Origin of the sequence: Streptomyces sp. NPDC020490 (assembly GCF_044335305.1) — a bacterium.
Lineage (GTDB): Bacteria > Actinomycetota > Actinomycetes > Streptomycetales > Streptomycetaceae > Streptomyces.
This window is the reverse complement of sequence record NZ_JBIRUY010000018.1, coordinates 1-57,671: the sequence shown is the minus strand read 5'-3', so window position 1 is coordinate 57,671 and position 57,671 is coordinate 1. Positions and strand designations below refer to the sequence as shown.

At 71.8% G+C, this 57,671-nt stretch carries 44 protein-coding genes, 2 tRNA genes and 3 pseudogenes (1 of these 49 running past the window's edge); 30 read left to right on the top strand and 19 right to left on the bottom strand.

Going from position 1 to position 57,671, the window contains the following annotated elements:
• From ACH4ZX_RS20020 to ACH4ZX_RS20005, 4 genes are all read right to left on the bottom strand, one after another.
• On the bottom strand, positions 1-437 hold the 5' portion of the coding sequence (locus ACH4ZX_RS20020; RefSeq protein WP_398274130.1) for a hypothetical protein. Its footprint begins 2,605 nt before the window's first position; the window shows 437 of its 3,042 coding nt (coding positions 1-437); it begins with the start codon at positions 435-437; the stop codon falls past the left edge of the window.
• Between the two features lie 326 nt (positions 438-763).
• Positions 764-837: transfer RNA gene (locus ACH4ZX_RS20015), tRNA-Pro, on the bottom strand.
• Positions 838-893: 56 nt separating this feature from the next.
• The gene (locus ACH4ZX_RS20010) at positions 894-1,661 is read right to left on the bottom strand and encodes a Pr6Pr family membrane protein (protein WP_398274128.1); all 768 of its coding nucleotides are present in this window, start codon (positions 1,659-1,661) and stop codon (positions 894-896) included.
• 127 nt (positions 1,662-1,788) lie between these two features.
• Positions 1,789-2,715 (bottom strand): metallophosphoesterase, encoded by a 927-nt coding sequence (locus tag ACH4ZX_RS20005; protein ID WP_398274125.1) that lies wholly within the window; start codon positions 2,713-2,715, stop codon positions 1,789-1,791.
• 92 nt (positions 2,716-2,807) lie between these two features.
• Here ACH4ZX_RS20005 and ACH4ZX_RS20000 point away from each other — a divergent pair, with 92 nt between their 5' ends.
• Positions 2,808-3,275: a GatB/YqeY domain-containing protein gene (locus ACH4ZX_RS20000; RefSeq protein ID WP_398274122.1), complete on the top strand. Its 468-nt coding sequence runs from the start codon at positions 2,808-2,810 to the stop codon at positions 3,273-3,275.
• Positions 3,276-3,430: 155 nt separating this feature from the next.
• Here the strand turns inward: ACH4ZX_RS20000 and ACH4ZX_RS19995 are convergent, their stop codons facing one another.
• Positions 3,431-5,725 (bottom strand): transglycosylase domain-containing protein, encoded by a 2,295-nt coding sequence (locus ACH4ZX_RS19995; protein WP_398274119.1) that lies wholly within the window; start codon positions 5,723-5,725, stop codon positions 3,431-3,433.
• Between the two features lie 524 nt (positions 5,726-6,249).
• On the opposite strand from ACH4ZX_RS19995, the gene wblA reads away from it, so the two are divergent.
• Positions 6,250-6,588, top strand: coding sequence for a transcriptional regulator WblA (wblA, locus tag ACH4ZX_RS19990; protein WP_324787120.1), 339 nt, complete (start codon positions 6,250-6,252; stop codon positions 6,586-6,588).
• Between the two features lie 155 nt (positions 6,589-6,743).
• On the opposite strand, the gene ACH4ZX_RS19985 is transcribed toward wblA, so the two are convergent.
• Both ACH4ZX_RS19985 and ACH4ZX_RS19980 read right to left on the bottom strand, forming a co-directional pair.
• Complete coding sequence (locus ACH4ZX_RS19985) at positions 6,744-8,144, bottom strand: ArsA family ATPase (RefSeq protein WP_398274116.1); 1,401 nt, start codon at positions 8,142-8,144, stop codon at positions 6,744-6,746.
• A complete protein-coding gene (locus tag ACH4ZX_RS19980) occupies positions 8,141-9,118 on the bottom strand; it encodes an ArsA family ATPase (protein ID WP_398274113.1) in 978 nt (325 codons plus the stop codon). Before ACH4ZX_RS19980 ends, ACH4ZX_RS19985 begins: the two co-directional genes overlap by 4 nt.
• A 105-nt stretch (positions 9,119-9,223) precedes the next feature.
• On the opposite strand from ACH4ZX_RS19980, the gene ACH4ZX_RS19975 reads away from it, so the two are divergent.
• From ACH4ZX_RS19975 to ACH4ZX_RS19960, 4 genes are all read left to right on the top strand, one after another.
• Positions 9,224-9,382 carry a DUF4177 domain-containing protein gene (locus ACH4ZX_RS19975; RefSeq protein ID WP_003991873.1) on the top strand — a complete coding sequence of 53 codons (159 nt, stop codon included), beginning with the start codon at positions 9,224-9,226 and terminating at the stop codon, positions 9,380-9,382.
• Positions 9,382-9,846 (top strand): RidA family protein, encoded by a 465-nt coding sequence (locus ACH4ZX_RS19970; protein ID WP_398274109.1) that lies wholly within the window; start codon positions 9,382-9,384, stop codon positions 9,844-9,846. The genes ACH4ZX_RS19975 and ACH4ZX_RS19970 overlap by 1 nt, the downstream gene beginning before the upstream one ends.
• 151 nt (positions 9,847-9,997) lie before the next feature.
• On the top strand, positions 9,998-10,891 hold the full coding sequence (locus ACH4ZX_RS19965) for an NUDIX hydrolase (RefSeq protein WP_398274106.1): 894 nt from the start codon (positions 9,998-10,000) through the stop codon (positions 10,889-10,891).
• Positions 10,888-11,727 (top strand): MBL fold metallo-hydrolase, encoded by an 840-nt coding sequence (locus tag ACH4ZX_RS19960; RefSeq protein ID WP_398274103.1) that lies wholly within the window; start codon positions 10,888-10,890, stop codon positions 11,725-11,727. The genes ACH4ZX_RS19965 and ACH4ZX_RS19960 overlap by 4 nt, the downstream gene beginning before the upstream one ends.
• 201 nt (positions 11,728-11,928) lie before the next feature.
• Here the strand turns inward: ACH4ZX_RS19960 and ACH4ZX_RS19955 are convergent, their stop codons facing one another.
• Entirely contained in the window at positions 11,929-12,603 is a 675-nt protein-coding gene (locus ACH4ZX_RS19955; protein ID WP_029382547.1) for a Crp/Fnr family transcriptional regulator, read from the bottom strand.
• A 251-nt stretch (positions 12,604-12,854) separates the two neighbouring features.
• Here ACH4ZX_RS19955 and nth point away from each other — a divergent pair, with 251 nt between their 5' ends.
• The 3 genes from nth (at position 12,855) to ACH4ZX_RS19940 (ending at position 15,937) form a co-directional block, all read left to right on the top strand.
• Complete coding sequence (nth, locus tag ACH4ZX_RS19950) at positions 12,855-13,958, top strand: endonuclease III (RefSeq protein ID WP_398274099.1); 1,104 nt, start codon at positions 12,855-12,857, stop codon at positions 13,956-13,958.
• A 70-nt stretch (positions 13,959-14,028) separates the two neighbouring features.
• The gene (locus ACH4ZX_RS19945) at positions 14,029-14,724 is read left to right on the top strand and encodes a CoA pyrophosphatase (protein ID WP_324787101.1); all 696 of its coding nucleotides are present in this window, start codon (positions 14,029-14,031) and stop codon (positions 14,722-14,724) included.
• Between the two features lie 13 nt (positions 14,725-14,737).
• Positions 14,738-15,937, top strand: coding sequence for a MarP family serine protease (locus ACH4ZX_RS19940; protein ID WP_398274390.1), 1,200 nt, complete (start codon positions 14,738-14,740; stop codon positions 15,935-15,937).
• A 200-nt stretch (positions 15,938-16,137) separates the two neighbouring features.
• Here the strand turns inward: ACH4ZX_RS19940 and ACH4ZX_RS19935 are convergent, their stop codons facing one another.
• From ACH4ZX_RS19935 to ACH4ZX_RS19910, 6 genes are all read right to left on the bottom strand, one after another.
• Positions 16,138-16,320 (bottom strand): hypothetical protein, encoded by a 183-nt coding sequence (locus ACH4ZX_RS19935; protein WP_360745440.1) that lies wholly within the window; start codon positions 16,318-16,320, stop codon positions 16,138-16,140.
• 127 nt (positions 16,321-16,447) lie between these two features.
• Positions 16,448-17,401 (bottom strand): alpha/beta fold hydrolase, encoded by a 954-nt coding sequence (locus tag ACH4ZX_RS19930; RefSeq protein WP_398274095.1) that lies wholly within the window; start codon positions 17,399-17,401, stop codon positions 16,448-16,450.
• A complete protein-coding gene (locus ACH4ZX_RS19925; protein ID WP_398274092.1) occupies positions 17,398-17,892 on the bottom strand; it encodes a phage holin family protein in 495 nt (164 codons plus the stop codon). Before ACH4ZX_RS19925 ends, ACH4ZX_RS19930 begins: the two co-directional genes overlap by 4 nt.
• 109 nt (positions 17,893-18,001) lie before the next feature.
• Positions 18,002-19,438 carry a Na+/H+ antiporter NhaA gene (gene nhaA / locus ACH4ZX_RS19920; protein WP_398274089.1) on the bottom strand — a complete coding sequence of 479 codons (1,437 nt, stop codon included), beginning with the start codon at positions 19,436-19,438 and terminating at the stop codon, positions 18,002-18,004.
• Between the two features lie 251 nt (positions 19,439-19,689).
• Positions 19,690-21,645 (bottom strand): acetate--CoA ligase, encoded by a 1,956-nt coding sequence (gene acs / locus ACH4ZX_RS19915; protein ID WP_398274086.1) that lies wholly within the window; start codon positions 21,643-21,645, stop codon positions 19,690-19,692.
• A gap of 407 nt (positions 21,646-22,052) precedes the next feature.
• Positions 22,053-24,740 carry a SulP family inorganic anion transporter gene (locus ACH4ZX_RS19910; RefSeq protein ID WP_398274083.1) on the bottom strand — a complete coding sequence of 896 codons (2,688 nt, stop codon included), beginning with the start codon at positions 24,738-24,740 and terminating at the stop codon, positions 22,053-22,055.
• Positions 24,741-25,082: 342 nt separating this feature from the next.
• On the opposite strand from ACH4ZX_RS19910, the pseudogene ACH4ZX_RS19905 reads away from it, so the two are divergent.
• A pseudogene (locus ACH4ZX_RS19905) lies at positions 25,083-26,405 on the top strand (hypothetical protein); the annotation flags it as partial.
• 53 nt (positions 26,406-26,458) lie between these two features.
• Here ACH4ZX_RS19905 and ACH4ZX_RS19900 read toward each other — a convergent pair.
• Positions 26,459-27,439: an ATP-binding protein gene (locus tag ACH4ZX_RS19900; protein ID WP_398274080.1), complete on the bottom strand. Its 981-nt coding sequence runs from the start codon at positions 27,437-27,439 to the stop codon at positions 26,459-26,461.
• Between the two features lie 101 nt (positions 27,440-27,540).
• Between ACH4ZX_RS19900 and ACH4ZX_RS19895 the strand changes: the two genes are divergently transcribed.
• Positions 27,541-28,365 (top strand): oxidoreductase, encoded by an 825-nt coding sequence (locus tag ACH4ZX_RS19895; protein WP_398274077.1) that lies wholly within the window; start codon positions 27,541-27,543, stop codon positions 28,363-28,365.
• 468 nt (positions 28,366-28,833) lie between these two features.
• Here ACH4ZX_RS19895 and ACH4ZX_RS19890 read toward each other — a convergent pair whose 3' ends face one another.
• Positions 28,834-29,667: an HAD-IB family hydrolase gene (locus tag ACH4ZX_RS19890; RefSeq protein ID WP_360745414.1), complete on the bottom strand. Its 834-nt coding sequence runs from the start codon at positions 29,665-29,667 to the stop codon at positions 28,834-28,836.
• Between the two features lie 585 nt (positions 29,668-30,252).
• Here ACH4ZX_RS19890 and ssd point away from each other — a divergent pair.
• The 7 genes and pseudogenes from ssd to ACH4ZX_RS19855 all read left to right on the top strand — a co-directional run.
• Positions 30,253-31,356: a septum site-determining protein Ssd gene (gene ssd, locus ACH4ZX_RS19885; RefSeq protein WP_398274073.1), complete on the top strand. Its 1,104-nt coding sequence runs from the start codon at positions 30,253-30,255 to the stop codon at positions 31,354-31,356.
• 74 nt (positions 31,357-31,430) lie between these two features.
• On the top strand, positions 31,431-32,672 hold the full coding sequence (locus tag ACH4ZX_RS19880) for a TadA family conjugal transfer-associated ATPase (protein ID WP_398274387.1): 1,242 nt from the start codon (positions 31,431-31,433) through the stop codon (positions 32,670-32,672).
• Entirely contained in the window at positions 32,648-33,532 is an 885-nt protein-coding gene (locus ACH4ZX_RS19875; protein WP_398274070.1) for a type II secretion system F family protein, read from the top strand. Before ACH4ZX_RS19880 ends, ACH4ZX_RS19875 begins: the two co-directional genes overlap by 25 nt.
• Before the next feature lie 86 nt (positions 33,533-33,618).
• Complete coding sequence (locus ACH4ZX_RS19870) at positions 33,619-34,410, top strand: type II secretion system F family protein (RefSeq protein WP_398274067.1); 792 nt, start codon at positions 33,619-33,621, stop codon at positions 34,408-34,410.
• A gap of 164 nt (positions 34,411-34,574) precedes the next feature.
• Positions 34,575-34,748: a DUF4244 domain-containing protein gene (locus tag ACH4ZX_RS19865; protein WP_398274384.1), complete on the top strand. Its 174-nt coding sequence runs from the start codon at positions 34,575-34,577 to the stop codon at positions 34,746-34,748.
• Positions 34,735-35,082, top strand: a pseudogene (locus ACH4ZX_RS19860) (TadE family type IV pilus minor pilin); the annotation flags it as partial. The gene ACH4ZX_RS19865 and the pseudogene ACH4ZX_RS19860, both read left to right, overlap by 14 nt.
• 164 nt (positions 35,083-35,246) lie before the next feature.
• Positions 35,247-35,639, top strand: a pseudogene (locus ACH4ZX_RS19855) (Rv3654c family TadE-like protein); the annotation flags it as partial.
• Here the strand turns inward: ACH4ZX_RS19855 and ACH4ZX_RS19850 are convergent.
• Positions 35,587-38,154, bottom strand: a complete 2,568-nt coding sequence (locus ACH4ZX_RS19850) for a DEAD/DEAH box helicase (protein ID WP_398274064.1) — start codon at positions 38,152-38,154, stop codon at positions 35,587-35,589. The pseudogene ACH4ZX_RS19855 and the gene ACH4ZX_RS19850 sit on opposite strands and share 53 nt — an antisense overlap.
• Before the next feature lie 80 nt (positions 38,155-38,234).
• On the opposite strand from ACH4ZX_RS19850, the gene bldG reads away from it, so the two are divergent.
• The 11 genes from bldG (at position 38,235) to ACH4ZX_RS19795 (ending at position 54,895) form a co-directional block, all read left to right on the top strand.
• Positions 38,235-38,576, top strand: a complete 342-nt coding sequence (gene bldG, locus ACH4ZX_RS19845; protein WP_003975386.1) for an anti-sigma factor antagonist BldG — start codon at positions 38,235-38,237, stop codon at positions 38,574-38,576.
• A gap of 108 nt (positions 38,577-38,684) precedes the next feature.
• Positions 38,685-39,116, top strand: coding sequence for an ATP-binding protein (locus tag ACH4ZX_RS19840; RefSeq protein WP_398274061.1), 432 nt, complete (start codon positions 38,685-38,687; stop codon positions 39,114-39,116).
• 323 nt (positions 39,117-39,439) lie between these two features.
• On the top strand, positions 39,440-41,845 hold the full coding sequence (locus ACH4ZX_RS19835) for a sodium-translocating pyrophosphatase (RefSeq protein ID WP_398274058.1): 2,406 nt from the start codon (positions 39,440-39,442) through the stop codon (positions 41,843-41,845).
• A 194-nt stretch (positions 41,846-42,039) separates the two neighbouring features.
• Entirely contained in the window at positions 42,040-42,630 is a 591-nt protein-coding gene (locus ACH4ZX_RS19830) for a small secreted protein (RefSeq protein ID WP_398274055.1), read from the top strand.
• Positions 42,631-42,824: 194 nt separating this feature from the next.
• A complete protein-coding gene (locus ACH4ZX_RS19825) occupies positions 42,825-44,342 on the top strand; it encodes a methyltransferase (RefSeq protein ID WP_398274052.1) in 1,518 nt (505 codons plus the stop codon).
• 525 nt (positions 44,343-44,867) lie between these two features.
• Positions 44,868-45,065: a hypothetical protein gene (locus ACH4ZX_RS19820; RefSeq protein WP_398274049.1), complete on the top strand. Its 198-nt coding sequence runs from the start codon at positions 44,868-44,870 to the stop codon at positions 45,063-45,065.
• A gap of 245 nt (positions 45,066-45,310) precedes the next feature.
• A complete protein-coding gene (gene topA / locus ACH4ZX_RS19815; protein ID WP_398274046.1) occupies positions 45,311-48,208 on the top strand; it encodes a type I DNA topoisomerase in 2,898 nt (965 codons plus the stop codon).
• A gap of 126 nt (positions 48,209-48,334) precedes the next feature.
• Positions 48,335-51,586 (top strand): dTMP kinase, encoded by a 3,252-nt coding sequence (tmk, locus tag ACH4ZX_RS19810; RefSeq protein ID WP_398274043.1) that lies wholly within the window; start codon positions 48,335-48,337, stop codon positions 51,584-51,586.
• A gap of 196 nt (positions 51,587-51,782) precedes the next feature.
• Entirely contained in the window at positions 51,783-52,988 is a 1,206-nt protein-coding gene (locus ACH4ZX_RS19805; protein ID WP_398274040.1) for a DNA polymerase III subunit delta', read from the top strand.
• Positions 52,989-53,119: 131 nt separating this feature from the next.
• Positions 53,120-54,718, top strand: a complete 1,599-nt coding sequence (locus tag ACH4ZX_RS19800) for an alpha/beta hydrolase (RefSeq protein WP_398274037.1) — start codon at positions 53,120-53,122, stop codon at positions 54,716-54,718.
• A 100-nt stretch (positions 54,719-54,818) separates the two neighbouring features.
• A tRNA-Thr gene (locus ACH4ZX_RS19795) sits at positions 54,819-54,895 on the top strand.
• Positions 54,896-55,428: 533 nt separating this feature from the next.
• Here ACH4ZX_RS19795 and ACH4ZX_RS19790 read toward each other — a convergent pair.
• Together ACH4ZX_RS19790 and ACH4ZX_RS19785 are read right to left on the bottom strand one after the other, a co-directional pair.
• Positions 55,429-55,719 (bottom strand): transposase family protein, encoded by a 291-nt coding sequence (locus tag ACH4ZX_RS19790; protein WP_398274381.1) that lies wholly within the window; start codon positions 55,717-55,719, stop codon positions 55,429-55,431.
• 610 nt (positions 55,720-56,329) lie between these two features.
• Positions 56,330-56,785, bottom strand: coding sequence for a hypothetical protein (locus tag ACH4ZX_RS19785; protein WP_398274034.1), 456 nt, complete (start codon positions 56,783-56,785; stop codon positions 56,330-56,332).
• Between the two features lie 176 nt (positions 56,786-56,961).
• Between ACH4ZX_RS19785 and ACH4ZX_RS19780 the strand changes: the two genes are divergently transcribed.
• Positions 56,962-57,483 (top strand): DUF6233 domain-containing protein, encoded by a 522-nt coding sequence (locus tag ACH4ZX_RS19780; RefSeq protein WP_398274031.1) that lies wholly within the window; start codon positions 56,962-56,964, stop codon positions 57,481-57,483.
• Positions 57,484-57,671: the final 188 nt, after the last annotated feature.

Genomic DNA, 57,671 nt, shown 5'->3' with positions numbered 1-57,671 from the left:
TCCTCCGGGTGCAGTTCGAACCGAAGATGCTGGCCCGTGGCCCGCAGCCAGAAATCCACGGCGTCCCCTGGGCCGTGTCCGAGACTGCGTAGTTCGGCCCGCGCGGCGTGACCCTGGTCCGCCAGCCATCGGGTGACATGCAGCTTGATGAACAGGTGGTCGGCGCTGTCCACGCCGTTGGCGGTGCGGCCGCATACCGCACGGTTTCCGTGACGATCCGGGTAGTGGGAGAAATGACAGACCTTGGTCTCGTACCGCTTGGTCATCAGCTTTTCCCCGCAGCCGCCGAGGAGCGTGCCGCACCAGAAGCGGTCGGTGCCGAACTGGCGGCGGAACTCATCCAGGTTGTGCGGCTCCTCGGGAAGGATGACGGGCTGATCAGAGTCCCGGCCGCCGATGACTGCGGTCTGAACGAGACGGGTGTCGATCTGCGGCACCTTCAGCCCCCGAAGTGGAAGTACGACAACCTGCCTGAACGGTAGAGGAATTGAGGATGGACTCCCCCACGCGAGCGCACAACATGCAACAAGCACGACTCCGATCGCGGTGACCGTGGAGGTCTACGCTCACGTTCCCTCGGCGTAGACCAGGCGGGTGCTCCGGAAACTCGGCAATGCTCTGGGCGGCAGCAAGTAGAAGGGCGAGTGCAAGCAGGAAGAGCGGACGGACGATGGCCGTCAAGAGTCGTGGGTCGCTGTACTCCACTGCTGTACAAACGCTCAGAGACCCATCCGCGATCAAGCGAATGGGTCTCTGACCTGTGTCGGGGTGGCGGGATTTGAACCCACGACCTCTTCGTCCCGAACGAAGCGCGCTGCCAAGCTGCGCTACACCCCGGTGTCGCTGCAGTCCTGCTTGTCGCGGCGACGTCGTTAACTTTAGCCCACCGGTGGCTATAGACGAAATCCGGTTTTGCCGCGGTGGCGGATCAGGTCCGGGCGGGTGTGGTCGACGGCCACGAGGAGGGCGGCGAGGGCGCAGAAGGCGAGGCCGAGCAGGAGGGCGTCGGCGAGGACGTTGCGGTAGCCGTGGGCGTCGACGTCGAGGAAGGGGTAGAGGTAGCGGGCCGGCGTGCCGGCCGGGAGCAGTTCGCCTCGGGCGAGGGAGAAGGCCAGGTAGGTCAGGGGGTAGAGCATCCACGTGGCGGTCTGGCGCAGGTGCAGGCGGCCGGGGGGTGTGAGGAGCAGCCAGTCCAGCAGTACGGCGGCGGGGATCGCCGTGTGCAGGATCTGGTTCGCGGTCCACTGCCAGCCGGTCAGCGGGGTCGTGCCCGTCATCGAGAACGGGCTAGCCGCGTCCGTCAGCAGCAGGTGGTACACCGAGCCGGCGATCGTGACGTAGAGCAGTGTCGCGCCCGTCCAGGAGGACGGGAGGGGGTGGCGGGCCGTCCACGCCCGGCGGGCCTGGAGCGTGAAGACGGCGGCCAGCAGGATCTCGCTCTGGATCGTGAAGTGGCTCAGGAGCCGTGCCGGGCTGCCGAGCCACAGGTCGACCGTGACCGCCGCTGCCGCCGCCAGGGCGATCAGCAGGCGGTACGCGGCGACCAGGGGGCGGCGTACGGGGGTCACCACCGCTGTCGCGGGGACGAGGGAGGACTGCGGCACGGGCATGCCGGGGATCGCGGGGAGGTCCGGTATGTCCTTGGGGATCGGGGCGGTCATGCCCCCAAGTTAGGCAATGGTGGGGTTTGGGGCTATTGGGGCGGGGTGTCCGGGTTACGGCCGCAAAATCCACTCCGTGCCGTCGTGCCGTCGTGCCGTCGTGCCGCCGTGCCGTCAGCGGAACGGGCTAGTCGCGTCCCACCAGCGTCAGCAGCGTCGCCTCCGGGGGGCAGGCGAAGCGGACCGGGGTGTAGCGGTTGGTGCCGCAGCCCGCCGAGACGTGGAGGTAGGACCGACGGCCCTCCGCGGTGTGCGTGGAGAGGCCCTTCACACGGTCGGTGTCCAGGTCGCAGTTGGTGACGAGGGCGCCGTAGAAGGGGATGCAGAGCTGGCCGCCGTGCGTGTGGCCGGCCAGGATCAGGGGGTAGGCGTCCGCCGTGAACGCGTCCAGCACCCGCAGGTACGGCGCGTGCACCACGCCCATCGAGAAGTCCGCCCCGCCCGACGGGCCGCCGGCCACCTGCGCGTAGCGGTCGCGCTTGATGTGCGGGTCGTCCAGGCCCGTCAGCTCGACCGACATGCCCTCGACCTTGAGCTGCCCGCGCGTGTTGGTCAGGTTCAGCCAGCCCGCCGCGTCGAAGGCGTCCCGCAGGTCCTCCCACGGGTTGTGGACCACGCCCACGACGGGCGGGTTGCCGTTCAGGCCGTGCCGGCCGAGGGCCTTTTCGACGAGGTAGCGGCCGGGGTTGCGGAACTTGGGGCCGTAGTAGTCGTTGGAGCCGAAGACGTACGCGCCCGGGAACTCCATCAGCGGGCCGAGGGCGTCCAGGACCTCCGGGATGCCCTCCGGGTCGGACAGGTTGTCGCCGGTGTTGATCACGAAGTCGGGGCGCAGGCCGGCCAGCGAGCGCAGCCAGCGCTGCTTCTTGCGCTGGCCGCCGACCATGTGGATGTCGGAGACCTGGAGCACGCGCAGCGGGCGCATCCCGGACGGCAGGACGGGGATCGTCACCCGTCGCAGGCGGAAGGAGCGGGCCTCGAAACCCGCCGCGTACACCAGACCGGCGGCGCCAGCCGCCGCGATGGACAGAGGTACTCCGTATCGCGCGCGCATACGTCCATCGTGTCAGATCCGGGGCACCCGTCAGGCCCACCGCCCCTGAAATCAGCGGGCGTCGGGCCGTACGCACCTGCGACAATCGCGGCATGACCACCACGCTCAAGTCGAAGCTGCACGAAGACCTCAACGCCGCGATCAAGGAGCGCGACGAGCTCCGCTCCTCGACGCTCCGGCTGACGCTCGCCGCGATCACCAAGGAGGAGGTCGCGGGCAAGGAGAAGCGCGAGCTCTCCGACGACGAGGTGCTCAAGGTGATCACCAAGGAGGCGAAGAAGCGCCGGGAGGCGGCCGAGGCCTTCGCGCAGGGTGGTCGCGCCGAGTCGGCCGAGCGGGAGAAGGCGGAGGGCGAGGTGCTCGCCGCGTACCTGCCCAAGCAGCTCAGTGACGAGGAACTGGACGCGATCGTCGCCCAGGCCGTCGCGGAGGCGAAGGCGGCCGGTGCCGAGGGACCGCGGGCCATGGGCGCCGTCATGAAGATCGTGAACCCCAAGGTCGCCGGGCAGGCCGAGGGCGGCCGCGTCGCCGCCGCGGTGAAGAAGCTGCTGGCCGGCTGAGCACCCGGGGCGACGACGACCGCCCCGCGGAACGGGGGGACACGTCCGACACACCTCCGTGTCGGGTGACAGCCGACGGCCCCCTCTTCCCGTACGACCGGTGGACGGTCGTGTGCGGGAGGAGGGGGCCGTGCCCGTTCCGCAGGAGGGCCGGGTCAGCCGCGTCCGCCCCCGTTGCCGTTTCCGTTCGTCTGGCCCTGGAAGAAGGTTCCCGGCAGGGTGATCGTGGGCGTGGGGAAGTCGGTGCCGCCGTTCGTGCCGCCGTTGGTCGTCAGGCCCCCGAGGAAGCCGTCGTTGCCGCCGTTGTTCCCGTTCCCGTTCCCGTTTCCGTGGTCACCGTTGTCGCCGTCGTTGCCGTGGCCGCCCTTGTCGGCCTTGTCGGGGTCCGGTATGTCGACGAGGTTGAAGGACGGGGCCTCCTTGCCCGACAGGGCGCCGGTCATCGCGTCGCGCCAGATGGGGCCCGGGACCGAGCCGCCGTAGACCTTGTCGTGGTAGACGCCGCCGATGCTGATGTTCACCATCTTGACCTGCTGGCTGGCGCTGCCGACCCAGACCGCGCCCGACAGGTTCGGCGTGTAGCCGACGAACCAGGCGTTCTTGCGCTCGTCCGTGGTACCGGTCTTACCGGCGTTGGCGCGGTCGGTGAGGCCCGCCTGCTGGCCCGTACCGGAGTCGATCACGCCCTGCAGCAGGGTGTTGACCGTGTCCGCGGTCTTCTCGCTCATCGCCCGCGAGCACGTCGACTTCGGCACGTCCAGCGACTTCTGCCGGTCGCCGACCTTCTGGGTGATCGACTCGATGGCGACGGGCGTGCAGTACATGCCCCGGGAGGCGAAGGCGGCGTACGCGCTCGCCATCGTCAGCGGGGCGATGCCCTTGGAGCCCAGGGCGATCGCGGGCACCTCCGGGAGCTTGTCGCCGCTGCCCTGCACGACGTGCAGGCCCTCGGTCATCTTCATCACCGGGCACAGGCCGATGTCGGCGACCATCTGCACGAAGTAGGTGTTGACCGACTTGGCCATCGCCTCCTTCAGCCGGTACGGGCCGACCTCCGACCTGCTCTCGTTGGGGACGGTCTCGCCGCCCTGGTTCATCCAGGGCTTGCCGCCGCACGTCTGCACGGGCTCCGGGTACGGCATCTCGTACGGCGACGGGTACTGCTGGGTGGCCGGCCGCCCCTGCTCGAGCGCGGCCGCCGCGACGAACGGCTTGAACGTCGAACCGGTCGGGAAGCCGTAGTTGGAGCCGCCCATGCCGTGGCCCACCGAGTAGTTGATCTCGGTCTCGTTCTTGCTGTAGCCGTACGGCTTCGACTGGCCCATGGCCAGGACCTTGCCGGTGCCGGGCTCGACGATGGTGGCGGCGGCGGCCACCGCGTCGCTCTTGTTGACGTGGTTCTTGAGCGAGGCCTGCACCGACTCCTGGGCCTGCGGGTCGAGCGTCGTGCGGATCGTCAGGCCGCCCTGGTTCCAGACCTTCGCCCGGGCCTGCCGGCTCTTGCCGAAGACCGGGTCGTTGAGGAACACCTCGCGCACGTAGTCGCAGAAGAAGCCGGCGCCCTTGACCGCGGTGATGCAGCCGTTCTTCGGCTGGCTGGGGTTCAGGCCCAGCGGCGACTTCTGTGCCTTGGCCGCCTGGGCCTGGGAGATGTCGCCGAGTTCGGCCATGCGCTGCAGCACGGTGTTGCGGCGCTTGGTGGCCTCCGCCTCGTCGTTGACGGGGTCGTAGCGGCTCGGGGACTGGACGATGCCCGCGAGCAGCGCCGCCTCCTGCAGTTTCAGGTCCTTGGCGTGCTTGGAGAAGTAACGCTGGGAGGCGGCCTCGACGCCGTAGGCCTGCTCGCCGAAGAACGTGATGTTCAGGTAGTTCTCGAGGATCTTCTTCTTGCCGAGCTCCTCCTCCACCTGGATCGCGTACTTCAGTTCCTTGATCTTGCGGCCGAGGGTCTGCTGGGTGGCCTGCGCGACCTTCGTCGGGTCGTCGCCCGCCTCCTCCACGAAGACGTTCTTCACGTACTGCTGGGTGAGCGTCGAGGCGCCTTCGGAGACGCCGCCGCTCTGCGCGTTCTTGTTGACGGCGCGCAGGATGCCCTTGAGGTCGACCGCGCCGTGCTGGTAGTAGCGCGAGTCCTCGATCGCGACTATCGCCTTCTGCATGTACGGCGAGATGTCCTTGAGGCTCACCACCGTGCGGTCGCGCGAGTAGACGGTGGCGATCTGGCCGCCGTCGGCGTCGAGGATGGTGGTGCGCTGGCTCAGCGGCGGTGTCTTCAGGTTGGCCGGGAGTTCGTCGAAGCTCTCCACGGATCCCTTGGCCGCCAGTCCCAGCGCGCCGACGGCGGGCAGCGCGATACCGGCGAGCACCGCTCCCGAGAGGACACTGACACCGAGGAACTTGGCGGCCTGCTGCGTTGCCGACAGGCCACCGCCCGAGCGCTTGTTTGGCATGGGGGCAGCCTAATCCGTAGTTCTGGGCGTTCCGACGGAGCGGGCGCCCGCGGGACGTGCGCGCGCCGGATCGCGACATCCCGGCAGTCGTGCGACCGGCGCGTGACGGCAGGGCGAAGCAGGGCGCTACCTTCCCATTCGCCGGACACGCGGGTAGGCCTTGGCCTAAGCTGCTCACAACTGTCACAGCAGTAGGGCCACGTATCAATACGTCCGGCGACCCCGAATCGTTCCGGAAGTTCCCCTGCTTTCTGGTGGGGGCGTGTCCGAATCCGCCTTGTGTGTCACTCGGCGTCCGTTGTGACTCAACAGAACTGTCCCGGTTTGCCGGGATGATCACGCATATCACCAGGTCACTCCCCCGGGTGATCTGCCGCTTGCGCATAGTCCGTTCGGGCCATTCAAGATTGGGCCCGAAGGGGGTGTTGCGCTGTGCCCACCTTCCGTAACGTCCTCAACTGGCGGCGGTGAATATGCCGCTGCCGCCGTGGGGGAGCCTCGATTCGGGAGAGGACGGCGCCGGTATGGGCTGGGTAACCGACTGGAGTGCGCAGGCTGCCTGCCGCACTACCGATCCGGATGAACTGTTCGTTCAGGGAGCAGCGCAGAACAGGGCCAAGGCGGTGTGCACCGGATGCCCGGTACGCACCGAATGTCTGGCTGACGCGCTCGACAACCGCGTCGAGTTCGGTGTGTGGGGAGGCATGACCGAGCGCGAGCGCCGCGCCCTGCTGCGCAGGCGGCCGACCGTCACCTCGTGGCGCCGGCTGCTGGAGACGGCTCGTAGCGAGTACGAGCGCGGTGCGGGCATCGTCCCGCTCGACGACGACCAGGTGTACGAGAACTACGCGGCGGTGGGCTGAGGGTTCCTCGGCCCGACCGGCCGACTGAGGCGACGGACGCCGCAGGGACGGGCGCCGCAGGGGCGGACGCTGCAACGCTGAGGGGACGGACTCCTCGGCGCGGTCGGCTGAGGGTCCGGATCGGCTGAGGGCTCCGGATCGGCTGAGGGCACGGATCAGTCGTCGGCGGGCTCGGGCGGCTCCGGCCGGTCGGCCGCGAGCCGGTCACCGATGTCCCGCAGTCCCGCCAGGTCGTGCACGTCACCGGGGAGCGCGGCCACTTCGGCCACCGCCACCTCGGGGTGGAGCGCGGTGAAGCGGTCACGCGTGCGCTGCTCGCGGGCGATCAGCTGCATGCGTTCGGCGTGCAGCCTGAGCAGGCCCGCGGTGAGCCGGTCGACGCCCTGTCCCTCGCCCTGCTCCGTGGGGGATGCGGATGCGGCGGGCGCGTCAGGCGCGTCGGGCGCCGCAGCGGGGGATTCTGAACTGCCGTACGTGTCGGGAGAGTTACGAAGTACTGCTTTCCCGCCGTCCTGATCCACAATGCGGGACTCCACAAGATTTTCCGCGGCGGCGAGCGCCCGCTCGGCCGACAGCCGTTCGGCGCCGCTGCCGTGGACCCGGTTGAGCACCAGGCCCGCGAGCGGCATCTGCTCGGCCGCGAGCCGCTCCACGAAGTACGCGGCCTCCCGCAGGGCGTCCCGCTCGGGGGCCGCGACCACCAGGAACGCCGTGCCGGGCGCCTGCAGCAACTGGTAGGTGGCGTCCGCGCGCTTGCGGAAACCGCCGAACATGGAGTCCATCGCCGCCACGAACGTCTGGACGTCCTTGAGCAGCTGGCCGCCCAGCAGCTTGCCCAGCACGCCGGTCATCATCGACATCCCGACGTTCAGGAACTTCATGCCCGCGCGGCCGCCGGCCCGGGCGGGCGCGAGCAGGACCCGGATCAGCTTGCCGTCCAGGAACGAGCCCAGCCGCTTGGGCGCGTCCAGGAAGTCGAGCGCCGAGCGGGACGGCGGCGTGTCGACGACGATCAGGTCCCACTCGTCCAACGCGCGGAGCTGGCCCAGCTTCTCCATCGCCATGTACTCCTGCGTGCCCGCGAAGCCCGCCGAGAGCGACTGGTAGAAGGGGTTCGACAGGATCGCGGCGGCCCGCTCGGGGTCCGTGTGCGCCTCGACGATCTCGTCGAACGTGCGCTTCATGTCGAGCATCATGGCGTGCAGCTCGCCGTCGCCGTCGACGCCCTTCACGCGGCGCGGGGTGTTGTCGAGGGAGTCGATGCCCATCGACTGGGCGAGCCGGCGGGCCGGGTCGATGGTCAGGACGACCACCTTGCGGCCGCGCTCGGCGGCCCTGAGACCCAGCGCCGCGGCGGTGGTGGTCTTGCCGACGCCGCCCGAGCCGCAGCACACCACGATGCGCGTCTGCGGGTCGTCGAGCAGCGGGTCGAGGTCGAGCACGCGGGCGGGGGCGAGGTGGTGGCGCGCGCCCTCGGCAGCGCGGGTGCCGTCGGGGTCGGGCGTGCGCTCGGGGTCGGGCGTGCCCTTCGGGGTGTGGGCCGGGTCCGGACTCATGCGATCCCCTGATTCCGCAGTTCGGTTGCCAGTTCGTACAGACCCGCCAGGTCCATGCCCTCGGCGAGCAGCGGCAGTTCGTGCAGCGGCAGGCCCAGCTCACCGAGGACGGCCCGCTGTTCGTGCTCCAGCGCGTACCGCTCGGCGTACTCCCCGGCCAGTTGCAGCAGCGGGTCCACCAGCTTCTCCGCGTTCCCGCCGCGGCGCGCCCCGCCCAGCCCGGCGGCGGACAGCGACCGTGCGACGGAGGGGCGCGACACACCCCGTACGAGTTCCAGATCGGCCGCGTCCAACACCTCCGGCCGCACCATGTTCACCATGATCCGGCCCACCGGCAGCCGCGCCGACCGCAGTTCGGAGATGCCGTCGGCGGTCTCCTGGACCGGCATCTCCTCCAGCAGCGTCACCAGGTGCACGGCCGTCTCCGCCGACTTCAGCACCCGCATCACCGCCTGCGCCTGATTGTGTATCGGGCCGATCTTCGCCAGGCCCGCCACCTCGTCGTTGACGTTCAGGAAGCGGGTGATGCGTCCGGTGGGGGGTGCGTCCATGACGATGTAGTCGTAGACGAACCGGCCGCGCTTGTCGCGGCGGCGCACCGCCTCGCACGCCTTGCCGGTCAGCAGCACGTCTCTCACACCCGGCGCGATGGTGGTGGCGAAGTCGATCGCGCCGAGCTTCTTCAGGGCCCGCCCGGCGCTCCCCAGTTTGTAGAACATCTGGAGGTAGTCCAGGAGGGCCAGTTCGGGATCTATGGCGAGGGCATACACCTCCCCGCCCCCGGGAGCGACGGCGATCTTCCGCTCCTCATAAGGCAGCGCTTCCGTCTCGAAGAGCTGCGCGATGCCCTGCCGGCCCTCGACCTCGACGAGAAGCGTCCGCTTCCCCTCGGTCGCGAGGGCCAGTGCGAGGGCGGCGGCGACCGTCGTCTTTCCGGTCCCGCCCTTACCGCTGACGACCTGGAGCCTGCTCACGTATTCGAGCGTAACCATTCTGTGCGCGGACTACGCGGCGGCCTGTGGACAACGCGGCCCCGGCCGGGCGTCTGCCCCCGCCCGGGTACGGCTAGAGTCGCCCACATGACCAAGTGGGAATACGCAACGGTGCCACTGCTCGTCCACGCCACGAAGCAGATCCTGGACACCTGGGGCGAGGACGGCTGGGAACTCGTCCAGGTCGTGCCCGGGCCGAACAACCCCGAGCAGCTCGTGGCCTACCTGAAGCGGGAGAAGCAGTAGTGGGCGCCGTCGAGGCGAGGCTGGCCGAGCTCGGCCTGACCCTGCCGGAGGTCGTCCCGCCGCTCGCCGCCTACCAGCCGGCCGTCCAGTCCGGCGGGTACGTCTACACGTCCGGCCAGCTGCCGATGGTGGAGGGCAAGCTGCCGGTCACCGGCAAGGTCGGCGCCGAGGTCACCCCGGAGGAGGCCAAGGGCCTGGCCCGCACCTGCGCGCTGAACGCCCTGGCCGCCGTGAAGTCCGTCACCGGTGACCTGGACCGCATCGCGCGCGTGGTGAAGGTCGTCGGCTTCGTCGCCTCGGCCGCCGACTTCACCGGCCAGCCCGGCGTGGTCAACGGCTCGAGCGAGCTGCTCGGCGAGGTCCTCGGCGACAAGGGCGTGCACGCGCGCAGCGCGGTGGGCGTGGCGGTGCTGCCGCTGGACGCCCCGGTGGAGGTCGAGATCCTGGTCGAGCTGGAGCCGTAGCCGGCGGAGCCGGTGCGATGGCCCGCGGAGCCGGTGTGCGGTCGGTGGGTGCGGTGCCGTAGCCGGTGGGCCCGCGCGGGCACAGCGCCGGCCGGCGCTCTGACCTCGGGGACCTCTCGAACAATCGCGCGTCACGGGATAGCCTCCGGCCATGGCGAATGGGCAGTGGTTTCCGCAGGACTGGCCGGAACGCATCCGCGCGCTCGCGGAGGGCACCCTCACGCCCGCCGCCCCCAAGCGTGCGGCCACCGTCATGCTCCTCAAGGACACCGGCGCCGGTCCCGCCGTCCACATGCTGCGCAGACGCGCCTCCATGGCCTTCGCCGGGGGCGCGTACGCGTATCCGGGCGGCGGCGTCGACCCGCGCGACGACGAGCGGCACGTCCGCTGGGCGGGCCCCACGCGCGCGTGGTGGGCCGACCGGCTCGGCGTGGACGAGACCGCGGCGCAGGCGATCGTCTGCGCGGCCGTGCGGGAGACGTACGAGGAGGCCGGCGTCCTGCTCGCCGGTGAGACCGCCGACTCGGTGGCCGGCGACACCACCGGCCCCGACTGGGAGGCCGACCGTGCCGCGCTGGTCGCCCGAGAGCTGTCCTTCGCGGAGTTCCTGGACCGCCGCGGCCTGGTGCTGCGCTCGGACCTGCTCGGGGCCTGGACCCGCTGGATCACCCCCGAGTTCGAGCCCCGCCGCTACGACACCTTCTTCTTCGTCGCCGCCCTGCCGCACGGTCAGCGCACCCGCAACGCCTCCACGGAGGCCGACCGCACGGTGTGGATCCGGCCCGAGGAGGCCGCCTCCTCCTACGACCGGGGCGAGCTGCTGATGATGCCGCCCACCATCGCGACCCTGCGCCAGCTGGCGCCGTACGCCACGGCCGCCGAGGCGCTCGCCGCCGCACCAGGCCGGGACCTGACGCCCGTGCTGGCGCGGGCCCGGCTGCTGGACGGCCGGATCGAGCTGTCCTGGCCGGGCCACGACGAGTTCACCAAGCACATCCCGAGCGGCCTTCCGGCCGACCACACGACCGGTGGAGCCTCCGCATGACGGACGCAAGCACCCTTCCCGGCCAGCCGCGGGGCGGGGTCCTCACGGGCCCCGCCACCGCCCGGGCCGTCAACGTCCTGGCGCCCAACGCCTCGGCGATGACCCTCGACGGCACGAACACCTGGATCCTCGCCGAGCCGGACTCCGACCTGGCGGTGGTCATCGACCCGGGCCCGCTGGACGACGGCCACCTGCGCAACGTCGTCGAGACCGCCGAGCGGGCCGGCCGGCGTATCGCGGTCACCCTGCTGACCCACGGCCACCCGGACCACGCCGAGGGCGCCGCGCGCTTCGCCGAGCTGACCGGCACGAAGGTGCGGGCCCTCGACCCGGCGCTGCGGCTGGGCGAGGAGGGGCTGGCGGCCGGGCAGGTGGTCGTGGTCGGCGGCCTGGAGCTGCGGGTCGTCCCCACGCCCGGGCACACCTCCGACTCCCTGTGCTTCCACCTCCCGGCCGACCGGGCGGTGCTGACCGGTGACACGGTCCTGGGCCGCGGCACCACGGTCGTGGCGCACCCCGACGGCCGTCTGGGCGACTACCTGGACTCCCTGCGCCGCCTGCGGTCCCTCACGGTCGACGACGGCGTGCACACGGTCCTGCCGGGCCACGGCCCGGTCCTGGAGGACGCGCAGGGCGCGGTGGAGTACTACCTCGCGCACCGCGCCCACCGCCTGGCCCAGATCGAGACGGCCGTCGAGAACGGCCACCGCGCCCCCGCCGAGGTGGTCGCCCACGTGTACGCCGACGTGGACCGCTCCCTGTGGCCTGCGGCGGAGCTGTCGGTCCGGGCGCAGCTGGAGTACCTGGAGGAGCACGGGCTGATCCAGCCCGCCTGATCAGGTGGTCAGCGGCAGGCACGCGGAAGGGCCCGTCTCGGGAGAGACGGGCCCTTCCGCACCGTACGGCCGGAAGCCGGAAGCCGGAAGCCGGAAGCCGGAAGCCGGAGGCCGGAAGCCGGGAGTCGACGGTCGGAAGCCGGAAGCCGGAAGCCGGAAGCCGGAAGCCGGAAGCCGGAAGCCGGGAGTCGACAGTCGGCGTCAGCGGGAGCGCTTGGCCAGCCGCTCGACGTCCAGCAGGATCACGGCCCGCGCCTCCAGGCGGAGCCACCCGCGCTGCGCGAAGTCGGCCAGTGCCTTGTTGACCGTCTCGCGCGAGGCGCCCACCAGCTGCGCCAGCTCCTCCTGCGTCAGGTCGTGCACGACGTGGATGCCCTCCTCCGACTGCACGCCGAAGCGGCGGGAGAGGTCGAGCAGGGCGCGCGCGACACGGCCCGGAACGTCCGAGAACACCAGGTCGGACATGGCGTCGTTGGTCTTGCGCAGGCGCCGGGCGACGGCGCGCAGCAGCGCGGCGGCCACCTCGGGGCGGGCGTTCAGCCACGGCTGGAGGTCCCCGTGGCCGAGGCCGAGCAGCTTGACCTCGGTCAGCGCCGTCGCCGTGGCCGTACGGGGGCCCGGGTCGAACAGGGACAGCTCGCCGATCAGTTCGCCGGGGCCGACCACCGCGAGCATGTTCTCGCGGCCGTCGGGGGAGGTGCGGTGCAGCTTGACCTTGCCCTCGGTGACCACGTAGAGCCGGTCACCGGGGTCGCCCTCGTGGAAGAGTGAGTCACCCCGCGCCAGGGTCACCTCACTCATGGAGGCGCGGAGCTCCGCGGCCTGCTCGTCGTCGAGCGCCGCGAAGAGCGGGTTCCGCCGCAGAACGTCGTCCACGAGTTCTCTCCTTGTCGACCTGCTCAGGGGATCTTGTTCCCCCTTGGTACCAGGGGACCGTGGTGCCCATTTTGCCGGACGGTCCAAACAGTGTGATCTGTCACAAGGATGCCGCACGCGGGTCCCGGGGTGGGCGGCAGGGGTCCGATTGGGGGCTGATCTTCCGGGTCCGGGGCGGATGCCGGTGCCGGGCTCTAGGCTGACCGGGTGTCCAAATCGCCGGTAGAGCACAGGCCAAGGGGGCTGGGCGGATGGTCGTATCTCGTGATTCCGCTGTGGGCGAACAGGGCCCCGGCAATGCGAAGAAAGCGACAAAGGTGATGAAAAGGGCGCCGGTGGAAAAGCCCACCGTGAAGGCCGCCAAGAAGGCCACCAAGAAGGCCACCAAGAAGGCAACTGGGAAGGCCCCCGAGAAGGCCAGTGGGAAGGCCATCGAGAAGGCCACCAAGAAGGCCGCCGGAAAAGCCGCGGTGAAGGTCGGCAGGAAACCCGCGCGGAAAGCCGTCGCCGCGCCGAAGAAAGCCACGGCCGCGGTCGAAGGCGTCCCGCCGGCCAAGACCGTCGCCGGGAAGGAACCGAAGGGCGAGTCGCGCACCGCCCTGGTCCGCCGCGCCCGCCGCATCAACCGCGAGCTGGCCGAGGTGTACCCGTACGCCCACCCCGAGCTGGACTTCGACAACCCCTTCCAGCTCCTGGTCGCCACGGTCCTGTCCGCCCAGACCACCGACCTGCGGGTCAACCAGACGACGCCGGCCCTCTTCGCGGCGTACCCCACCCCCGAGGACCTGGCCGCCGCCGATCCGGAGCGGGTCGAGGAGATCCTGCGCCCGTGCGGCTTCTTCCGCGCCAAGACCAAGTCCGTCATAGGGCTGTCCAAGGCGCTGGCGGAGCAGTTCGGCGGCGAGGTCCCGGGCCGGCTGGAGGACCTCGTCAAGCTGCCCGGCGTGGGCCGCAAGACCGCCTTCGTGGTGCTCGGCAACGCCTTCGGGCGGCCCGGCATCACCGTCGACACGCACTTCCAGCGGCTGGTGCGGCGCTGGAAGTGGACCGAGGAGACGGACCCGGACAAGATCGAGGCCGCGGTCGCCGCGCTGTTCCCCAAGAGCGACTGGACGGACCTCTCGCACCATGTGATCTGGCACGGCCGCCGCATCTGCCACGCCCGCAAGCCCGCCTGCGGCGCCTGCCCCATCACCCCGCTCTGCCCGGCGTACGGCGAGGGCGAGACCGACCCGGAGAAGGCGAAGAAGCTGCTGAAGTACGAGAAGGGCGGATTCCCGGGCCAGCGCCTGAAGCCGCCGCAGGCGTACCTGGACGCGGGCGGCAGGCCGGCGCCGTCGCTGGGGGCCGGATGACGGGCCGTTCGCCCCAGGAACGATCAACGGGCGGTCGGGCGTTGGATCTGGCAGGACGACGGGGGTGGCGATGACGCGAGCGAGCGAGACGCGGGGCGGTCCGGTGACGCTGAGCAAGGAGGGCCTGCCGGCCTGGCTGGACCCGGTGGTGCGGGCCATGGAGACGGTCGAGCCGCTGCAGCTGAGCCGCTTTCTGCCCCCGGAGGACGGCCGGGGACGCCAGTCCGCGGTGCTCGTCCTGTTCGGCGAGGGTGAGCGCGGCCCCGAGCTGCTGCTGATGGAGCGGGCCAGCTCGCTCAGGTCCCATGCCGGGCAGCCGTCCTTCCCCGGTGGCGCCCTCGACCCCGAGGACGGCGACCCCACGGCCGACGGGCCGCTGCGGGCCGCGCTGCGCGAGGCCGAGGAGGAGACCGGCCTGGACCCGTCCGGGGTCCAGCTGTTCGGCGCCCTGCCCAAGCTGTACATCCCCGTCAGCGGCTTCGTCGTGACGCCCGTGCTGGGCTGGTGGCGGGAGCCGAGCCCGGTCGGCGTGGTCGACCCGAACGAGACGGCGCGCGTCTTCAAGGTCCCCGTGGCGGATCTCACGGACCCGGCGAACCGGGCCACGGTGGTCCACCCCAGCGGCTTCCGAGGTCCGGCATTCCTGGTCGAGTCCGCCCTGGTCTGGGGTTTCACCGCCGGGATCATCGACCGGCTGTTCCACTTCGCGGGGTGGGAGCGCCCCTGGGACCGGGAGAAGCGGGTCCCGCTCGACTGGCGGTCATGACAGGGTGATCTCCGTGAATGTGCTGGACATCCTGTTGCTGGTCGCGGCCGTGTGGTTCGCGGTCGTGGGCTACCGCCAGGGCTTCGTCGTCGGCATCCTGTCGGTGACCGGCTTCCTGGGCGGCGGTCTCGTGGCCGTCTACACCCTGCCCGTCGTCTGGGACGCGCTGACCGACAACGCGGAGGTCAGCACGACCGCCGCCGTCGTCGCGGTCGTCATCGTCATCGTCTTCGCCTCCGTCGGCCAGGCGCTCACCACCCACCTCGGCAACAAGCTGCGCCGGTACATCACCTGGTCCCCGGCCCGCGCCCTGGACGCCACCGGCGGCGCTCTCGTCAACGTGGTGGCGATGCTGCTGGTGGCCTGGCTGATCGGCTCGGCCCTCGCGGGCACCACGCTGCCCACGCTCGGCAAGGAGGTCCGCAACTCCAAGGTGCTGCTGGGCGTGTCACGGGCGCTGCCCGACGCGGCCGACACCTGGTTCGCGGACTTCTCCTCGGTCCTCGCGCAGAACGGCTTCCCGCAGGTCTTCAGCCCGTTCTCCAACGAGCCGATCACCGACGTCCAGCCGCCCGACCCGGCCCTCGCGAACAGCGCCGTCGCCACCAGCGCCAAGCGGTCCGTCGTCAAGGTGATGGGCACCGCCCAGAGTTGCGGCAAGGTCCTGGAGGGCAGCGGCTTCGTCTTCGGCCACCGCCGCGTCATGACCAACGCGCACGTCGTCGGCGGCGTCGACGAGCCCACCGTCCAAATAGGCGGCGAGGGCAGGAAGTACGACGCGACGGTCGTCCTGTACGACTGGCGGCGCGACATCGCCGTGCTCGACGTCCCCCATCTGAAGGCGCCCGCCCTGAAGTTCGCCACCGCGGACGCGGCGAGCGGCGACAGCGCCATCATCGCGGGCTACCCGGAGAACGGCGCGTACGACGTGCGCGCCGCGCGCGTGCGGGGACGCATCCCGGCCAACGGCCCGGACATCTACCACCGCGGGACCGTCCGCCGCGACGTGTACTCGCTGTACGCGACCGTCCGTCAGGGCAACTCCGGCGGCCCGCTGCTCACGCCGCAGGGCGAGGTCTACGGCGTGGTGTTCGCGAAGTCGCTCGACGACGCCGAAACCGGCTACGCGCTCACCGCGGACGAGATCCAGGAGGACATCTCGAAGGGGCGGAGCGCGAACCAGCAGGTGGACAGCGACAGCTGCGCGCTGTAGGGGCCGGAGCCCCTGGAACCGTCAGCCGCCCCCGGGGGCCCCGGGCCCGGGCCCTGGGGGCCGCTCGGGGGTGCCGGGGGCCGGCAGAGAGTGCCTGGGGTCGCCGGAGGGCGGCTCCTGGGGGGCCGTCAGCACGGGCCGCCTGAGCCCGTCGGCACAGGGCCGCCCGGGGCCGTCGGCACGGGGCCGCCCGGGGGCCGTCAGCCCCTCGGGTGACGCAGGCGCATCGATACCCAGCGGGCCCGGCGGCGCAGGATGCGCGGAATGCCCACCCGAGGGTCCGCACCCGGCATCTGCGGGGAGCCGCCTCGCTGGTGGGAGCTCAGACCGCCGGCCGAGCGGCGGTTGCGTGCTACGTCACTGTAGTCGTGCGTCCAGCCCATACCGGGACGTCTGCCCCTGCCCCATGGTCGATAACCGCCCCATGCGCCCCCAATTGGCCTATGCGCGAGGCAATTGGCCTTTCGGGGAACAGGCGTTCAGGTTCGGACACCGGGCGCGCAGGGACGGTCACCGATCGGGTTCGGGATCCTTCAGCCAGTTGATCAGTTCCGTGGAGAAGGCGGCCGGGTCCTCCTCGTGCGGGAAGTGCCCGAGACCGTCGAACAGCCGCCAGCGGTACGGCGCTTCGACGTACTCCCCGGAACCGGCCGCGCTGCGGATGCGCATCACGGGGTCGAGCGAGCCGTGCAGATGCAGCGTCGGCACGCGCAGCGGCCGCTTCATGCGGCGGTTGAACTGCAGGCCGTCCGGACGGGCCATCGACCGCACCATCCACCGGTACGGCTCGATCGAGCAGTGCGCCGTCGACGGGATGCACATCGCGCTGCGGTACGTCCGCAGGGCCTTGTCGTCCGGCGGGTTCGGCCCGGACCACTCGCGGATCAGCTCGGCGACGAGCGCGCCGTCGTCGGCGGTCAGCTGCCGTTCCGGGATCCAGGGGCGCTGGAACCCCCAGATGTAGGAGCCCGCGCGCGTCTGCCGCACGTCGGTGAGCATCGCCGAGCGCCAGCGCCGAGGGTGCGGCATCGACGTGACCGCGAGCCGCCGGACGAGCTTGGGGCGCATCACGGCCGCCGTCCACGCCAGGTAGCCGCCCAGGTCGTGGCCCACCAGCGCGGCGTCCGGCTCGCCGAGGGAGCGGATGACGCCGGTGATGTCCAGGGCGAGGTTCGCGGGATCGTAGCCACGGGGGGTGCGGTCGCTGCCACCGACGCCGCGCAGGTCCATGGCGACGGCCCGGAATCCGGCGTCGGCGAGCGCGGTCAGCTGGTGCCGCCACGTCCACCAGAACTGGGGAAAGCCGTGCAGCAGCAGCACCAGCGGCCCGTCGCCCACCTCGGCGATGTGGAAGCGCGCGCCGTTGGCGGCGACCTCCCGGTGCGTCCAGGGGCCGTCCGGTCGTACGACCGATGCGGGTTGCGCCGAGTGTGATTGCCCCGCAGGGGTCGAGGAGCCCGTCATGAGGATGAGCGTGCCACAGCCTCGATGGCCTTCGCGGACCGGTCCTCGAGAGCGGGTGCCTCGGGACGCGGGTGCGGCTTGGCCTTCTGCAGGACTCCCGCCGTCTCCTTCACGGAGGCGGCGACCTTCTGCGGGCCCTTGCCCTTCTGGGCCTTCTTCGCGAAGGACACGCCGACCAGCGCCAGGACGCCGGCGATCAGGACGTTCGCCGCGAAGGACAGCAGGAAGCAGACCGCGAGGTTCCAGCCGCTCCAGGTACGGATGCCGTAGGCCAGGGCGAAGTTCAGCATCGGGAGGGAGAACAGCAGCACCCCGCCGGCCACCGAGAAGGCGCCCCCGCTCACCGCGCCGCGCTTGACGTCCTGCCTGAGCTGCGCCTTGGCCAGCGCGATCTCGTCGTGCACCAGCGCCGACATCTCGGCCGTCGCCGAGGCGAACAGCTCACCGATGCTGCGTTCGGCGCCGACCGGGCTGCCGTCGGGTGCGCTCATCGCGGTCTCCCTCATCTGCCTGACTCGTCTGCCTGACTTGTCTGACGTGTCTTGCTTGCCTGACTTGCCTGACTGTTTTCCCACGGTCTTTTTGTACCGTCCCGTCAGATCATGCCGGACGGTCGCCGTCCTCGCCTGCCCCGCCCGGCACTTCGGCAAGCGCGCGTCGCTCGGCGGCCTTCAGTTCGGCGAGGCGGCGGTGCTCGGTGGCCTTGCGCTCGTATATCTCGGCCATCCGCAGGTGGTACTCCGGCTCGTCCTCCTCGTAGACGTCCGGGATGCCGTCGCGGTCCTCGTCGCGCTCCTCCGCCTCGCACAGCCTGCGGTACTTGGCGTTGCGTATCTTCAGCAGCACCGTCGCCAGCGCGGCCGCGACCAGGGAGCCCGTCAGGACGGCGGCCTTGACCTCGTCCGTCATGGTCACGTCGCCCTCGAAGGCGAGCTCGCCGATGAGCAGCGACACGGTGAAGCCGATCCCGGCCAGGGTCGCCACCGCGAACACGTCCGCCCAGGCCAGGTCCTCGCTGAGCGAGGCCCTGGTGAACCGGGCCGTCAGCCATGTGCCGCCGAAGATGCCGAGCGTCTTGCCGACGACCAGGCCGAGCACGACGCCCAGCGTCTCCGGCCGGGTGAACACGTCACCGAGCGCCTGGTGGGAGATGGTGACACCGGCGCTGAACAGCGCGAACAGCGGCACGGCCAGGCCCGCCGACAGGGGCCGTACGAGGTGCTCGATGCGTTCGCCGGGGGCGTGCTGCTCACCCTCGCGGCGGTGACAGCGCAGCATCAGGCCCATCGCGACGCCGGCGATGGTGGCGTGGACGCCGCTGTTGTACATCAGCGCCCAGATGACGACCGCGAGCGGCACGTACACGTACCAGCCGCGCACGCCCTTGCGCAGCAGCAGCCAGAACACGGCGAGACCGGCGGCCGCCCCGCCCAGCGCGGCGAAGTCGATGCTGTCGGTGAAGAAGACCGCGATGATCAGGATGGCGAAGAGGTCGTCGACGACGGCGAGCGTGAGCAGGAAGGCGCGCAGCGCGCTCGGCAGCGAGGTGCCGATGACGGCGAGCACGGCCAGCGCGAAGGCGATGTCGGTGGCCGTGGGCACCGCCCAGCCCGCGAGCGAGCCGCCGCCGGTGAGGCTGGTGAGCGTGTAGACGAGTGCGGGTGCGGCCATGCCGCACAGGGCCGCCACGACGGGCAGCGCGGCGGCCCTGGGGTCCCGCAGGTCGCCCGCGACGAGTTCGCGCTTGAGTTCGATGCCGGCGACGAAGAAGAAGATCGCCAGGAGTCCGTCGGCGGCCCAGTGCTGGACCGACAGATTCAGGCCGAGGGATCCGGGGCCGAGGTGGAAGTGGCCGACGCTCTGGTAGCTGTCGTGCAGTGCGGGGATGTTCGCCCAGAGCAGGGCCGCGATCGCGGCGAGGAGCAGCAGTACACCGCCGACCGTCTCGGTGCGCAGGGCTTCCGCGACGAAGTTCCGCTCGGGCAGGGACAGGCGTCCGAAGGCCTTGCGGGTACGAGAGGTGCGGGGCGGGGTCAAGGGGGAACCTCCGGGGCGGTGGGCAGGACGGGACCGCTTGCCGACCAGACTTCCCGGCGCACCTGCAGGATCACGCGTGTTTTGCTTAGTTTACCTAATCTGCCGGAGGGGGCCCGGCTCATCCCACGGTAGGCGCGAAAAGGGCATCCGGCACGCCGGTGCCGGATGCCCTTCCTTCGCGGACGATGTCCTACGCCCGCTGTCGATTTTCTTGTCCGCGGACGACCGCTCGGTCCTCGCTCAGTCCCCGCTCAGTCCTCGCTGGAGGACGCCGGCAGCTTGGCCTGGATGAGGTCCATCACCGTGGAGTCGGTGAGCGTGGTGACGTCTCCGAGCTGGCGGTTCTCGGCGACGTCGCGCAGCAGGCGGCGCATGATCTTGCCGGAGCGGGTCTTGGGCAGCTCCGCCACGGGCAGGATGCGCTTCGGCTTGGCGATCGGGCCGAGCGTGGCGCCGACGTGGTTGCGCAGTTCGGCGACCAGGTCCTCCGTCTCCGCCGCCGTGCCGCGCAGGATCACGAAGGCGACGATCGCCTGCCCGGTCGTCTCGTCGGTCGCGCCGACGACGGCCGCCTCGGCGACGGACGGGTGCGACACCAGCGCCGACTCGACCTCCGTGGTGGAGATGTTGTGCCCGGACACGAGCATCACGTCGTCCACGCGCCCGAGGAGCCAGATGTCCCCGTCGTCGTCCTTCTTCGCTCCGTCGCCGGCGAAGTACTTGCCCTCGAAGCGGGACCAGTACGTGTCGATGAACCGCTGGTCGTCGCCCCAGATGGTGCGCAGCATCGACGGCCACGGCTCGGTCAGGACCAGGTAGCCGCCACCGCCGTTCGGCACCTCGTTGGCCTCGTCGTCCACGACGGTGGCGGAGATGCCCGGCAGCGGGGTCTGCGCGGAGCCCGGCTTGGCCGGGGTCACGCCCGGCAGCGGCGAGATCATCATCGCGCCGGTCTCGGTCTGCCACCAGGTGTCCACGACCGGGGTGCGGTCGGCGCCGATGTTCTTGCGGTACCAGATCCACGCCTCGGGGTTGATCGGCTCGCCCACGGAGCCGAGCACGCGCAGCGACGACAGGTCGAACTTCGCGGGGATGTCGTCGCCCCACTTCATGAACGTGCGGATCGCCGTCGGCGCGGTGTACAGGATCGTCACGCCGTACTTCTGCACGATCTCCCAGAAGCGGCCCTGGTGCGGGGTGTCCGGCGTGCCCTCGTACATGACCTGCGTCGCGCCGTTGGCCAGCGGCCCGTAGACGATGTAGGAGTGCCCGGTGACCCAGCCGACGTCGGCGGTGCACCAGTACACGTCCGTCTCGGGCTTCAGGTCGAAGACGGCCCAGTGGGTGTACGCGGTCTGGGTGAGGTAGCCGCCGGAGGTGTGCAGGATGCCCTTCGGCTTCCCCGTCGTACCGGACGTGTACAGGATGAACAGCGGGTGCTCCGCCTCGAACGCCTCCGGCGTGTGCTCGGCCGGCTGGCGGTCGACCACCTCGTGCCACCACACGTCCCGGCCCTCGGTCCAGGCGACCTCCTGGCCGGTGCGGCGGACGACCAGCACGTGCTCGACGTTGTCCACGCGCGAGACCGCCTCGTCGACGGCCGGCTTGAGCGCGGACGGCTTGCCGCGGCGGAAGCCGCCGTCGGAGGTGATGACCACGCGGGCGTCGGCGTCCTGGATGCGGGTGGCGAGCGCGTCCGCCGAGAAGCCGCCGAAGACGACCGAGTGCGCGGCGCCGATGCGGGCGCAGGCCAGCATCGCGATCGCGGTCTCCGGGATCATCGGCATGTAGACGGCGACCCGGTCGCCCTTGCGTACGCCCAGCTCCAGCAGGGCGTGCGCGGCCCGGGAGACCTCGTCCTTCAGCTCGGCGTAGGTGATCGCGCGGCTGTCGCCGGGCTCGCCCTCGAAGTGGATGGCGACCCGGTCGCCGTGCCCGGCCTCCACATGGCGGTCGACGCAGTTGTACGCGACGTTCAGCTCGCCGTCCTTGAACCACTTGGCGAACGGCGGGTTAGACCAGTCCAGTGTCTCGGTCGGCTCCTTGACCCAGCTCAGCCGACGGGCCTGCGCGGCCCAGAAGCCGAGCCTGTCAGCCTTGGCCTGTTCGTACGCCTCTGCCGTGACGTTGGCGTTCGCGGCCAGGTCAGCGGGCGGCGCGAAGCGTCGCTCCTCCTTCAAGAGGTTGGCCAGGCTTTCGTTGCTCACGACATCTCCCTTTCCCAGGGTGTCCGTTGTGTCCCAGGCCACAGCTCATCAGAGCCGGGGGCCGATGACAAGGGCCGACCGGAAATTGGTGTAGACCTTTGCTGGGCATTTCCGGCCGTCGAGTCATCCGTACCCACGGACGCCGACCGGGCCGAGTTCAGCCGTGTGCCGCGGCTCTCACATCGTGGTCCGCCGCCGGCGCGCGGGCGCCGACGGCGGCCTTCGCCCGTCGTGCCGCGTCGTGCCGCGTCGTGCCGCGTCATGGTGTGCCGTGAGTGCCACGCCGTGCCGTGCGCCGTGCCGTGCCGTGGCGAGCGGGCGCGGCACGATACCGCGGGTGTGCGGCCTGCCGGGGGTGTGCGGCGCGGGTCGCTCGGACTGCACACCCGCGGGGACTCGGTGTCGGCTCAGACGGACACCTCCGCCGTCCCCACGCGGCCGAACACCGTGCCGCCCTCGTTCGCCGCCGTGAGCAGGTACGCCTGCGCCTCGCCCACGTGGAAGTACATGCCGTGCAGCTCCAGCGCACCTGCCCGCAGGGCGCGGGCCACGGACTCGTGGGCCCGCAGGTGCCGCAGTTGCTGGACGACATTGGTCAGGCAGAGCTGTTCGACCGCGTCGGCCGGCGCCCGGTCGGCGAGCCGGGGCCAGGACCGGCTGTCCTCGGACATGCGCTCCAGGCTCGGCAGCCCGTGCCGCAGCCACCGCTTGAGCGGTGTCGGCGCGCCCCCGGGCTCGGAGCCGAGCAGGGCCTGCATGGCCCCGCACCCGGAGTGCCCGCACACCGTGACGGACCGCACCTTCAGCACGTCCACCGCGTACTCGATGGCGGCCGCCACCGAGTCGTCGCCGCTCTCCTCACCGGGCAGGGGGACGAGGTTGCCCACGTTGCGTACGACGAACAGGTCGCCGGGACCACTGGAGGTGATCATGGACGTGACCAGCCGTGAGTCGGCGCACGTGAGGAAGAGCTGGGACGGCCGCTGCCCTTCCCGGGCCAGCCGGGCCAGCTCGCCTCGGACGAGCGGCGCGGTGTTCGTCTGGAAGGCGCTGATGCCGCGCGCCAGCTGGCTTCTGCTGGGGCCGTGAAGGCGACCCCCCGGCCCGGCGAGATCCTCGGGGCCGCCGGATCCGCCGGATCCGCCGGGCTCGCCGGAGGCCACGGGCCCGCCTGACTCGCCGGGTCTGCCGGGCTCCCGGGAAGTGGCGGGTTCTCCGGAAGCGGCGGGTTCTCCGGAAGCGGCGGGTTCTCCGGAGGCAGCGGGGTGCCCGGCAGGCGTCCCGGTGTCTTCGGCGGGCGGCCCTGCGGCCCCGTCGGGCGTCGCCGGCTCCCCGGTGGGCGGTGGGGTCGGCGGACGGTGGCACTGGTGGTTGCGCCAGGGCGTCCAGGGACGGCAGCGGCAGACGGGGGAGCCGGGCAAGCCGGGCGAGCCGGGGGAATCGGAAGAGGCGGCGAGCTCGATGGGACCGTCGGGGCCGTCGACGAGCCCGGTGAGCTGCGTGGTGCCCGTGTCGCCGGACAACCGGGCGGGATTCCCCGGCTCGGCGATCGTGACCCCGGCCCGGCGGCCGGTCAGCTCTACGGTGCCGCCCTGCGCGGTGTGCGTGTTCCGCCAGTCCTGCAGTGATTCGTACGCCGCGTGGTCCATGAATGAGCCGTCCAGTTCCACAACGGCGCAGGCGCCCGCGGGCACGAGGTGCAGCGCCCGGCTGAGCCGTGGCACGGCGAGGAACGTCAGCGCTCCCCGGACGCGTACGTGGTGGGCTCCCTCCTTCTCCTCGTGCGTGATGCGGGTGCGGGCGAGACGGTGCAGGGCGACGGCGACGGCCACGGCGATCCCCAGCGCCACGCCCTGCAGGACGTTGAGGAAGACCACGCCGAGTGTGGTGACGACATACACCAGCACCTCGCGGTGGCGGGTCACCGCGCGGATGTGGTGCAGGGACACCATCTGGATGCCGACGGCCATCACCAGCGCGGCGAGCGCGGCGAGCGGGATGAACTCGAGGACCGGGACCATCAGCAGCGTGGCGGCCACTACGAGAACGCCGTGCAGCGTCGTGGAGTTCCGGCTGACGGCGCCCGCGTTCACGTTCGCCGTGCTGCGCACGGCCACGCCCGCGACCGGCAGTCCGCCGAGCGCGCCGGAGACCATGTTGGCGGCGCCCTGGCCGAGCAGTTCGCGGTCCAGGTCGGAGCGGCCGACGCGGCCGGCCAGGCCGGGGCGGGAGGCGACGAGTTTGTCGACGGCGACCGCGCCGAGCAGCGACTGCACGCTGCACACCAGCGTGATCGTCAGGACCGCGGCGACCAGGCCGAGCACCGGGCCCTCGGGCATCCCGGCGAGGGCGTGGCTGCCCCAGGACGGCAGGTCGACTCTGGGCAGGGCGAGTCCGCTGAGCGAGGCGGTCGCGGTGGCGCAGGCGACGGCGACGAGCGCGGCCGGGACCGTGCGCAGCAGGCGTCCCGGTCGGCCGGGGATGCGTGGCCAGAGCAGCAGCAGGGTCAGGGTCAGCGCGCTCACCGACATGGCCGCGGGATCCAGCCGGGCCAGCTGGGCGGGCAGGGCGGCGAGGTTGTCGGGGACGGAGCTCTGCGGGGTGCCGCCGAGGACGATGTGCAACTGGGCGACGGCGATGGTGACGCCGATGCCGGCCAGCATGCCGTGCACGATGGCGGGGCTGACGGCGAGGGCGGTGCGCGCCACGCGCAGGCAGCCCAGGCCGAGCTGGGCGAGCCCGGCCAGGACCGTGACGGCGCAGGTCGTCCGCCAGCCGTAGCGGTGGATGAGGTCGGCGGTGACCACGGTGAGTCCGGCGGCGGGTCCGCTGACCTGGAGCGGGGAGCCGCCGAGCCGTCCGACGACGATGCCGCCGACCGCGGCGGCGACGAGGCCGGCCTGGAGCGGGGCCCCGGTGGCCAGGGCGATGCCCAGGGACAGGGGCAGGGCGATCAGGAAGACCGCGATCGAGGCGGACACATCGGCGCCCGCGACGCGGAAGCGGCGGTGCGGGCCCGACGGCGGGCTGTGGGGCTGGTGGTGGCGCTCGGACCGAGTCGAGTCGGTGGCGCGGGTGGGGGCGCAGGCTGACATGTTCCCGTCTCCTCCGGGGCAGCGCGGTCGCGGATGGGGTGGGCCCCCGTCCATGGCGGGGGTTGGGGTCGGGGTCGCGGCCGTGGGTCACGGCGTGCAGTGGCGGGATGATTCAACGTTCGGTAAACGAATCGTAATTCAGAGTAAAGGGCGAGAGTGTACATTTCTGGCAAATGGGCTAGATGGCCACTCGAATGAGTGAAGCGGTTATTCGATCGGCTTGTCATACAAACTCCTTCTCGGCCTCGTGCGACCTTGGCGGCGCTGTCGGCATTTCCGGCATATCGCCAGAAATGGCCCCCGTCAGCGTTGGCCTGAGAGAAGGAAGAAGGTGGGCGGAACATGGCCGCCACCCAGAGGATCGCCGCGGGCGCCCTGATCGCCGCGGCCTGTGCCGCATCGCTCGCCGGTTGCGCGACCGGCTCCCCCGTCCCCAGGGCAGGCGCCCCCGGACCGCAGAACGCCAAGCCCGCCGCACAGAACACCGGACCCGCCGCGCAGAACGCCCAGCCCTCCGCGCGGAACACCGGGCCCGCCCCGGCCCCCGCGCCCAGGAGCGCCGTCCGTCTGATCGGCGACGGCTCCACCGCATACACCGGAGCGCAGCCGCACCTGCCCCGGCCCGAGCGGCTCAAGCCCGGTCAGAAGCCCCCGCAGTTCGTCGTCTTCTCCTGGGACGGGGCGGGCGAGGACAGCCAGAAGCTGTTCTCCCGCTTCCGCGCGGTCGCCAAGGCGAACCACGCGACGATGACGTACTTCCTCAGCGGCGTCTACATGCTGCCCGAGGACAAACGCGACCTGTACCGGCCGCCGCACCACTCACCGGGCCGCTCCGACATCGGCTTCAACGACACCAAGGGCATCGCCGACACCGTCGAGCAGCTGCGCCGGGCGTGGCTGGAGGGCAACGAGATCGGCACCCACTTCAACGGCCACTTCTGCGGCAAGGGCGGCGGGGTCGGCGAGTGGTCGGTGGAGGACTGGAAGAGCGAGATCGCGCAGGCCAAGCAGTTCGTGAAGTCCTGGAAGACCAACGCCGGCCTGAAGAACGCGGCCCCGCTGCCCTTCGACTACGACAAGGAGCTCGTCGGCGCCCGCACCCCCTGCCTCGAAGGTCAGCGGAACTTCATGAAGGCCGCCCGCGAGCTGGGCTTCCGCTACGACACCAGCGGCGTCAACACCCAGCTCTGGCCGGGGAAGAAGGAAGGCCTGTGGGACCTGTCGATGCAGCTGGTGCCCGTCCCCGGACACTCCTACGAGCAGCTCACCATGGACTACAACTTCATGGTCAACCAGTCCGGCACGCGGACCCAGGGCAACCCCGCCAAGTACCGCTTCTGGGGCGATCAGATGCGTGACGGCCTGCTCAAGGGCTTCAACCGGGCCTACCGCGGCAACCGCGCGCCCTTGATCCTCGGCAACCACTTCGAGTCCTGGAACGGCGGCACCTACATGCGCGCCGTCGAGCAGGTCATCGAGACCGTCTGCAACAAGCCCGACGTGCGCTGCGTGTCCTTCCGGCAGCTGGCCGACTGGCTGGACGCCCAGGACCCGCGGACCCTGGAGGCGCTGCGCTCCCTGCAGGTGGGCGAAGCTCCGGCGCAGGGCTGGGCGTCCTTCCCGGCGGGCCGCCGCGCGCCGGCGCCGAAGGGCGTGCCCGGCGCGCGGCGGCCGGACGCTAGCCGGCGCCGCCGTCACGCGGAGGCCCGGCGCCGCCGTCACACGGAGGCGGTGACCCCCTCGCCCAGCACGAACCCGGGGTCGACCTGCGCCGCCAGGTCGGCCCCAGTGCGCGCGTTGCCCCACGAGGACGCGTTCTTCAGGTGGAAGTGCACCATCTGGCGCGTGTAGCGCTCCCAGTCGCGCAGTTCGTACGTCGCGTCGGCGGCGGCCTGAAGCGTGCGCAGGGCCTGCCGGTCGGCGTCCGCAAGGGACTCGAACCGGGGCGGGCGGCCCTTCTCCATGGCGCGCACCCAGTCCGAGTGCCCGACGGTCACCAGCAGGTCGTCCCCGGCCTCGGCGCGCAGGAAGTCGAGGTCGTCGGGGCCCTGCACCTTGTTGCCGACGACCTTCAGCGCGACGCCGAAGTCGCGGGCGTACTCCTTGTACTGGCGGTAGACGGAGACCCCCTTCCGGGTCGGCTCGGCGACGAGGAACGTGATGTCGAAGCGGGTGAACATGCCGGAGGCGAAGGAGTCCGAGCCCGCCGTCATGTCCACCACGACGTACTCGCCCTGCCCGTCCACCAGGTGGTTCAGGCACAGCTCCACCGCCCCCGTCTTGGAGTGGTAGCAGGCGACTCCGAGGTCGGCGTCCGTGAAGGGGCCCGTGACCATCAGGCGGACGGCACCGTCGTCCAGCTCCACCGGCCGCGCGCAGGCGTCGTACACCGGGTTGTCCTCGCACACCCGCAGCAGCCGGGAGCCTTCGCCGGGCGGAGTCGTCTTGATCATCGTCTCGCTGGAGGTGATGCGCGGGTTGGAGCCGCGCAGGTAGTCCTTGATCAGCGGCAGCCGGTCGCCCATCGCGGGCAGCGCCGCGGCCTCAGCCTCGTCCAGGCCGAGTGCGGCGCCCAGGTGCTGGTTGATGTCGGCGTCGACGGCGAGGACGGGCGCGCCGGTCGTCGCGAGATGGCGGATGAAGAGGGAGGACAGGGTCGTCTTGCCGCTGCCGCCCTTTCCGACGAAAGCAATTTTCATGTTCACGAAGCGTAGTGAATCAGTGACTCAATGTGCGGGTCGGACGTGAAGAAGACCACTCCATCGTGGGGTCCGCCACCGGGGTGCGTAGGGTCGTACCCATGAGTACGACAGGCGCGACCGCCGATCCGCTCGCATCCCTGGGCTCGCTGCCCGGAGTGGCTGATTCCGTGGAGTCCGTGCGCAAGGCTGTGGACCGGGTCTACGGGCACCGGATCATGCGGCGACGCAGCAACGAGATCACCTCCGAGGCGGCGCTGCGCGGCGCCCGCGGTTCCGCGGCGCTGTCCGGAGCCGACTGGGCCCTCGAAGAGGTGCGCCGCCGCACCGACTTCAGCACCGACGACGAGGCGCGCGTCATGGGCGCCGCCCTGCGGCTGACCGCGGAGGCCGGCCAACTGCTGTCCATCTGGCGGCAGTCCCCCCTCAGGGTGCTGGCCCGGCTGCACCTGGTGGCCTCCGCCGGCCACGAGGACGAGGTCGGACGGCCGCGTCGGGACGGCGAGCCGGTCCATGAGCCGCTCGTCGAACTGCCGCTGTCGAGCGCCGCCGAGGTGAACGGCCGGCTGGAGGGCCTGTCCGAGCTGATCATCGCCGGGAGCTCCGCCCCGGCCCTGGTGACGGCCGCCGTCGTGCACGGCGAACTCCTCGCGCTGCGCCCCTTCGTCTCCCACAACGGCCTCGTCGCGCGCACGGCCGAGCGCATCGTCCTGGTGGGCAGCGGTCTGGACCCGAAGTCCGTCTGCCCCGCCGAGGTCGGCCACGCCGAACTGGGCGGCGAGGCGTATCTGCGGGCGCTCGAGGGGTATGTCTCCGGCACCCCGGAGGGGGTGGCCGCCTGGATCGCCCACTGCGGCAGGGCGGTGGAACTCGGCGCGCGCGAGTCGACGGCCGTGTGCGAGGCTCTGCAGCGCGGCGCGGCGTAAACGCCGCACAAGAAAGCGCGAGAAGGCACAAGAAGGCGCGACAAAGCACGAGCGGTGCGAGAAAGTACGAGAAAAGTACGAGAAGAACGGCCCTCCGCAGGGAGGGCCGACGCAGAGGTGCGGCGGTACGAGTTCTCGCACCGCCGCTGGCATGCGCACCGAGTTACCAAGCGTCCTCGATATTTCGCCCATCAGGTCGGGGACTTGGCCCGTCACCTGGTGCGGCTGGCCCGTAATCGACGGGTCGACGTCGCGTGGGTGCTCGGTGAGCATGCTCGGTCCGTAAGGCCGTTTGCGTGAAGACGATCCTTTCGGATGACTCTGGTCTCGCGGGCCGTTAAGTCATTTGTACTCCAGCGCCCCGGTAAGCGGAACCCGCTGTTCGCCGTTCTTTCCGATCGATTCGGTCGGCGGTTCCGATAGACCAGGCAGGTCAGGCAGACCAGGCACCTCAGGCGGACGGACACCTCAGGCCGGTGTAGCCCGGCGCCGGCTCGCGTACCAGACGAGGCCCGCCGTGGCCGCCGCGGCGCCTATGGCCGCCGCCGCGACCAGTGCCGGGCGGGGTGGCACGGACAGTCCGGGAAAGCGTTGCTTGAGCCGGACCGGCCGATGGAAGTCGAGAATCGGCCACCCTTGCGCCAGGGCCTCCCGCCGCAGCGCCCGGTCCGGGTTCACGGCGTGCGGGTGGCCGACGGCCCGCAGCATCGGCAGGTCGGTCGCGGAGTCGCTGTAGGCGTAGCAGCGGGCCAGGTCGTACCCCTCGGACTCGGCCAGCTCCTTGATGGCCTCGGCCTTCGTCGGGCCGTACGCGTAGTACTCCACCTCTCCGGTGAAGCAGCCGTCCTCGCCCACGACCATACGGGTCGCCACCACGCGGTCAGCGCCGAGCAGTTCACCGATCGGCTCCACCACCTCCGCGCCCGAGGTGGACACGATCACGACATCGCGGCCGGCGGTGTGGTGCTCCTCGATGAGGGAGGCGGCCTCGTCGTAGATGATCGGGTCGATCAGGTCGTGCAGGGTTTCGGCGACGATCTCCTTGACCTGCTGGACGTTCCAGCCGCGGCACAGCGCGGACAGGTACTCGCGCATGCGCTCCATCTGGTCGTGGTCGGCGCCCCCGGCGAGGAAGACGAACTGGGCGTATGCGGTACGCAAGGCGGCCCTGCGGTTGATCAGCCCGCCTTGATAGAACGACTTGCTGAAGGTGAGCGTGCTCGACTTCGCAATGACCGTCTTGTCCAGGTCAAAGAAGGCCGCTGTGCGGGGCAAGGAGTGGTTTTCCACAACCCTGAGCATAGGCGCAGCCCATTCGGCGTAAGGTGGGGCGCGTGGGTTTGCCTGAGAAGGCTCTCGGGTACACCATGGAAGTCACGGATCGTTCGCGACCGTGCTAACCCGGTCCGACTCCTCCCCCCCCCCCCCCGAGTCGGCCGTGGGGACGACCCCCGCTCTCCCCCCCGGCGGGGGTCGTCGCATGTCCGGACGGGTTTTTCCTCTCTCCCCGCGGTCGGGTGACCGCTCCGAGGCGGCTGCGGCCGCCTCGTTCGCATGCCCATGATTCGTCACTGTACGTAGTCGTCGGAGAGCGCTGTGGAAGTCGCGCAAGGGCTGGTACGGACCACGCCGACGGGTGACGGCGATATTCACAACCACCGGGTTGTCCACAGTTTTCGACCAAGATCCGCAAGGTTTTCGGGATCGCTGCACCGTGATTCCCACACGTCCCGATCGCGCCGAGTTCGTGACCGGATCCGGTTTGTCGGGCGGGTTTGACCGGTCCGCAGGGGCCGTTCACGGCGGAGCCGCCCGACGGTTCTCCGCACGTTCGGGAAACGCGTGGCCGCCGGGGTCGCGCGAGACACAGCCAAGGGGGACCACAGCATGGCAGGAGCCGTCACACGACAACCACCGGCCGCCGCCTCGGGGCGGCAGGCCGGACCCCTGATCGTCACGGAGGACGTCGACCTGCTCGACGACCTGCTGCGCCTGTGCGCCGCGGCCGGGGCGACGCCCGAGGTCCACCACTCCGTACCGGAACGCGCGGGCAGTTGGGAGGCCGCACCCCTCGTCCTGGTCGGCGACGACGCCGCGCGGCGCGTGCGCGGGGCCGCGCGCAGACGCGGCGTGGTGCTGGTCGGCCGGGACCAGGACGACCCCGGGGTCTGGCGCCGGGCCGTCGAGATCGGGGCCGACCACGTCCTGGTGCTGCCCGACGGCGAGCAGTGGCTGGTCGACCGCATCGCCGACGTCGCCGAGGGCGTCGGCAGGCCCGCCCTCACCGTGGGCGTCATCGGCGGCCGCGGCGGGGCCGGTGCGTCCACGCTCGCGTGCGCCCTCGCCGTCACCTCCGCGCGTGAGGGACTGCGCACACTCCTCGTGGACGCCGATCCGCTGGGCGGCGGACTCGACGTACTGCTCGGCGGTGAGAGCGCCGAGGGTCTGCGCTGGCCCGCGTTCGCCGCATCGCGCGGCAGGGTCGGCGGCGGCGCCCTGGAGGAGTCGCTGCCGCGGCTGCACTCGCTGCGGGTGCTCAGCTGGGACCGCGGTGACTGCGTCGCCGTTCCGCCGCAGGCCGTGCGCGCGGTGCTCGCCGCTGCCCGGCGCCGCGGCGGCACGGTCGTCGTCGACCTGCCCCGCCGCGTCGACGACGGGGTCGCCGAGGCTCTCGCCCAGATCGATCTCGGGCTCCTGGTGGTCCCCGGCGAACTGCGCGCCCTCGCCGCGGCCGGACGGGTGGCCTCCGCCGTCGGCATGGTCCTGCGCGACCTGCGTGTCGCGGTCCGCGGGCCGTACGTCCCCGGGATCGACGACCGCGAGGTGGCCCGCCTGCTCGGGCTGCCGCTGGCCGGCGAGGTGCCCGTCGAGCCGGGACTGCTGCGGCCGGGCGAGGGCCAGGCGCCGCCCGCCGCGGGCGGCCGGGGACCGCTGGCGCGCTTCTGCAAGGGGTTCTGGGAGCGGGCCCTGCTGGAGGCGGGACCGGCATGAGCGTCGACCACGGGCTGGAAAGGGGCGCTTCCCCGGCCGCCGGCGGGGCCACCACGCCGGGCGCCCGCCGGTACATGCCGACGGACGCTTCCCCGGCCGCCGGAGGGGACGGGCGGGACGTGCCCGCGGTGCTCCTGGACGGGGTGCGGCAGTGGCTGGCCGAGAGCGGGGCGGAACCCACACCCGCGCGGGTGGCGCAGGCGTTGCGGGAGCAGGGGCGGGTGCTGGGCGACGCCGAAGTCCTCGGCGCCGCGGTGCGGCTGCGGTCCGAGCTGGTGGGCAGCGGGCCGCTGGAACCGCTGCTCGCCGACGGGTCGGTGACCGACGTCCTGGTGTCGGCCCCGGACCGGGTGTGGGTCGACCGCGGTGGCGGACTGGAGCTGACCGGGGTCTCCTTCCCGGACGCGGCCGCCGTACGGCGCCTCGCGCAGCGGCTGGCCGCGGTGGCCGGACGCCGGCTCGACGACGCACGGCCGTGGGCCGACGCCCGGCTGCCCGACGGGACCCGACTGCACGCGGTGCTGCCCCCGGTGGCGGTGGGCTGCACGTGTCTGTCGCTGCGGGTGGTACGACCGCGCGCGTTCACGCTCGACGAACTCGTCGCGGCGGGCACCGTGCCACCGGGCGGGGACCGCGTGCTGCGGGCCCTGATGGCGGCCCGGTTGTCCTTCCTCGTCAGCGGCGGCACGGGCAGCGGCAAGACCACGCTGCTCAGCGCGCTGCTGGGGCTGGTCGGAGCCGGTGAGCGGATCGTGCTGGCCGAGGACTCGGCGGAGCTGAGGCCGGATCACCCGCACGTCGTCCGGCTGGAGACCAGACCCGCCAACCAGGAGGGCGCGGGTCTCGTCACCCTCGAGGACCTGGTGCGGCAGGCGCTGCGCATGCGGCCGGACCGGCTGGTCGTGGGCGAGGTGCGCGGACCCGAGGTGGTGCATCTGCTGGCCGCGCTGAACACCGGCCACGAAGGCGGGTGCGGGACGGTGCACGCCAACGCGGCCGCCGACGTGCCCGCCCGGCTGGAGGCGCTGGGTACGGCGGCCGGGCTCGACCGGGCCGCGCTGCACAGCCAGTTGGCGGCCGCGCTGTCGGTCGTGCTGCACCTGGTGCGCGACCGGACCGGACGGCGGCGGATCGCCGAGGTGCACGTGCTGGAACGGGATCCGTCCGGGCTGGTGCGCACGGTGCCGGCGCTGCGGTGGGGCGCGGAGGCGTTCGCGTACGAGCCGGGCTGGGCGCGGCTGCAGGGGCTGCTCGGCGGTGAGTTGTCGGAGGTTGTCGGAGGAGGGATGTCATGCGGTTCTTCACGGGGGACGTGATGGGTCAGGTGGCGGCGGGAGCCGCCGTGGTGTGTGCCGGGGCCGCCGCGCTGCTGCCGGGCGGGTGGCCCGCGGGGGCCCGGCGGGCGCGGGCGCTGCTGGCGGGCGGTGGGGCGGTGGGGGCCGGGCCGCCTGCCTGGCGCCGGGTGGCCGAGGAGTTGCGGCGGGTCCGGGGGCGGCTGGGGGCCGAGTGGTGGGCGCCGGTCGCCGGGCTGGTGCCGGCCGTGCTGGGGGCCTCGGTGCTGCCGGTCGTCGCCGGGGCGGCAGCCGTGCCGGTGCTGCGGCGGCTGCGGCTGGCGCGGCAGGCCCGGCGGGTGCGGGAGCGCCGCGGGGAGGCGGTGATCGCGCTGTGCGGGGCGCTGGCCGGTGAGGTGCGGGCGGGACGGCAACCGGGGGAGGCGCTGCTGCACGCGGCGCGCGACTCCGGAGGGCTCGGGGACGGGCAGGCGGCGGTCCTGGCGGCGGCGCGGTTCGGCGGGGACGTGCCGGGCGCGCTCACGGCGGCGGCACGGCAGCCGGGCGCCGAGGGGCTGCTGGGCCTGGCCGCGTGCTGGCGGGTGGCCGTGGACCGGGGTGCGGGCCTCGCCGCCGGACTCGACCGCCTGGAAGGCGCCCTGCGCGCCGAGCGTGACCAACGTGCCGACCTGCGGGCGCAGTTGGCGGGGGCGCGGGCCACGGCGGTGATGCTCGCCGGACTTCCGGTCCTGGGCCTCGCGCTGGGCACCGCCCTCGACGCCGACCCGCTGCACGTGCTGCTGCACACCGGCGCCGGGCTGGGGTGCCTGCTGATCGGCGGGTTGCTGGAGGGGCTGGGGCTGTGGTGGGCGATGCGGATCGTGCGGGGAGCGGAGGCGGGGTGAGCGGGAGCCGGGCGGGCGGGCTGCTGTCTGAGGCCGGGGCGGTTGGCGTGAGAGCGGGTGCGGGGTTGGCCGGGAAAGGGGTCGGCGTGGGTCCGGAAGTTGTCCACAGGCTGGGGGTGACGCTGGGGGCGCTGCTCGCCCTCGGGTGGCTCGTGCGGTGGCTGGAGAGCGTGCGGCGGAAACGGAGGGTGCGGCGGCGGTCGGCCGCGCTCATGGCCGGAACCGGGGTGAGGACGGCGCCAGCGCGGTGGGAGGGCCGGGATCTTGCGCGGCGGTGGCTTCCCGTGGCGGGCGCGGCGTGCGCCGGGTGGGTGCTGGCGGGCGGTGTCGCCGGGGGCGTCGTGGGATCGGCCGCCGGCGGCGGGCTGTGGTGGTGGCGTCGTCGGCAGGCCGCGGCCGCGGACCCCGTGGAGGCGGGCGACCCGGGTGAGGCCGCACGGCAACTCCCGCTGGCCGCCGATCTGCTGGCCGCCTGCAGCGTGGCGGGCGCCGGACCGGTGGCAGCGGCGCAGGCTGTCGGCGAGGCCCTGGGCGGGCCGGTGGGGGAGGCGCTTGCGAGGGGCGCCGCGGAGGCGCGGCTCGGGGGCGAGCCGGCCGAGGCCTGGCGGCGGCTGGGCTCGCTGCCGGACGCCGGGGCTCTGGCCCGGCTGCTGGAACGGGCCGATGTGTCCGGACTGCCCGCCGCCGGGCCGGTCGCGCGGCTCGCCGAGGAGGCACGCGCCGACTGGACACGCGCCGCGACGGCGCGGGCCCGGCGGGCGGCCGTCATGGTCACCGCGCCGGTGGGCCTGTGCTTCCTGCCCGCGTTCATCGCGGTCGGCGTGGTGCCCGTGGTGATCGGTCTCGCGGGCGGAGCGCTGGGAGGGGGCGGCCGATGACGGACGACTGAACCGGCGACGAGCGACGGATGGCCGACAGAACTGATCACTGCTGATCCTTTACGGGGGTCGAGATGTGCAAGACATACAAGACGCACAAGACACGCAAGACATACAAGACGCACAAGGCGTACAAGGTGGTACGGGCGCGGCTGCGTGGCCTGATGGGCGGGCTGCGCGCGGTGCGCGGGGACGCGGGGATGGTCACCTCGGAGTACGCGATGGGCATCGTCGCGGCGGTGGCGTTCGCGGTGGTCCTCTACAAGGTGGTGACGAGCGGGGCCGTCAGCGCGGAACTGCAGGGCATCGTGAAGCGGGCCCTCGATGCGCGGATGTGAGAAGGAGACCGACCGGGGGTTCGTGACGGCGGAGTCGGCCATGGTGCTGCCCGTGCTGGTGATGTTCACGATGGCGCTGGTGTGGGGCCTGCTGGTGGTGGCCGCACAGATCCAGTGCGTGGACGCCGCCCGGACGGGCGCCCGCGCGGCGGCCCGCCAGGATCCGCCCGACGCGGTTACCGCCGTCACCCGTGAGGCGGCGCCGCGCGGCGCGAAGATCACCGTCGGCAGGGAGGGCGGCAGGGTCCGCGTGGTCGTCGAGGCGAAGCCACCGGCGTTGCACGGCCTGCCGTTCGAGCTGCGAGAGGAAGCCGTGGCGCTGGCGGAGGACACGACCCCGGGGTCGGCGACGGGGACGGCGGAGGACACGACCCCGGGGACGGCGGCGGAGACGAACACGGGGACGACTGCGGGGTCGGCGACGGGGGCGGTCGTGGGGCCGGCCAGAGGGACGGCGGAGACGCCCTCGGAGGCGGCCGGGGAGACGGCGGTGGAGCCGTGACCGGTGGGCGTGCAGGGCCGTGGCGGGCCCTGCTCCGGGGCGGTGACCGAGGGTCCGCCGGTGTCTGGAGCGTCGGCGCGATCGGCGTCCTCTGCGTGGTGTTCGGCGTCGTGCTCGCGCTGGGGCAGGCCGTCGTGGTCCGGCACCGAGCGGCCGGCGGCGCCGATCTGTCGGCCCTCGCGGCGGCCGACCACTGGTCCGGCGGTACCGCGGCGGCCTGCGCCCGGGCCTCCCTGGTGGCCCGGGCCCAGGGGACACGGCTCGTGCGGTGCGTGATCGTCGGCGAGACGTCGGACGTGACGGCGGCGGCGGGCCGGGGGCCGTTCGAGGCGGAGGTCAGGGCACGGGCGGGGCCTGCGGGGTCGGCACCGCCTGGGCCCGCGCCGGGGAATCCGGCCGCTGCGGTGCCGTCTCCCCGTCAGCATCCCCGCGCGTCTCCCCGTCTGTCTCCCGCTCCTGCGGAGCACCCCGCAGCAGCACCGTGAGCAGCCGTACCGCCCCTCTCTTGTGCAGCGGGTCGTTGCCGTTGCCGCACTTGGGGGACTGGATGCACGACGGGCAGCCGGCCTCGCACTCGCAGGCGGCGATGGCCTGGCGGGTGGCGGTGAGCCAGGCGCGGGCGGTGTGGAAGGCGCGCTCCGCGAAGCCCGCGCCGCCGGGGTGGCCGTCGTAGACGAAGACCGTGGGCAGGAGCGTGTCGGGGTGCAGCGGGATCGACACGCCGCCGATGTCCCAGCGGTCGCAGGTCGCGAAGAGCGGCAGCATGCCGATCGACGCGTGCTCGGCGGCGTGCAGGGCGCCGCCGAGGATCTCCGGACCGATACGGGCGGCGTCCAGCTGGTCCTCGGTGACCGTCCACCACACCGCGCGGGTGCGCAGCGTACGAGGAGGGAGGTCGAGCTTCGTCTCGCCCAGCACTTCACCGGTGATCAGGCGTCTGCGTAGGAAGGAGACGACCTGGTTGGTGACCTCGACGGAGCCGTAGCACAGACGCCCGTCGCCCCAGGGGACCTCGATGTCGGTCTCCAGAACGGAGATGGACGTCGTGTCGCGGGCCACCGTCGCGTACGACGGGCTCGCCTGCTCGACCAGGGCGACGGAGTCCTCCAGGTCGAGGGAGCGGACGAGATACGTGCGGCCCTGGTGGAGGTGGACCGCGCCCTCGTGCACCGTGGTGTGCGCGGCGCCGGCGTCGACCGTGCCGAGCAGCCGGCCCGTCCCGGCCTCGACGACCTGGACCGGGCGGCCGCCTTCGCCGCGGATGTCGGTGAGGTCGGCGGCCCGTTCCCGGCGCGTCCAGTGCCAGGCCCTCGTCCGGCGGCGCAGCAGCTTCGCGGCCTCCAGCTGGGGGAGCAGTTCCTCGCACGAAGGGCCGAACAGCTCCAGGTCCTCCTCCGTCAGCGGCACCTCCGCGGCGGCCGCGCACAGGTGCGGGGCGAGCACGTACGGGTTGTCCGGGTCGAGGACCGTGGACTCCACCGGCTGGTCGAACAGCGCCTCCGGGTGGTGGACGAGGAAGGTGTCCAGCGGGTCGTCGCGGGCCACCAGGACGGCCAGCGCCCCCTGCCCGGCCCGCCCCGCCCGGCCCGCCTGCTGCCACAGGGAGGCGCGTGTGCCCGGATACCCGGCGATCAGTACGGCGTCCAGGCCCGAGACGTCGATGCCGAGTTCCAGGGCGGTCGTGGCGGCGAGGCCGAGGAGTTCGCCGGACTGCAGCGCCTGTTCGAGGGCGCGGCGCTCCTCGGGGATGTATCCGCCGCGGTACGCCGCGACACGCCGGGCGAGTGAGCGGTCGACCTCGGCGAGCCGCTCCTGGGCGATCACCGAGATCAGCTCGGCGCCGCGCCGGGAGCGGACGAAGGCCACCGATCGCACGCCCTGCACGGTGAGGTCGGTGAGCAGGTCCGCGGTCTCGGCGGTGGCGGTGCGGCGGACGGGGGCGCCCTTCTCGCCCCGCAGGTCGGTCAGCGGCGGCTCCCACAGGGCGAACACCAGTTCACCGCGTGGGGAGGCGTCGTCGGCGACCTCGACCACCGGCAGCCCGGTCAGGCGGCGGGCGGCCACCGAGGGCTCCGCGGCGGTGGCGGAGGCCAGCAGGAACACGGGCGAGGCGCCGTAGCGCGCGCACAGGCGGCGCAGCCGGCGCAGCACCTGGGCGACGTGCGAGCCGAAGACGCCGCGGTAGGTGTGGCACTCGTCGACGACGACGTACTTCAGCGCCTTCAGGAAGGAGGACCAGCGGGCGTGGGAGGGCAGGACGCCCCGGTGCAGCATGTCGGGGTTGGTCAGCACGTAGTTGGCGTACTGGCGGATCCACTCGCGTTCCTCGAACGGCGTGTCGCCGTCGTACACGGCGGGACGCACCGCACTGCCCAGAGAATGTGAAAGTTTTTTCACGGACCGGCACTGGTCCGCCGCGAGCGCCTTCGTCGGGGCCAGGTAGAGCGCGGTCGCACCGCGGCCGTTCGGCGCCTCGGAGCCGTCCAGCAGGGCCGACAGCACCGGGACCAGGTACGCCAGGGACTTGCCGGACGCCGTGCCGGTGGCGACGACAACCGAGTCGCCGTCCAGGGCGTGCTCGGCGGCCTGTGCCTGGTGGGCCCAGGGGTGCTCGATACCGCAGTCCCGCAGCGCCGCGATGACCTCGGCACGGATCCGGTCGGGCCAGACGGCATGGCGGCCCTCACGCGGGGGCAAGTGCTCCGTATGAGTGATGCGCGAAGCCCGGCTCGGCCCGGACCCGAGCCGGTCCAGGACGGTGCCCGGCGCGAGCCGGGAGGCGGGCGCCGTGGGGATTCGATCGGATCGGTGATTCTCGGCCATCGGCATCGAGTGTGTCACCGGCGTGACGGACAATGGGACCAAGGCGTCGTGCACGCCTGCCGGTAAGTGATTGAATGCCATCGCGGCTGGCGAACCGTCCTGGGGGCTCCGCCGAGGTGTCCCGAGGGGCGACCGCTCGATAGCAAGGTGCTGGAGGATCCGTGGACCTGTCCCTGTCGACCCGTACCGTCGGCGATCGTACGGTCGTCGAGGTCGGTGGCGAAATCGATGTATATACCGCGCCCAAGCTGCGCGAGCAGCTGGTCGAGCTGGTGAACGACGGGAGTTTCCACCTCGTCGTCGACATGGAGGGCGTGGACTTCCTCGACTCCACCGGTCTCGGCGTGCTGGTCGGCGGACTGAAGCGGGTGCGGGCCCATGAGGGCTCGCTGCGCCTGGTCTGCAACCAGGAGCGCATTCTGAAGATCTTCCGCATCACCGGCCTCACCAAGGTGTTCCCCATTCACACCTCGGTCGAGGAAGCGGTGGCGGCGACCGACTGACCACCGCTCCCCGGAGATCTTGGCCGGGGCGGCAGAAGGAAACCAAGGGGGTTCGGGCTTTCGGTGGCCCGGACCCCCGGACGGCACGCCCAGTTCCGAGGGGGATGCATGGCCACCGTTGAACTCCGCTTCAGCGCGCTGCCCGAGCACGTCAGGACCGCCCGACTGGTGGCGGCAGCGGTGGCGCGCAGGGCCGGAGTGGACGAGGCCGTCCTCGACGAGGTCAGGCTCGCCGTCGGCGAGGCGTGCACGCGTGCCGTCGGTCTTCACCGCAACGGCGGCATCGCCGCGCCCGTCACGGTGATGCTGATCGAGGACGAGAAGCAGTTCTCCATCGAGGTCGGCGACGAGGCGCCGCGCTCGCTGCCCGGGGAAGCCGGATCCGGCGCCGCCGGCGAGGACGCGGACACCGACGAGGACGAGATGGGTCTCGCGGTCATCAGCGGGCTCGTCGACGACGTCGAAGTGAGCGCGGGGGAGCACGGCGGGTTGATCCGCATGACCTGGCCGACCACACCGCCGGCCGTCCTGCTTTCCTGAATCCCACCCCGCGTCTCCGCACCCGAAGGGCCCTACACGTTAGGGCCCTTCGGCATGTCAGGGCGCGCTTTCTGTGCCTACAGTGGTCTTGTGCGACGGATTCGTGAAGCAATTCACGAATCCGTCGCGCGAGAAATCGATCGTGTCCTGTCGGCATCAATGCCTCTGAGGCATTACTCCATTCGAGTCCGGTGATCTGTCGTCGATCATTTGCTGAACAGCATGTGAGGACCGATTCCGTTTACCACGCACTGTTTTGATCAGGTCCGGGTACCTAGAATCCGTCCACATCTTGAGCTCAGCCCAAGCGTCAAGGAGGACGAATGGCGGGGCTTTCTACCCCTCATCAGTTGGACCACTCCACTACCTTCGCAGCCGCGGTGCTGACCGACGACAACCGTGTCATCGTGGCGGTCATCGCGGCCGTCGCGCTGGCCGCTCTCGCCGTCGCGGGCATTCTGGTGCGCCAGGTGCTGGCAGCGGGCGAGGGCACCGACAGCATGAAGAAGATCGCCGCGGCGGTACAGGAAGGCGCGAACGCCTATCTGGCCCGGCAGTTGCGCACGCTCGGCGTATTCGCCGTGGTCGTGTTCTTCCTGCTCATGCTGCTGCCCGCGGACGACTGGAATCAACGTGCCGGCCGATCGGTGTTCTTCTTGATCGGTGCGGCGTTCTCGGCCGCCACCGGTTATATCGGCATGTGGCTCGCCGTGCGCAGCAATGTGCGCGTGGCCGCGGCGGCACGGGAAGCGACTCCGGCGGAAGGCGAGCCGGAAAAGGATCTCACCACCGTCTCGCACAAAGCCATGAAGATCGCTTTTCGCACGGGCGGCGTCGTCGGCATGTTCACGGTGGGGCTCGGTCTGCTGGGCGCCTCCTGCGTGGTGCTGGTGTACGCGGCCGACGCGCCGAAGGTGCTCGAAGGCTTCGGCCTCGGGGCCGCCCTGATCGCCATGTTCATGCGTGTCGGCGGCGGCATCTTCACCAAGGCCGCCGACGTCGGCGCCGACCTGGTCGGCAAGGTCGAGAAGGGCATTCCGGAGGACGACCCCCGCAATGCCGCGACCATCGCCGACAACGTGGGCGACAACGTCGGCGACTGCGCGGGCATGGCGGCCGACCTCTTCGAGTCCTATGCCGTGACCCTGGTCGCCGCGCTGATCCTCGGCAAGGCGGCCTTCGGCGACTCGGGGCTCGCCTTCCCGCTGATCGTGCCCGCCATCGGCGTGCTCACCGCGATGATCGGCATCTTCGCGGTCGCCCCGCGGCGCACCGACCGCAGCGGCATGTCCGCGATCAACCGCGGCTTCTTCATCTCCGCGGTGATCTCGCTCGTGCTGGTGGCGGTGGCCGTCTTCATCTATCTCCCGTCCAAGTACTCCGACCTCGACGGGGTCACCGACGCGGCGATCAGGGCCAAGGACGGCGACCCGCGGATCCTCGCGGTCGTCGCGGTGGCGATCGGCATCCTGCTGGCCGCCGTGATCCAGCAGCTGACCGGCTACTTCACCGAGACGACCCGTCGTCCGGTGCGGGACATCGGCAAGACCTCACTCACCGGCCCGGCCACCGTCGTGCTCGCCGGTATCTCGGTCGGCCTCGAATCGGCCGTCTACACCGCCCTGCTGATCGGCCTCGGCGTCTACGGGGCCTTCCTGCTCGGCGGCACGTCGATCATGCTGGCGCTGTTCGCGGTGGCGCTGGCCGGCACCGGCCTGCTCACCACGGTCGGTGTGATCGTCGCCATGGACACCTTCGGGCCGGTCTCCGACAACGCGCAGGGCATCGCCGAGATGTCCGGCGACGTCGAGGGCGCGGGCGCGCAGGTGCTCACCAACCTGGACGCCGTCGGCAACACCACCAAGGCCATCACCAAGGGCATCGCCATCGCCACCGCCGTCCTCGCGGCGTCGGCGCTCTTCGGCTCGTACCGCGACGCGATCACCACCGGGGCGCACGACGTCGGCGAGAAGCTCTCCGGATCCGGCGCGCCGCTGAACCTGATGATGGACATCTCGCAGCCCAACAACCTGGTCGGCCTCATCGCGGGCGCGGCGGTCGTCTTCCTCTTCTCGGGGCTGGCGATCAACGCGGTGTCGCGGTCGGCGGGCTCCGTGGTGTTCGAGGTGCGCCGGCAGTTCCGTGAGCACCCCGGGATCATGGACTACAGCGAGAAACCGGAGTACGGCAAGGTCGTCGACATCTGCACCAGGGACGCCCTGCGGGAGCTGGCCACACCGGGTCTGCTGGCCGTCATGGCGCCGATCTTCGTCGGGTTCACGCTCGGCGTCGGCGCGCTCGGCGCGTACCTGGCGGGCGCGATCGGCGCCGGCACGCTGATGGCGGTGTTCCTCGCCAACTCCGGTGGTGCCTGGGACAACGCCAAGAAACTGGTCGAGGACGGGCACTACGGCGGCAAGGGCAGCGAGGCCCACGCCGCCACCGTGATCGGCGACACGGTGGGCGACCCGTTCAAGGACACCGCCGGTCCCGCGATCAACCCGCTGCTGAAGGTGATGAACCTGGTGTCACTGCTGATCGCGCCCGCGGTCATCAACTTCAGCTACGGCGCGGACAAGAACATCGGCATGCGGATCCTGATCGCGGTCCTCGCGCTGCTGGTCATCGTCGGAGCGGTGTACGCCTCCAAGCGGCGCGGCATCGCCGTGGGCGACGAGGACGACGCCGAGAAGGTGTCCAAGCCCGCGGATCCCGCGGTGGTTTCGTAGGCGGCCTTCCGGGCGCCTGTTCAAGGTGCGGGCGGACGGCGCGTGTTGACGCGTCGCCCGCCCGTTCCGTTTGTGCGCGCGGCCCTGCCGTGAGCCTTCTCTCGCCTGGTGCAAATGGCCCTATTGATGGTCATAGCGGATGCCCGTCCTGCGGTTGACGTCCGTCCGGCGTGTATGTTCCGGGGCCGTAAGCCATGGAAGGGACCAATCCGGTGAACAAGAAGCTCGCGGCCGCGCTGTCCGGCGGTGCGGTACTGGTACTGGCGCTGTCGGGATGCAGCAGCGACGACGGCAACGAGAAGCTGGATGCCTGGGCCAAGCAGGTCTGCGACGCCGTACAGCCGCAGGCGAAGAAGATCGAGGCCGCCAACGCCGCGATCCAGAAGGAGACCTCGGACAACAGCACGCCGGCCCAGGTCCAGAAGACCGACGCGCAGGCTTTCCAGGACATGTCCGAGGCCTACAAGGCGATCGGGGACGCCGTCGAGAAGGCCGGGGCGCCGAACGTCGACGACGGTGAGAAGAAGCAGAAGGACGCCGTCAAGGAGCTCGACGGCATCGCCGCGTCGTACGCCTCCCTGAAGGAGCAGGTCGACGGGCTCGACACCAAGGACCAGGCCAAGTTCGCCGACGGTCTCAAGGACATCGCGACCTCGCTGGACAAGCTGAGCAAGTCCGGCAACGACGCGCTGAAGACCCTGGAGGAGGGCGACGTCGGCCAGGCGATGGCCAAGCAGCCCAGCTGCAAGTCGGCCTCCGCGTCGGCCGCGGCGACGACGGGCTGAACCGGCGGGGCCCGGGGCGATGGGCTGAACCGGCGGGGCCCGGGGCGATGGGCTGAATCGGCGGGCCCCGGGGCGATGGGCGGCACGCGTGCGTGTGACGACGCCGGGTGCCCGTGCGCGCGTGCCCGCGTGCCGGTGCCGTCCGCACAGGCGGGCGTAGGTGCGTTGTCCGTCCGAACGGACACAATGGGGGCGTGAGCAACTCCAGCCTGGCGCACCTGCCCTCCACCGACCGCCTCGACGTCGCAGCCCGGCTGCGGGACGCCCTGCTCGGGGCGTCCTTCACCGCCGACGGGCTCCTCGACCTGCTCGGCGCCCCCGCGTACGCGGCGCTGGCCCGCAGCGAGACCGTGCCCGCCCTCCGGGCCACCCGTGGCGACACGCCGCTGGAGGTGCTCGTACGGCTGTTCCTGCTGCAGCAGCCCGTGCCGCACGCGCGCGTGACGGCCGTGCTGCCCGCCGCCGAGTGCCTGGAGAGCGGGTGGCTGGTGGCGACGGGCGCGGACGAGGTCGCGGCGACCGTGGACGTGCGGCCGTACGGCGGGCCCGGCGGCGAGGACTGGTTCATCGTCTCCGACCTCGGCTGCGCGGTCGGCGGCGCGGGCGGCATCGCCCACCGCGGCGAGGGGGTCGTCCTGGGCGTCGGCGGCGCCTCCACCACCCTCGCCGGCATCACCGTCCGTACGCCCGTCTCCTCCGCCCTCGACATCGGCACCGGCTCCGGCATCCAGGCGCTGCACGCCGCCCGGCACGCCACGCGCGTGACGGCGACCGACGTCAACCCGCGCGCCCTGCACATCGCCGCGCTCACGCTGGCGCTCTCCGGCGCCCCGGCCGCGGACCTGCGCGAGGGCTCGCTGTTCGAGCCGCTGCGCAGCGACGAGAAGTACGACCTGATCGTGTCGAACCCGCCCTTCGTCATCTCGCCGGGGGCGCGCCTGACGTACCGCGACGGCGGCATGGGCGGGGACGATCTGTGCCGCACCCTCGTCCAGCAGGCGGGTGACCGGCTCAACGAGGGCGGGTTCGCGCAGTTCCTGGCCAACTGGCAGCACGTCGAGGGGGAGGACTGGCAGGACAGGCTCCGCTCGTGGGTCCCGCGCGGCTGCGACGCCTGGATCGTGCAGCGCGAGGTGCAGGACGTGACGCAGTACGCCGAGCTGTGGCTGCGGGACGCGGGCGACCACCGCGCCGATCCGGAGGAGTACCAGGCGCGGTACGACGCGTGGCTGGACGAGTTCGAGGCGCGCAAGGTGAAGGCCGTGGGCTTCGGCTGGATCACCCTGCGCAGGACGGAGGCGGCCGTGCCCTCGGTCATCGTGGAGGAGTGGCCGCATTCGATCGAACAGCCGCTCGGCGACACCGTCCGGGCGCACTTCGACCGGCTCGACTACCTCCGGGAGCACGACGACGCGGCGCTGCTCGAAGGACACTTCCGGCTCGTCACCGAGGTCGTCCAGGAGCAGGTCGGGCTGCCCGGCGCCGAGGACCCCGAGCACGTGGTGCTGCGGCAGAACCGCGGCATGCGCCGGGCCACCAAGGTCGACACGGTCGGCGCGGGCTTCGCGGGCGTCTGCGACGGGTCGCTGAGCGCCGGCCGCATCCTGGACGCGATCGCCCAACTGCTCGGGGAGGACCCGGTGTTGCTGCGTGACCGCACGCCGGCCCAGATCCGGCTGCTGGTGGAGCAGGGATTCATCGAGCCGGCCTGACCCGGCCGACTCGAACGCGTCTTCCGCCAGGCCTGGGACGCCCCTTCCGCCGGCCCGGAACGCCCCGCTGTCCGGGCCGGCGGAAATGCGCCGCGAGAAGGGCGACAACGCGACCTGGTCGCACGGCGACGAATTCGCGTCGCCCTGTGAGCGGTGTTACGGGCGTTCCGCGAACGGCCTGATGCAGGGTCCGCACGGCGCCGACGCCGGCTTTACAAGATCGCCCGTCTGATCGCCCGTCTGATCGCCCGTCTGATCGCCCGTCTGATCGCTCGCCTGATCGCTCGCCTGATCCCCGGACGGCAATAGGAAGACGGCCGGAAAGACACCCGTACCCGCTTCCGCCGCTTCCGCCGCCGCACCGCGGTCGCCGCGGCCCGCGAGGCAGCGCGGCCCGCGCGGCCGGGGAGCTCCAGCGGATCCGGCGGCCCCGCGTTCACCCGGGGTTCGCCCGCCCGCCGTCCGCGCGTGTCAGTCTCCCGGGGCTGGAGACCCGCGGACAGGAGAAAAGGGGCGCACAGAGCCATGGAGAGCGGACCGGCGATCTTCTCGGGAGTGGTGTTCGCCCTGTTCGGAGGCGCGCTGCTGATGTGGACGGTGGCCCGGGTGCGGCATCGCGAACCGGTCGCCCACGGTGTGAACCCCGTCGCATCGGCGGCCGTCGCCGGTGTCGCCGCGGTGCTCGCGCTCGCCCTCGGGACCTGGTGTTTCATGCGATCCTGAAAGGGGCCGCGGAGCTGCGGCTCCGATAATTGGGAGGTCCTCCTCCGGATAGGCTCGAAAAGGCGGGTCACCATGCCGGGCGGCAGGAATGACGGAAGTCGGGTTACCGTTCGAGTGGCCGTTGCGGGCTTTTCCCGTTTGACACGGGGGCGGGATGTACCGTCACACTCCGCAGCGTCACCAGTACCCGACCCCGGGACGTAGGCCTGGGGAGGCCCCAGCGTCGACCGGAGAGAAGAGCGAAGTTGTCCCCGACCAGCGAGACCGCACAGGGCGGCCGCCGACTCGTCATCGTCGAGTCGCCTGCCAAGGCGAAGACGATCAAGGGCTACCTGGGCCCCGGCTACGTAGTCGAAGCGAGCGTCGGGCACATCCGCGACCTCCCCAACGGCGCCGCGGAGGTGCCGGAGAAGTACACCGGCGAGGTCCGTCGCCTCGGCGTGGACGTCGAGCACGACTTCGAACCGGTCTATGTCGTCAACGCCGACAAGAGGGCCCAGGTCAAGAAGCTCAAGGACCTGCTGAAGGACTCCGACGAGCTCTTCCTGGCCACCGATGAGGACCGCGAGGGCGAGGCCATCGCATGGCACCTCCTGGAGGTGCTGAAGCCCAAGGTCCCGGTCAAGCGGATGGTGTTCCACGAGATCACCAAGGACGCGATCCGCGCGGCCGTCGCCAATCCGCGCGACCTCAACCAGCGCATGGTCGACGCCCAGGAGACCCGCCGCATCCTCGACCGCCTCTACGGCTACGAGGTCTCGCCGGTGCTCTGGAAGAAGGTCATGCCGCGCCTGTCGGCCGGCCGCGTCCAGTCCGTCGCCACCCGGCTCGTCGTGGAGCGGGAGCGGGAGCGCATCGCGTTCCGTTCCGCCGAGTACTGGGACCTGACGGGCACCTTTTCCCCCACCTCCGACTTCGCTCCGGCGGGGGGACCCCCATCCGGCCGCGCGGGAGACCCGTCGGACCCGTCGGCGCTGGTCGCCCGCCTGCAGACGGTCGACGGCAGGCGTGTCGCGCAGGGCCGCGACTTCGACTCCCTGGGGCAGCTCAAGAGCGCGAACACCCTGCACCTCGACGAGGCGAACGCCCGCGCTCTCGCCGCCGCCCTGGACGACACCCGGTTCTCCGTCCGGTCCGTCGAGTCCAAGCCGTACCGCCGCTCGCCGTACGCCCCGTTCCGTACGACGACGCTGCAGCAGGAGGCCAGCCGCAAGCTCGGCTTCGGCGCCAAGGCGACGATGCAGATCGCGCAGAAGCTGTACGAGAACGGCTTCATCACGTACATGCGTACGGACTCCACGACGTTGAGCGACACGGCCATCGCCGCCGCCCGCGCCCAGGTCACGCAGCTGTACGGCGCCGACTACCTGCCCTCGGCCCCGCGCACGTACGCCGGGAAGGTCAAGAACGCGCAGGAGGCGCACGAGGCGATCCGCCCCTCGGGTGATCGTTTCCGCACGCCCGCCGAGACCGGCCTGACCGGCGACCAGTTCCGGCTCTACGAGCTGATCTGGAAGCGGACCGTCGCCTCGCAGATGAAGGACGCGACCGGCAACAGCGTGACCGTCAAGATCGGCGGCACCTCCGCCGACGGCCGGGACGTCGAGTTCAGTGCCTCCGGCAAGACGATCACCTTCCACGGCTTCCTCAAGGCCTACGTCGAGGGAGCCGACGACCCGAACGCCGAGCTGGACGACCGCGAGCGCCGGCTGCCGCAGGTCGCCGAGGGCGACGCGCTGACCGCCGAGGAGATCACGGTCGACGGGCACGCCACCAAGCCCCCGGCCCGCTACACCGAGGCCAGCCTGGTCAAGGAGCTCGAGGAGCGCGAGATCGGCCGCCCGTCGACGTACGCGTCGATCATCGGCACGATCCTCGACCGCGGCTACGTGTTCAAGAAGGGCACCGCCCTGGTGCCGTCCTTCCTGTCCTTCGCAGTGGTCAACCTCCTGGAGAAGCACTTCGGGCGGCTCGTCGACTACGACTTCACCGCCAAGATGGAGGACGACCTCGACCGCATCGCCCGCGGTGAGGCGCAGGCCGTGCCGTGGCTGAAGCGGTTCTACTTCGGCGAGGGCACGGGCAACGGCGGCGCGGCCGAGGCCGGCAACGGCGACGGGGACCACCTCGGCGGCCTCAAGGAACTCGTCACCGACCTGGGCGCCATCGACGCGCGCGAGGTGTCGTCGTTCCCGGTGGGCAACGGCATCGTGCTGCGGGTCGGGCGCTACGGCCCGTACATCGAGCGCGGAGAGAAGGACGCCGAGAACCACCAGCGGGCGGACGTGCCCGAGGACCTGGCCCCCGACGAGCTGTCCGTCGAACTCGCCGAGGAACTGCTCGCCAAGCCGAGCGGCGACTTCGAGCTGGGCGTCGACCCGGCGACCGGCCACCAGATCGTCGCCAAGGACGGCCGCTACGGCCCGTACGTCACCGAAGTGCTCCCCGAGGGCACCCCGAAGACCGGCAAGAACGCCGTCAAGCCGCGTACGGCCTCGCTGCTGAAGTCGATGTCCCTGGACACCGTGACGCTCGAGGACGCCCTGCGGCTGATGTCCCTGCCGCGCGTCGTCGGCACGGACACCGACGGCCAGGAGATCACCGCGCAGAACGGCCGCTACGGCCCCTACCTGAAGAAGGGCACGGACTCGCGCTCGCTGCAGTCCGAGGACCAGATCTTCACCATCACGCTGGAGGAGGCGCAGGCGATCTACGCCCAGCCCAAGCAGCGTGGCCGGGCGGCCGCCAAGCCGCCGCTGAAGGAACTGGGCGCCGACCCGGTGAGCGGAAAGCCGGTCGTGGTGAAGGACGGCCGCTTCGGCCCGTACGTCACCGACGGGGAGACCAACGCGACCCTGCGCTCCGGCGACAGCGTCGAGGCGATCACCCCGGAGCGCGGTTTCGAGCTGCTGGCCGAGAAGCGCGCCAAGGGACCCGCCAAGAAGACGGCGAAGAAGGCGGCGGCGAAGAAGGCCGCCCCCGCCAAGAAGACGACGGCCGCCAAGAAGACCGCGGCGAAGAAGACCACGACGGCCGCGAAGAAGACGACGACCGCCAAGACGGCCGTCAAGAAGACAGCGACGAAGACGGCGACGAAGACGGCCGCGAAGAAGGCGACGGCGGCGAACTCCGCGGAGGACTAGGCCCCCGTCACCTTTCGTTCACTTCGTCCTCGCGAAGCGCACACCCCGGCATCAGTTTGGTGTCGGGGCGTGCGAGCGTCCGGGCGGACGCCGCTGGCTGTCAGCCGGTCCCGATAGGCTGAACGCATGACGCGAGCCGAGCAGCCAACGGCCCACCCGCCGGCCCCCGACGATGCCCTGGTCGCGGATTCCCGCGAGCGCGCCGTCCGTTCCCTGCTGCGCCGGCCGCAGCTGCGGCGGTTGTGGAGCGCGCAGCTCGTGGGCGGTGTCGGCGACACCCTCGCCCTCCTGGTGCTCGTGCTGCTCGTCCTTCAGGCGGCCATCGGCGCGGGCTCCTTCGGCGGCGGCTACCGGGGCGTGGCGTTCGCGGTGGCGAGCGTGTTCGCGGTGCGCATCCTGTCGACGCTGCTGTTCGGAGCCGTCCTCCTCGGACCGCTCACCTCGCTCACCTCCCAGGACGGCCCGCTCGACCGGCGCTGGACCATGGTCGGCGCCGACGGCCTGCGGGTCGCGCTGCTCATCGTGGCGCCCCTGTGGATCGACTGGACGCCGGACAACGCGCTCGCCGTCCTCCTGGTCACCGTGTTCGTCGCCGGGGTCGCCGAGCGTTTCTGGACGGTGTGCCGCGAGAGCGCGTCTCCCGCGCTGCTGCCCGGCCCGCCCCCGGAGGGCGCGACGATACGGCCGCTGCCGGACCACATGGACGCCCTGCGCCGGCTGTCGCTGCGCACGAACTTCGTCGCGATCCCGCTCGCGGCCGCCGTGCTCGTCGCCGCGGGGCTGCTGAACAACCTGCTGGGCTCCGGCATCGACTGGTTCGACCAGCACCAGGCCGCCCTCGCGTCGTACGTGGCGGCCGGGCTGTTCGCCGCCTCCCTGTCCGTGCTGACCTTCCTGGTCCTCCCCGACACCCGCACCCCACGCGCGCGTTCCCCGCTCGAGGGACTGCGCCGGCCCAGGACGGGCACGGCCGTCGACCGGGGCCGTACGGGTGTCCTGCCGCTGCTGGTGCTCGCCTCCGCCGCCGTCGCGGGCGCGATCTCCGCGGCCGTCGCCGTGTGCGTGCTGCACGCCAAGGACCTGGGCGGCGGCCCCGTGACGTACGGGCTGCTGGTGGGCGCGCTGACCGGCGGCGTCGTCGTCGGCATACGCACCGCCCCCGCCGTGCTGCCCACCCTGTCGAGGCGCCGCCTGCTGGCCCTCGTGATCGCCTTCACCGGCGTCGCGCTGCTGGCCGCCGGTCTCGTCCCGGACGTGACCACCGTGCTGCTGATCGCCGCGCTGGCCGGCGTCGGCGCGGGCATGGCCGCCAACATCGGGCACACCCTGCTCGACCAGGAGACCGAGGACCAGCGGCGCGCCCGCGTCACCGAGCACCTGCACGCGGTCGTACGGGTCTTCGTGGCGCTCGGCGCGGTCGTCGCGCCCGTGGTGGCGGCGGGGATCGGCCCGCACCGGCTGGAGAACGGCAAGTTCGTGTTCGCCCACGGCGGCGCGGCCTTCACCCTGATGCTGGTCGGCGCGCTGCTGCTGCCGGTGGCCGCGCTGGTGCTCGCCAAGGTCGACGACCGCTCCGGCGTGCCCCTGCGGCAGGACCTGCGCGACGCGCTGCTCGGCGGCGACGACCCCGAGACGGCGCCCGCGGCCGGCGGTTTCTTCATCGCCCTGGAGGGCGGCGACGGCGCCGGCAAGTCCACCCAGGCCGAGGCGCTCGCCGAGTGGATCCGGGCCAAGGGACACGAGGTCGTCCTGACCCGCGAGCCGGGCGCCACGCCCGTGGGCAAGCGGCTGCGGTCGATCCTGCTGGACGTGTCCAGCGCGGGCCTCTCGCACCGCGCGGAGGCACTGCTGTACGCGGCGGACCGCGCCGAGCACGTCGACACGGTGGTCCGGCCCGCGCTGGAGCGCGGCGCGGTGGTCATCTCCGACCGCTACATCGACTCCTCGGTCGCCTACCAGGGCGCGGGCCGTGACCTGTCCCCGACCGAGATCGCCCGCATCAACCGCTGGGCCACGAACGGCCTGGTGCCCCACCTGACCGTGCTGCTGGACGTCGCGCCGGAGATCGCGCGCGAGCGGTTCACCGAGGCGCCGGACCGGCTGGAGTCGGAGCCGGCCGAGTTCCACGCGCGCGTGCGTTCCGGTTTCCTGACGCTCGCCGCGGCCGACCCCGGGCGCTACCTCGTCGTGGACGCCGGCCAGGACCCCGAAGCCGTCACGACCGTCGTACGGCACCGGCTCGACCAGATGCTGCCGCTGTCCGAGGCGGAGATCCAGGCCCGCGAGGAGGCCCGCCGCAAGGCGGAGGAGGAGGCCCGCCGGAAGGCCGAGGAGGAGGCCGCCCGCAAGGCCGAGGAGGAGCGGCTGGAGCGCGAGCGCCAGGAGCAGCTCGCGAAGCTGCGCGCCGAGGAGGAGGAGCGCAAGCGGCGCGAGCTGGAGGAGGCGCAGCGGCGCGAGGCCGAGCGGCAGGCGGAGGAGGCCCGGCAGCGGGCCGAGGAGGCGCGCCGGAAGGCCGAGGAGGAGCGGCGGCGGCTGCTCGCCGAGGAGAAGGCCCGGGCCGAGGCGGAGGCCCGCCGGAAGGCCGAGGAGGAGCGGCGGCGCAGGCAGGCCGAGGAAGAGGCCCGGCTGCGCGCCGAGGCCGAGGCGCGGCGACTGGAGAAGCAGCGGCAGGCGGAGGAGGCCCTGCTGCGGGCCGAGGAGGCGCGCCGGCTCGCCGAGCAGGCCGCGGCCGCCGCGGAGGCGGGCCCCCGGCATTCGGCGCCGCCCGCCGCTGCGCCGGACGCCTCGACCGTCCCGACCCCGATCGTGACGCCGACGAACGCTTCGGGCGGCCCGCTGGAGGAGACGGCGGTGCTGCGGCCGGTGCCGGAGGAGGACCGCGACGGCACGGCCGCCGCCGGGGCTTCCCGCGGGCGGTCCACCGGCGGGTCCGACGCCGAGTCCGACGCCGAGGTGACGACGAAGCTGCCGCAGCCGCCGGTGCCGCCGGGCGCGGCGGACGAGACGGCGGTGCTGCCGCCGGTGCCGCCGGGCGCGGCGGACGAGACGGCGGTGCTGCCGCCGGTGCCGCCGGGTGCCGCGGACGAGACGGCCGTGCTGCCGCCCGTGCGTGACGGGGGCCCGGCGGACCGCGTTCCGCCGGGGTTCTTCCGGGACGAGCCGTCCGCCGGGGCGCGCCCGGACGGGGCGGATGACCGCACGCGGGAGCTGCCTCAGGTCGACGAGCGGGGGACTCCGCGGCGGCGGGTGCGGTCGGACTGGGCCGAGGAGACCCCGCTGGACGACCTGCCGACACTGGCGGACGAACTGCTCGGACCGCGCGACGACGACTACGACGACGACCCGGGCCGCGGCCCGCGCCGGGGCCGGGGACGCTGACCCGACGGCCTCGTCGGCCGTCGGCGGCTCGTCGGCGGCCCCGGGCCAGCCGCCGTCCACGGTTGCCGACCGCAGCCGCCGTCCGTTCCGGAGCCGCCGTCCGCTTCGTGGCGGCTGCGGTCCGGACCGCGTTGTCAGTGGCGCCCCGCACAATGGAAGCCGCACCGCGAACCATGACGAAAGGGCGGGGTGAGCGATGACCGTCTGGGACGACCTCGTGGGCCAGGAGAAGGTGGCCGAGCAGCTCGACGCGGCTGCCCGGGACGCCGACGCGCTGGTCACCGCGGTCGCCGCGGACACTCCGGTGCCGGAGACGTCGAAGATGACGCACGCCTGGCTGTTCACGGGACCGCCCGGCGCCGGGCGGAACCAGGCGGCGCGGGCGTTCGCCGCCGCCCTGCAGTGCGTGTCCCCGGACCGGGCGCTCGGCGGCTCCCCCGGCTGCGGCTTCTGCGAGGGCTGTCACACCGCCCTCGTCGGCACGCACGCCGACGTCACCACGGTCGCCGCGGTCGGCACGCAGATCCTCGCCGACGACATGCGGGACACCGTCCGCAAGTCGTTCACCTCCCCGGCGAACGGCCGCTGGCAGGTGATCCTCGTCGAGGACGCCGAGCGGCTGAACGAGAAGTCGGCCAACGCCGTCCTGAAGGCGGTGGAGGAGCCCGCCCCCCGCACGGTCTGGCTGCTGTGCGCCCCCTCCATCGAGGACGTCCTGCCCACCATCCGCTCCCGCTGCCGTCACCTGAACCTGCGCACGCCCTCGGTGGACGCCGTCGCCGACATGCTCGTACGGCGTGAGGGCATCGAGCCCGACGTCGCCGCCGCCGCGGCCCGCGCCACACAGGGCCACGTCGACCGGGCCCGCCGCCTCGCCGCCGACCCGGCCGCCCGCGAGCGCCGCGCCGCCGTGCTGAAGCTCCCGCTGCGCCTCGACGAGGTCGGCGCCTGTCTGAAGGCCGCCCAGGAACTCGTCGACGCGGCCGCGGAGGACGCCCGCCAGCTCGCCGAGGAGATGGACGGCAAGGAGACCGAGGAACTGAAGGCGGCGCTGGGCGCGGCCCAGGGCGGCCGGATGCCGCGCGGCACGGCGGGCGTGATGAAGGAACTGGAGGACAAGCAGAAGCGGCGCCGGACGCGGACGCAGCGCGACAGCCTCGACGTCGCCCTGACCGACCTCACCGCCTTCTACCGCGACGTGCTCGCCCTCCAGCTCGGCTCCAGGGTGGCGATCGCCAACGCGGACGCGGAGGACGCCCTCGAGCGCCTCGCCCGTTCCACCTCCCCCGAGTCGACCCTGCGCCGCATCGAGGCGATCGCCGCCTGCCGCGAGGCCCTCGACCGCAACGTGGCGCCGCTGCTCGCGGTGGAGGCGATGACGATGGCCCTCAGAGCGGGCTGACCGCCGGGCGCGCCCCACGGCCCGGACCCGCAGTCGGGGCCAGGATCAACAGGAGGTTGACCAGGTAACCCGTACGAGCCATTGCATGTACGGAGAGGATTCATCTGGTAGCCCAGGGTTACGCTCGCCTGATGCACCTCTGGCGAACCCCCCGCCCGGCCACCTCGTCCGCAAGGCCCCCGGCCCGCATCGGCGGCGCCCTCCTCGCAGCGGTCCTGCTGCTCGTCCCCGCCTGCTCCTCCGAAGGCCCGGCGACCTCGGTCGGCAGCCCGGCGGAGGCCGTGCTGGCGGCACTGCCCCGGTCCACTCCGCGCGCCCTCGCCCCGTACTACGGGCAGAAGCTGGCCTGGCACGGCTGCGGCGTCCCCGGTTTCCAGTGCGCCACGATGAAGGCGCCGCTGGACTACGCCAAGCCCGCCGAGGGGGACGTCAGGCTCGCGGTCGCCCGCAAGCGGGCCACCGGCAAGGGCAAGCCGCTCGGGTCGCTGCTGGTCAACCCGGGCGGGCCGGGCGGCTCGGCGATCGGCTACCTGCAGCAGTACGCCGCCATCGGCTACCCCGCCGAGGTCCGCGCCCGCTACGACATGGTCGCGGTGGACCCGCGGGGCGTCGCCCGCAGCGAGCCGGTGACCTGCCTCGACGGGCGGAAGATGGACGCGTACGCGCAGACCGACACCACACCCGACGACCGCGCGGAGACCGGCGCGCTCGTCGACGCGTACCGGAAGTTCGCGGAAGGCTGCGGCGCGCACTCCCCGCGGCTGCTGCGGCACGTCTCCACCGTCGAGTCGGCACGCGACATGGACCTGCTGCGGGCGGCGCTGGGCGACGCGAAACTGACGTACGTGGGCGCGTCGTACGGGACGCTGCTGGGGGCGACGTACGCCGGGCTGTTCCCGCAGCGGGCGGGCCGGCTGGTGCTGGACGGCGCGATGGACCCGGCGCTGCCCGCGCGACGCCTGAACCTCGACCAGACGGCGGGCTTCGAGACGGCGTTCAGATCCTTCGCGAAGGACTGCGTACGGCACCGGGACTGCCCGCTCGGCAAGCAGGCCTCCGAGGTCGGCCCGCACCTCAAGGCCTTCTTCCGGAAGCTGGACGCACACCCGATCCCCACCGGCGACATCGACGGCCGCAAGCTCGGCGAAGCCCTCGCCACCACCGGCGTGATCGCGGCGATGTACGACCAGGGCGCCTGGGAGCAACTGCGCGGGGCGCTGGCGTCGGCGATGAAATCGCACGACGGCGCCGGCCTGCTCGCCCTGTCCGACAGCTACTACGAACGCGAGGCCGGCGGCCGCTACTCGAACCTGATGTCCGCCAACGCCGCCGTGAACTGCCTGGACCTCCCGGCCGCCTTCGCCACCCCCGACCAGGTACGCAAGGACCTCCCCGCCTTCGAGAAGGCGTCCCCGGTCTTCGGCGAGGGCCTCGCCTGGGCGTCCCTGGGCTGCGCGTACTGGCCGGTCAGGCCCACCGGTGAGCCCCACCGCATCGAGGCGCGGGGCGCGGCGCCGATCGTCGTGGTCGGCACCACCCGCGACCCGGCGACCCCCTACCGCTGGGCCCGCTCCCTCTCCCGCCAGCTCTCCTCGGCCCGTCTCCTCACCTACGAGAGCGACGGACACACCGCCTACGGCCGAGGCAGCGCCTGCATCGACTCCGCGATCGACGCCTACCTCCTCCACGGGACGCCCCCGCCGGCGGGAAAACGCTGCTCGCGATCCTGACCGCCGACCCGGCCCGGGGTGCTCCCGGGGCTGGTACGGAGCACCTCAGAAACTGTGTAGACTTACCGACGTTGCTGATCGCACCGTAGTGCGACAGCGCGCCGCCTTAGCTCAGATGGCCAGAGCAACGCACTCGTAATGCGTAGGTCTCGGGTTCGAATCCCGAAGGCGGCTCCATAAAAGGCCAGGCCAGACATCGTCTGACCTGGCCTTTTCCTGTTTCTTTGATTGATTCGCGGTCTATACCAGTGTCCCGTGAGGCCCGTACGGGGGCTGAATGGGTCCAAGATGGGCCGGGATAGCCTTACGCATCCGTAATGCGTAGGTCTCAGGTTCGAACCCTGAAAGCTGATCCGAGGAAAGCCGCCAGCCCAGGTTCTGATCCGCGCGGGGTCCGTCACGCCTTCGTCTACATGCCCGCACTCGCGGCTTGCGCGGTTCTGGGCGGCGCCACATCGCCGGTTCCCGTAGTGCTGCCCACGGAGGCCAGGGACCTGGACCGCTTCCGTATGCAGCATCGGTACGACACCTTCTGGTGTGGCACGCTGCTCGGCGGTTGCGGCAAGGAACTGGCCGACAAGCGTTACACGGACCGGGTCTGCCACTTTGAGCCTTCACCAACTTGAAGTTGCTGGTCAAAGGGCTGGCGTGACCGGTGCTCCGAGTGCTCATGCTGGTCGTGGGCGGAAGCCTTCGGTGAAGATCATCCGTCAGCGGTTGATTTCGATGTTCGTCAGGACGAGCAGGGCCCGCAGGAGCTGGGTGGCGCGGGCGGGGTCGGTGCGGAGCCTGGTGAGGGTCCGCCAGTTTTTGAGGTGGGCGAAGCCGTGTTCGACTGGTGCGCGTCCGACGGCGAGGACGCGGTTGGTTTCCTTCTGTCCCGCAGCCAGTTTGTGGGTGCGGCTGGCCGCGTAGCCGGTGACGATCACAGGGGCGAGCAGGTCGTTGTCCAGACCGCGGAAGCCGAGGTCGGCCAGCGCTCCGAGGCCGGCGGCGCGCAGGTGGGTCAGGATGTGGTCGTGGCGGGCGGCGGTGTTGTCGTGGGTGCGGCCGGGCCTGGCTGCTCCAGATCAGGCAGCCGTTCTCGTCGGTCAGGGCGAGGAAGTGCAGGCCGTGACGTCGGTGCTTGCCGGAGTAATTCCGTCGGTCGGCTCTTCCGGTGCGGCGCTGGGTGGGGATGAGGGTGCCGTCGATCAGGACAAGCTCCCCGCCCTGTTTGGTGATCTTCTTCAGGGCGCGGTTCAGGCGCGGTGCCTGGGCGGCGAGCAGTCCGGTCAGTTCGTCGCGCCAGCGGCGGACGGTCGACTCGGAGACGTTGTTGCCGCCGGCCATGTCGGCCAGGCGCTGGTCGTGGCGCAGTACGGCCAGGACGATCAACGCGATCTTCCCCGGCGGCAGGATCCGCCACCTGGACCGGATCGCCTTCAGATGGTGCCTGAGCAGATCAGCGAGGTGGTTGACGGTGCGCGTGGACAGCGGCAGACAGCGCTGGTAGACAAGCGGGCAGGTGTCCTCGGCATGCTCTTTGGTATTCGTCACACAATTCCAACGGCCGCCGGGGACAGCCCGGTTACGGCTCTGTCGCCACTGGATCCGTCATGCCGGAGGAGATCACAGACGGTTGGTGAACCGCCCGTCGGGTTGCTTTCGCAGCCAGCCGCGGTCGGCCAGCCTGATCAGTTTCCCGCGCAGCGGTTCCAGCGTGGACTTCACGCTGACGTCCACGCCCAGCGTTTCGCCGACCTGCCGGGCCGTGACCGGTCCGCCTGCTTGGCGCACGACGGTGAGGATGCGCTGGTAGTCCGGCGGGAGCATGGTCTCCTGTGTTTCCGGGCCGCGGTGCGGGACGAGCATCACGGCCCGACCGGCCACCTGGCCCGGCGCCGGGGAGATTGAGGCGCGCTCACCTGCGATCTCTGCGCTCACTCGCTCGAGGACTCTCTCGGCGACGGCGAGTTCGTCCCTCTCGGATCGAACCCTGGCCAGCCGCTCGGTCAGCTGTTCTTCGAGGTCGTCCAGTTCCGCACGGCGGGCGGTGATCCGTTCCAGCAGCTCGGGATCCAGCATGCAGCGGATGGTAAAGGGGCCGTCGGACTACCAGGGGCACAAACCCCGAAGATGCTGCTGGACCCGTCGGTGGCATCGTGTCACCGCGGGGGCTGGAGGGCTTGCCCGGTGTTCTGATCCGATGAACTCGCCAAAGCGTCCGGTTAGGATGCCTGGGCAGGATGGAGGGGGTCGCAATGCCGCAGAACGCGGCCCGGGTCACCGTGATCATGCCTGACGGGCAGGAGTTGCGAGCCTGCCTGTATGAGCGTCGGCGCGCGGCAGTCGGATGGCAGTACCGGGTGGGCATCACCGGCTGGGCAGTTGGCAGCAGCGGCCGTACGGAGCCCGCAGAACAGAGCGTCTGGCTCGACGCCCGTCATGTCCGCCCCCTCGAAGGCGGCGACTACAGCCGGATCCCCACCCTCGCTACTCCCACCGCCGACGGGCGGCAGGCCTGGACAGTACAAGATCTCCCTCACCGCCCCGGCCACCCCGGGGCACGCCTGATCCACGTCATCGGCTGCCAGCCCCACGCCACACCCATCACTCTCGACCAGGCCCTCGACATCCTCCGCCAACCCCGCACCGTCCCCTGTCTTGAATGCAACGCCGCCACCTCACTCCCCACCACGGCCGATCCGTTGCCGCCGCAACAAGACCGCGCTCCGCTCAGAGAAAGGGAGCGCCATCCGGAGGAACGGCAGTGGCACGGATGATCAGAGGGCGGGCCGGCAGGATGGGCGTATGAGCGAGGACGTGTTGGAAGCAGCGCAGCGGGCACACCAGTCGGCACAGGAAGCGCTGCATACTGAACCGCCCCGGTTCGGATGGAGACTCGATTTCATGAAAGGATCGAGTCATGGCACGACCTTCCCGTTACCCGCTTGAGCTCCGCCGTCGTGCG

Bases quoted from the DNA above. Each gene is read 5' to 3' on its own strand.
- ACH4ZX_RS19865 (WP_398274384.1), top strand. From the start codon at position 34,575: ATGGGCGGGCTGCGCGCGGTGCGCGGGGACGCGGGGATGGTCACCTCG.
- ACH4ZX_RS19880 (WP_398274387.1), top strand. From the start codon at position 31,431: ATGCCGACGGACGCTTCCCCGGCCGCCGGAGGGGACGGGCGGGACGTG.
- ACH4ZX_RS19965 (WP_398274106.1), top strand. From the start codon at position 9,998: ATGGCGAATGGGCAGTGGTTTCCGCAGGACTGGCCGGAACGCATCCGC.
- ACH4ZX_RS19900 (WP_398274080.1), bottom strand. From the start codon at position 27,439: ATGAAAATTGCTTTCGTCGGAAAGGGCGGCAGCGGCAAGACGACCCTG.
- wblA (WP_324787120.1), top strand. From the start codon at position 6,250: ATGGGCTGGGTAACCGACTGGAGTGCGCAGGCTGCCTGCCGCACTACC.
- ACH4ZX_RS19895 (WP_398274077.1), top strand. From the start codon at position 27,541: ATGAGTACGACAGGCGCGACCGCCGATCCGCTCGCATCCCTGGGCTCG.
- ACH4ZX_RS20000 (WP_398274122.1), top strand. From the start codon at position 2,808: ATGACCACCACGCTCAAGTCGAAGCTGCACGAAGACCTCAACGCCGCG.
- ACH4ZX_RS19830 (WP_398274055.1), top strand. From the start codon at position 42,040: ATGGAAGGGACCAATCCGGTGAACAAGAAGCTCGCGGCCGCGCTGTCC.
- ACH4ZX_RS19910 (WP_398274083.1), bottom strand. From the start codon at position 24,740: ATGTCAGCCTGCGCCCCCACCCGCGCCACCGACTCGACTCGGTCCGAG.
- ACH4ZX_RS19995 (WP_398274119.1), bottom strand. From the start codon at position 5,725: ATGCCAAACAAGCGCTCGGGCGGTGGCCTGTCGGCAACGCAGCAGGCC.
- ACH4ZX_RS20010 (WP_398274128.1), bottom strand. From the start codon at position 1,661: ATGACCGCCCCGATCCCCAAGGACATACCGGACCTCCCCGCGATCCCC.
- tmk (WP_398274043.1), top strand. From the start codon at position 48,335: ATGACGCGAGCCGAGCAGCCAACGGCCCACCCGCCGGCCCCCGACGAT.
- ACH4ZX_RS19835 (WP_398274058.1), top strand. From the start codon at position 39,440: ATGGCGGGGCTTTCTACCCCTCATCAGTTGGACCACTCCACTACCTTC.
- nth (WP_398274099.1), top strand. From the start codon at position 12,855: ATGGTCGTATCTCGTGATTCCGCTGTGGGCGAACAGGGCCCCGGCAAT.
- ACH4ZX_RS19975 (WP_003991873.1), top strand. From the start codon at position 9,224: ATGACCAAGTGGGAATACGCAACGGTGCCACTGCTCGTCCACGCCACG.
- ACH4ZX_RS19890 (WP_360745414.1), bottom strand. From the start codon at position 29,667: ATGCTCAGGGTTGTGGAAAACCACTCCTTGCCCCGCACAGCGGCCTTC.
- ACH4ZX_RS19800 (WP_398274037.1), top strand. From the start codon at position 53,120: ATGCACCTCTGGCGAACCCCCCGCCCGGCCACCTCGTCCGCAAGGCCC.
- ACH4ZX_RS19875 (WP_398274070.1), top strand. From the start codon at position 32,648: ATGCGGTTCTTCACGGGGGACGTGATGGGTCAGGTGGCGGCGGGAGCC.
- ACH4ZX_RS19985 (WP_398274116.1), bottom strand. From the start codon at position 8,144: ATGAGTCCGGACCCGGCCCACACCCCGAAGGGCACGCCCGACCCCGAG.
- ssd (WP_398274073.1), top strand. From the start codon at position 30,253: ATGGCAGGAGCCGTCACACGACAACCACCGGCCGCCGCCTCGGGGCGG.
- ACH4ZX_RS20005 (WP_398274125.1), bottom strand. From the start codon at position 2,715: ATGCGCGCGCGATACGGAGTACCTCTGTCCATCGCGGCGGCTGGCGCC.
- ACH4ZX_RS19930 (WP_398274095.1), bottom strand. From the start codon at position 17,401: ATGACGGGCTCCTCGACCCCTGCGGGGCAATCACACTCGGCGCAACCC.
- ACH4ZX_RS19805 (WP_398274040.1), top strand. From the start codon at position 51,783: ATGACCGTCTGGGACGACCTCGTGGGCCAGGAGAAGGTGGCCGAGCAG.
- ACH4ZX_RS19785 (WP_398274034.1), bottom strand. From the start codon at position 56,785: ATGCTGGATCCCGAGCTGCTGGAACGGATCACCGCCCGCCGTGCGGAA.
- ACH4ZX_RS19935 (WP_360745440.1), bottom strand. From the start codon at position 16,320: ATGGGCTGGACGCACGACTACAGTGACGTAGCACGCAACCGCCGCTCG.
- ACH4ZX_RS19945 (WP_324787101.1), top strand. From the start codon at position 14,029: ATGACGCGAGCGAGCGAGACGCGGGGCGGTCCGGTGACGCTGAGCAAG.
- ACH4ZX_RS19820 (WP_398274049.1), top strand. From the start codon at position 44,868: ATGGAGAGCGGACCGGCGATCTTCTCGGGAGTGGTGTTCGCCCTGTTC.
- ACH4ZX_RS19780 (WP_398274031.1), top strand. From the start codon at position 56,962: ATGCCGCAGAACGCGGCCCGGGTCACCGTGATCATGCCTGACGGGCAG.
- ACH4ZX_RS19925 (WP_398274092.1), bottom strand. From the start codon at position 17,892: ATGAGCGCACCCGACGGCAGCCCGGTCGGCGCCGAACGCAGCATCGGT.
- ACH4ZX_RS19850 (WP_398274064.1), bottom strand. From the start codon at position 38,154: ATGGCATTCAATCACTTACCGGCAGGCGTGCACGACGCCTTGGTCCCA.
- ACH4ZX_RS19960 (WP_398274103.1), top strand. From the start codon at position 10,888: ATGACGGACGCAAGCACCCTTCCCGGCCAGCCGCGGGGCGGGGTCCTC.
- ACH4ZX_RS19840 (WP_398274061.1), top strand. From the start codon at position 38,685: ATGGCCACCGTTGAACTCCGCTTCAGCGCGCTGCCCGAGCACGTCAGG.